Annotated in this window: 55 protein-coding genes (2 of these 55 cut by a window edge); 26 read left to right on the top strand and 29 right to left on the bottom strand. The window is 49.4% G+C overall.

Going from position 1 to position 57,213, the window contains the following annotated elements:
• Positions 1-455: the 5' portion of a protease modulator HflC gene (gene hflC / locus ACNI29_RS06435; RefSeq protein ID WP_419781375.1), read on the bottom strand. It extends 403 nt beyond the left edge of the window; 455 of the gene's 858 nt are visible here — the first part of the coding sequence; its start codon is at positions 453-455; its stop codon lies off the left edge, out of view.
• 11 nt (positions 456-466) lie between these two features.
• Positions 467-1,543 (bottom strand): FtsH protease activity modulator HflK, encoded by a 1,077-nt coding sequence (gene hflK, locus ACNI29_RS06430; protein WP_419781374.1) that lies wholly within the window; start codon positions 1,541-1,543, stop codon positions 467-469.
• A gap of 293 nt (positions 1,544-1,836) precedes the next feature.
• On the opposite strand from hflK, the gene ACNI29_RS06425 reads away from it, so the two are divergent.
• The 3 genes from ACNI29_RS06425 to rnhA all read left to right on the top strand — a co-directional run bounded on the left by ACNI29_RS06425 (position 1,837) and on the right by rnhA (position 4,380).
• Positions 1,837-3,204: a phosphomannomutase/phosphoglucomutase gene (locus ACNI29_RS06425; protein WP_419781373.1), complete on the top strand. Its 1,368-nt coding sequence runs from the start codon at positions 1,837-1,839 to the stop codon at positions 3,202-3,204.
• A 133-nt stretch (positions 3,205-3,337) separates the two neighbouring features.
• On the top strand, positions 3,338-3,907 hold the full coding sequence (locus ACNI29_RS06420; RefSeq protein ID WP_419781372.1) for a TPM domain-containing protein: 570 nt from the start codon (positions 3,338-3,340) through the stop codon (positions 3,905-3,907).
• A gap of 8 nt (positions 3,908-3,915) precedes the next feature.
• A complete protein-coding gene (gene rnhA, locus ACNI29_RS06415; protein ID WP_419781371.1) occupies positions 3,916-4,380 on the top strand; it encodes a ribonuclease HI in 465 nt (154 codons plus the stop codon).
• Between the two features lie 45 nt (positions 4,381-4,425).
• Here rnhA and ACNI29_RS06410 read toward each other — a convergent pair whose 3' ends face one another.
• The 3 genes from ACNI29_RS06410 to hisC form a co-directional block, all read right to left on the bottom strand.
• Positions 4,426-5,871, bottom strand: a complete 1,446-nt coding sequence (locus tag ACNI29_RS06410; protein ID WP_419781370.1) for an HAD-IIB family hydrolase — start codon at positions 5,869-5,871, stop codon at positions 4,426-4,428.
• A gap of 459 nt (positions 5,872-6,330) precedes the next feature.
• Complete coding sequence (cmk, locus tag ACNI29_RS06405; RefSeq protein ID WP_419781369.1) at positions 6,331-7,002, bottom strand: (d)CMP kinase; 672 nt, start codon at positions 7,000-7,002, stop codon at positions 6,331-6,333.
• Complete coding sequence (hisC, locus tag ACNI29_RS06400) at positions 7,002-8,096, bottom strand: histidinol-phosphate transaminase (RefSeq protein ID WP_419781368.1); 1,095 nt, start codon at positions 8,094-8,096, stop codon at positions 7,002-7,004. Before hisC ends, cmk begins: the two co-directional genes overlap by 1 nt.
• 220 nt (positions 8,097-8,316) lie before the next feature.
• On the opposite strand from hisC, the gene ACNI29_RS06395 reads away from it, so the two are divergent.
• A complete protein-coding gene (locus ACNI29_RS06395; protein ID WP_419781367.1) occupies positions 8,317-10,431 on the top strand; it encodes an STT3 domain-containing protein in 2,115 nt (704 codons plus the stop codon).
• Between the two features lie 281 nt (positions 10,432-10,712).
• Positions 10,713-14,369 carry a beta strand repeat-containing protein gene (locus ACNI29_RS06390; protein ID WP_419781366.1) on the top strand — a complete coding sequence of 1,219 codons (3,657 nt, stop codon included), beginning with the start codon at positions 10,713-10,715 and terminating at the stop codon, positions 14,367-14,369.
• A 267-nt stretch (positions 14,370-14,636) separates the two neighbouring features.
• Here the strand turns inward: ACNI29_RS06390 and ACNI29_RS06385 are convergent, their stop codons facing one another.
• Positions 14,637-15,077 carry a universal stress protein gene (locus tag ACNI29_RS06385; protein ID WP_419781365.1) on the bottom strand — a complete coding sequence of 147 codons (441 nt, stop codon included), beginning with the start codon at positions 15,075-15,077 and terminating at the stop codon, positions 14,637-14,639.
• Between the two features lie 285 nt (positions 15,078-15,362).
• Between ACNI29_RS06385 and ACNI29_RS06380 the strand changes: the two genes are divergently transcribed.
• Positions 15,363-15,854, top strand: coding sequence for a hypothetical protein (locus ACNI29_RS06380; protein ID WP_419781364.1), 492 nt, complete (start codon positions 15,363-15,365; stop codon positions 15,852-15,854).
• A 376-nt stretch (positions 15,855-16,230) separates the two neighbouring features.
• Here ACNI29_RS06380 and dsrP read toward each other — a convergent pair whose 3' ends face one another.
• From dsrP to ACNI29_RS06350, 6 genes are read right to left on the bottom strand one after another with little or no spacing between them, the layout of a single operon-like run.
• Entirely contained in the window at positions 16,231-17,403 is a 1,173-nt protein-coding gene (gene dsrP, locus ACNI29_RS06375) for a sulfate reduction electron transfer complex DsrMKJOP subunit DsrP (RefSeq protein ID WP_419781363.1), read from the bottom strand.
• A 14-nt stretch (positions 17,404-17,417) separates the two neighbouring features.
• Positions 17,418-18,197: a sulfate reduction electron transfer complex DsrMKJOP subunit DsrO gene (dsrO, locus tag ACNI29_RS06370; protein ID WP_419781362.1), complete on the bottom strand. Its 780-nt coding sequence runs from the start codon at positions 18,195-18,197 to the stop codon at positions 17,418-17,420.
• Positions 18,197-18,574 carry a sulfate reduction electron transfer complex DsrMKJOP subunit DsrJ gene (gene dsrJ, locus ACNI29_RS06365; protein WP_012765780.1) on the bottom strand — a complete coding sequence of 126 codons (378 nt, stop codon included), beginning with the start codon at positions 18,572-18,574 and terminating at the stop codon, positions 18,197-18,199. The genes dsrO and dsrJ overlap by 1 nt, the downstream gene beginning before the upstream one ends.
• A gap of 3 nt (positions 18,575-18,577) precedes the next feature.
• Positions 18,578-20,185, bottom strand: coding sequence for a sulfate reduction electron transfer complex DsrMKJOP subunit DsrK (gene dsrK / locus ACNI29_RS06360; RefSeq protein ID WP_419781361.1), 1,608 nt, complete (start codon positions 20,183-20,185; stop codon positions 18,578-18,580).
• Positions 20,186-20,243: 58 nt separating this feature from the next.
• Positions 20,244-21,239 (bottom strand): sulfate reduction electron transfer complex DsrMKJOP subunit DsrM, encoded by a 996-nt coding sequence (gene dsrM, locus ACNI29_RS06355; protein WP_419781360.1) that lies wholly within the window; start codon positions 21,237-21,239, stop codon positions 20,244-20,246.
• Positions 21,240-21,287: 48 nt separating this feature from the next.
• On the bottom strand, positions 21,288-21,818 hold the full coding sequence (locus tag ACNI29_RS06350; RefSeq protein WP_419781359.1) for an RsbRD N-terminal domain-containing protein: 531 nt from the start codon (positions 21,816-21,818) through the stop codon (positions 21,288-21,290).
• A gap of 381 nt (positions 21,819-22,199) precedes the next feature.
• Here ACNI29_RS06350 and sfsA point away from each other — a divergent pair, with 381 nt between their 5' ends.
• Entirely contained in the window at positions 22,200-22,919 is a 720-nt protein-coding gene (gene sfsA, locus ACNI29_RS06345) for a DNA/RNA nuclease SfsA (protein ID WP_419781358.1), read from the top strand.
• 355 nt (positions 22,920-23,274) lie between these two features.
• Here the strand turns inward: sfsA and ACNI29_RS06340 are convergent, their stop codons facing one another.
• From ACNI29_RS06340 to ACNI29_RS06320, 5 genes are all read right to left on the bottom strand, one after another.
• A complete protein-coding gene (locus ACNI29_RS06340) occupies positions 23,275-23,775 on the bottom strand; it encodes an acyl-CoA thioesterase (RefSeq protein ID WP_419781357.1) in 501 nt (166 codons plus the stop codon).
• Positions 23,776-23,856: 81 nt separating this feature from the next.
• The gene (locus ACNI29_RS06335) at positions 23,857-24,093 is read right to left on the bottom strand and encodes a hypothetical protein (RefSeq protein WP_419781356.1); all 237 of its coding nucleotides are present in this window, start codon (positions 24,091-24,093) and stop codon (positions 23,857-23,859) included.
• A 255-nt stretch (positions 24,094-24,348) separates the two neighbouring features.
• On the bottom strand, positions 24,349-25,515 hold the full coding sequence (locus ACNI29_RS06330; protein WP_419781355.1) for a hypothetical protein: 1,167 nt from the start codon (positions 25,513-25,515) through the stop codon (positions 24,349-24,351).
• 57 nt (positions 25,516-25,572) lie between these two features.
• Positions 25,573-26,661 (bottom strand): (Fe-S)-binding protein, encoded by a 1,089-nt coding sequence (locus tag ACNI29_RS06325; protein ID WP_419781354.1) that lies wholly within the window; start codon positions 26,659-26,661, stop codon positions 25,573-25,575.
• A gap of 45 nt (positions 26,662-26,706) precedes the next feature.
• Positions 26,707-27,276 carry an OB-fold protein gene (locus ACNI29_RS06320; RefSeq protein ID WP_419781353.1) on the bottom strand — a complete coding sequence of 190 codons (570 nt, stop codon included), beginning with the start codon at positions 27,274-27,276 and terminating at the stop codon, positions 26,707-26,709.
• A 277-nt stretch (positions 27,277-27,553) separates the two neighbouring features.
• Here ACNI29_RS06320 and ffh point away from each other — a divergent pair, with 277 nt between their 5' ends.
• The 13 genes from ffh (at position 27,554) to smpB (ending at position 37,510) form a co-directional block, all read left to right on the top strand.
• Entirely contained in the window at positions 27,554-29,071 is a 1,518-nt protein-coding gene (ffh, locus tag ACNI29_RS06315; RefSeq protein ID WP_419781352.1) for a signal recognition particle protein, read from the top strand.
• A 72-nt stretch (positions 29,072-29,143) separates the two neighbouring features.
• The gene (gene rpsP, locus ACNI29_RS06310; RefSeq protein ID WP_012765791.1) at positions 29,144-29,380 is read left to right on the top strand and encodes a 30S ribosomal protein S16; all 237 of its coding nucleotides are present in this window, start codon (positions 29,144-29,146) and stop codon (positions 29,378-29,380) included.
• 78 nt (positions 29,381-29,458) lie between these two features.
• Positions 29,459-29,692, top strand: a complete 234-nt coding sequence (locus ACNI29_RS06305) for a KH domain-containing protein (RefSeq protein ID WP_319777408.1) — start codon at positions 29,459-29,461, stop codon at positions 29,690-29,692.
• Between the two features lie 32 nt (positions 29,693-29,724).
• Complete coding sequence (gene rimM / locus ACNI29_RS06300) at positions 29,725-30,276, top strand: ribosome maturation factor RimM (RefSeq protein WP_419781351.1); 552 nt, start codon at positions 29,725-29,727, stop codon at positions 30,274-30,276.
• A 39-nt stretch (positions 30,277-30,315) separates the two neighbouring features.
• Positions 30,316-31,626: a tRNA (guanosine(37)-N1)-methyltransferase TrmD gene (gene trmD, locus ACNI29_RS06295; protein ID WP_419781350.1), complete on the top strand. Its 1,311-nt coding sequence runs from the start codon at positions 30,316-30,318 to the stop codon at positions 31,624-31,626.
• Positions 31,627-31,672: 46 nt separating this feature from the next.
• Positions 31,673-32,023, top strand: a complete 351-nt coding sequence (gene rplS, locus ACNI29_RS06290) for a 50S ribosomal protein L19 (RefSeq protein ID WP_419781349.1) — start codon at positions 31,673-31,675, stop codon at positions 32,021-32,023.
• Between the two features lie 149 nt (positions 32,024-32,172).
• On the top strand, positions 32,173-32,829 hold the full coding sequence (rnhB, locus tag ACNI29_RS06285) for a ribonuclease HII (protein WP_419781348.1): 657 nt from the start codon (positions 32,173-32,175) through the stop codon (positions 32,827-32,829).
• Complete coding sequence (locus tag ACNI29_RS06280) at positions 32,811-33,215, top strand: YraN family protein (protein ID WP_419781347.1); 405 nt, start codon at positions 32,811-32,813, stop codon at positions 33,213-33,215. Before rnhB ends, ACNI29_RS06280 begins: the two co-directional genes overlap by 19 nt.
• Complete coding sequence (gene rsmI, locus ACNI29_RS06275; protein WP_419781346.1) at positions 33,157-33,999, top strand: 16S rRNA (cytidine(1402)-2'-O)-methyltransferase; 843 nt, start codon at positions 33,157-33,159, stop codon at positions 33,997-33,999. Before ACNI29_RS06280 ends, rsmI begins: the two co-directional genes overlap by 59 nt.
• A 134-nt stretch (positions 34,000-34,133) precedes the next feature.
• The gene (locus ACNI29_RS06270; RefSeq protein ID WP_419781345.1) at positions 34,134-34,886 is read left to right on the top strand and encodes a PTS system mannose/fructose/sorbose family transporter subunit IID; all 753 of its coding nucleotides are present in this window, start codon (positions 34,134-34,136) and stop codon (positions 34,884-34,886) included.
• A 41-nt stretch (positions 34,887-34,927) separates the two neighbouring features.
• A complete protein-coding gene (locus ACNI29_RS06265; protein WP_419781344.1) occupies positions 34,928-35,245 on the top strand; it encodes an HPr family phosphocarrier protein in 318 nt (105 codons plus the stop codon).
• Complete coding sequence (ptsP, locus tag ACNI29_RS06260) at positions 35,246-37,030, top strand: phosphoenolpyruvate--protein phosphotransferase (protein ID WP_419781343.1); 1,785 nt, start codon at positions 35,246-35,248, stop codon at positions 37,028-37,030.
• A gap of 9 nt (positions 37,031-37,039) precedes the next feature.
• Positions 37,040-37,510 carry an SsrA-binding protein SmpB gene (gene smpB / locus ACNI29_RS06255; protein ID WP_419781342.1) on the top strand — a complete coding sequence of 157 codons (471 nt, stop codon included), beginning with the start codon at positions 37,040-37,042 and terminating at the stop codon, positions 37,508-37,510.
• 93 nt (positions 37,511-37,603) lie between these two features.
• Here the strand turns inward: smpB and ACNI29_RS06250 are convergent, their stop codons facing one another.
• Positions 37,604-37,762, bottom strand: coding sequence for a hypothetical protein (locus ACNI29_RS06250; RefSeq protein ID WP_419781341.1), 159 nt, complete (start codon positions 37,760-37,762; stop codon positions 37,604-37,606).
• Between the two features lie 168 nt (positions 37,763-37,930).
• Here ACNI29_RS06250 and ACNI29_RS06245 point away from each other — a divergent pair, with 168 nt between their 5' ends.
• The 4 genes from ACNI29_RS06245 (at position 37,931) to secA (ending at position 44,189) form a co-directional block, all read left to right on the top strand.
• On the top strand, positions 37,931-38,812 hold the full coding sequence (locus ACNI29_RS06245) for a LysR family transcriptional regulator (RefSeq protein WP_419781340.1): 882 nt from the start codon (positions 37,931-37,933) through the stop codon (positions 38,810-38,812).
• Between the two features lie 261 nt (positions 38,813-39,073).
• Positions 39,074-40,450 (top strand): FAD-binding oxidoreductase, encoded by a 1,377-nt coding sequence (locus ACNI29_RS06240; protein WP_419781339.1) that lies wholly within the window; start codon positions 39,074-39,076, stop codon positions 40,448-40,450.
• A complete protein-coding gene (locus tag ACNI29_RS06235) occupies positions 40,450-41,598 on the top strand; it encodes a (Fe-S)-binding protein (RefSeq protein WP_419781338.1) in 1,149 nt (382 codons plus the stop codon). The genes ACNI29_RS06240 and ACNI29_RS06235 overlap by 1 nt, the downstream gene beginning before the upstream one ends.
• 77 nt (positions 41,599-41,675) lie before the next feature.
• Positions 41,676-44,189, top strand: coding sequence for a preprotein translocase subunit SecA (gene secA, locus ACNI29_RS06230; RefSeq protein ID WP_419781337.1), 2,514 nt, complete (start codon positions 41,676-41,678; stop codon positions 44,187-44,189).
• A gap of 87 nt (positions 44,190-44,276) precedes the next feature.
• On the opposite strand, the gene ACNI29_RS06225 is transcribed toward secA, so the two are convergent.
• On the bottom strand, positions 44,277-46,319 hold the full coding sequence (locus tag ACNI29_RS06225) for a methyl-accepting chemotaxis protein (RefSeq protein WP_419781336.1): 2,043 nt from the start codon (positions 46,317-46,319) through the stop codon (positions 44,277-44,279).
• Positions 46,320-46,579: 260 nt separating this feature from the next.
• Between ACNI29_RS06225 and ACNI29_RS06220 the strand changes: the two genes are divergently transcribed.
• Entirely contained in the window at positions 46,580-47,179 is a 600-nt protein-coding gene (locus ACNI29_RS06220) for a MarC family protein (RefSeq protein ID WP_419781335.1), read from the top strand.
• A 24-nt stretch (positions 47,180-47,203) separates the two neighbouring features.
• Complete coding sequence (locus tag ACNI29_RS06215; protein WP_419781334.1) at positions 47,204-47,425, top strand: hypothetical protein; 222 nt, start codon at positions 47,204-47,206, stop codon at positions 47,423-47,425.
• A gap of 65 nt (positions 47,426-47,490) precedes the next feature.
• On the opposite strand, the gene ACNI29_RS06210 is transcribed toward ACNI29_RS06215, so the two are convergent.
• The 10 genes from ACNI29_RS06210 to ACNI29_RS06165 all read right to left on the bottom strand — a co-directional run.
• A complete protein-coding gene (locus ACNI29_RS06210) occupies positions 47,491-47,985 on the bottom strand; it encodes a metallophosphoesterase family protein (RefSeq protein WP_419781333.1) in 495 nt (164 codons plus the stop codon).
• A gap of 11 nt (positions 47,986-47,996) precedes the next feature.
• Positions 47,997-48,896, bottom strand: coding sequence for an MlaA family lipoprotein (locus ACNI29_RS06205; RefSeq protein WP_419781332.1), 900 nt, complete (start codon positions 48,894-48,896; stop codon positions 47,997-47,999).
• A 14-nt stretch (positions 48,897-48,910) separates the two neighbouring features.
• On the bottom strand, positions 48,911-49,579 hold the full coding sequence (locus ACNI29_RS06200; RefSeq protein ID WP_419781331.1) for a Tgt2/MlaC family protein: 669 nt from the start codon (positions 49,577-49,579) through the stop codon (positions 48,911-48,913).
• A gap of 32 nt (positions 49,580-49,611) precedes the next feature.
• Positions 49,612-50,058 carry an outer membrane lipid asymmetry maintenance protein MlaD gene (gene mlaD, locus ACNI29_RS06195; protein ID WP_419782094.1) on the bottom strand — a complete coding sequence of 149 codons (447 nt, stop codon included), beginning with the start codon at positions 50,056-50,058 and terminating at the stop codon, positions 49,612-49,614.
• Positions 50,059-50,076: 18 nt separating this feature from the next.
• Positions 50,077-50,916: an ABC transporter ATP-binding protein gene (locus ACNI29_RS06190; RefSeq protein ID WP_419781330.1), complete on the bottom strand. Its 840-nt coding sequence runs from the start codon at positions 50,914-50,916 to the stop codon at positions 50,077-50,079.
• Between the two features lie 9 nt (positions 50,917-50,925).
• A complete protein-coding gene (locus tag ACNI29_RS06185; protein ID WP_419781329.1) occupies positions 50,926-51,711 on the bottom strand; it encodes an MlaE family ABC transporter permease in 786 nt (261 codons plus the stop codon).
• A 173-nt stretch (positions 51,712-51,884) separates the two neighbouring features.
• Entirely contained in the window at positions 51,885-52,502 is a 618-nt protein-coding gene (locus tag ACNI29_RS06180; protein WP_419781328.1) for an HD domain-containing protein, read from the bottom strand.
• Positions 52,503-52,538: 36 nt separating this feature from the next.
• Positions 52,539-53,723, bottom strand: a complete 1,185-nt coding sequence (argJ, locus tag ACNI29_RS06175; RefSeq protein ID WP_419781327.1) for a bifunctional glutamate N-acetyltransferase/amino-acid acetyltransferase ArgJ — start codon at positions 53,721-53,723, stop codon at positions 52,539-52,541.
• Positions 53,724-53,905: 182 nt separating this feature from the next.
• Positions 53,906-55,807, bottom strand: a complete 1,902-nt coding sequence (locus ACNI29_RS06170) for a peptidylprolyl isomerase (RefSeq protein ID WP_419781326.1) — start codon at positions 55,805-55,807, stop codon at positions 53,906-53,908.
• Positions 55,808-55,906: 99 nt separating this feature from the next.
• On the bottom strand, positions 55,907-57,213 hold the 3' portion of the coding sequence (locus ACNI29_RS06165; protein ID WP_419781325.1) for an aconitate hydratase. Its footprint extends 610 nt past the window's final position; 1,307 of the gene's 1,917 nt are visible here — the last part of the coding sequence; the start codon falls outside the window, past its right edge — the gene reads right to left on this strand; it ends in the stop codon at positions 55,907-55,909.

Here is a 57,213-nt window from a genome sequence, read left to right as displayed (position 1 = left end):
GTCTGGCTCACTTCTTCCATGATGGAAGTACGGTCACTGGAGATGATTTCGATCAGGGTGTAGCGACCAAGGGCAACACGGAGTTCCGCGTAGATGATATCATCCAACCGAGCCTGCGCTCGGGGAATGGAACGCACGGTGCGGTAAAACAACAAGGGGTCTGCAATACGCCACTTTGAGTAGTTATCCACGACCATGTTTTTCTTGTCTTTGGTCAGAATCTCAGCCGGGCGGGCATCGTATTCCAGAAGGCGTGAATCAAAGTAGATCACGTTCTGGACAAAGGGCAGCTTGAAGTGCAGCCCCGGTCCCATTGGCCCGGATTTGGGTTTACCGAGCTGGAGCACGATGGCTTGCTCGGTCTGCTTTACAATGTATGCACTCTGCGCAATCCCCAGTACGGCAACAATAATTAGAATTGCCAGGGGAGCGGAACTTTTCTTGAGTAAACTCATGTGTTTATCCCCTATTTTTTACCGGTTTGTATGGGCAGTCCCTGTCCGTCAAGAGAGAGGAAGGGGAGTGCTTTCTTTGCAGCGTCGTCAGAGAGGATAACCTTTTTGACATCAGGACTAGCGAGAATGTTCTGCATTGTTTCCAGATACAGACGCTTCACTGTGATGTCCTTGGCCTTCAGGTATTCCTTGTAAACTGCCATGAAGCGCTTGGCCTGACCTTCAGCTTCGCGGATCTTGGTTTCCTTGTAGGCTTCAGCCTTGTTCAGGATAACCGCAGCCTGACCTCGTGCTTTGGGCAGGATATCGTTGCGGTATGCTTCCGCTTCGTTGATGTAACGGCTTTTATCTTCACGTGCGGATGCAACGTCTTTAAAAGCGTCAACAACTTCGTTCGGCGGATGTACGTTCTGCAGCTGCACTGCCAGTACGTTCACGCCGAGTTTGTAGCGATCCACAATATCCTGCAGCAGGTCTCTGGTCTCAGTCTGAATCTGGAGCTTACCTGTGGTCAGGGCCAGTTCGATCTTGGTCTTACCGATGATCTCACGCATGGCCGCTTCAGCAGCATCCTGAATGGTTTTAGGCTGGTTGCTGACTTCAAACAGGTAGTTAACCGGATCTTTGATCTGGTATTGTACGATGAACTGAACATCAACGATGTTCTCGTCACCGGTCAGCATGAGGGATTCCTCAGGCACGTTGCGCGACTGACCTTGAGTAAAGGAGCGCGAAGAGCCATAGGAACGAAAACCCACTTCCACACGTCTGATCTGTGTAACCTTAGGCTTCATGACCGATTCAATGGGAATCGGAAGGTGGTAATGAGGTCCGGGTGTAGTGGTGTCCACATACTTACCGAATCTGGTTACCACGCCGACTTCATCCGGTTCTACAATGTATACTCCGGAAAGAAACCAGAGCAGGATGATGCCGATGATTATAAATTTTCCGCCCGGCAAGCCGGTTCCGCGGAGTTTTTTGATCGTGGAGTTAATATCATCCACATTCGGCGGTTTCGGAGCTCCACCCCCACCGCCTTTATTCCTCTGCCGTTGTTCGGATAATTTGTCCCAGTCCCAGTTCATGTAAATTTGATAGGTGAGATGGACCGACATATCAAGGAAAATCGGATACGCGGGCCGGTGTGTTAATGAAATAATAACTTCCGCAGGGGTATTCAGCAATCTAGCGAGTGGGAGTTATTCGTTTACCTGTGACGCATTAATAAATATGTACAGATTATATCAATTCTCGCTAAAGATAAAACCCTAAAAGCTGTTAGGGCAAAATTATGTACTTTTGGCCCTAAGTTTTGACACATGTTAAATTACCTTTTATCTGCTTTTTAAATCAAAATTTATGCTGCCGGAGAGGTCATATGAAAGAAATCAGGAAGGAAATATTCAGGGCTTACGATATTCGTGGAATTGTAGATCAGGATTTTGATGAAGAATGGGTAGAGCGTCTGGGCCGGGCCTGTGGAACATGGTTTCGTTCAAAGGGCTGGGACCGGGCCGTGGTAGGTCACGACTGTCGCCATAGTTCTCCAGCTTATCAGCAGGCCATGGGCAGGGGTTTGAATTCCAGTGGTGTGGATGTTCTTTTCCTGAATCTGGTTCCTTCTCCCGCTTTTTATTTTGCAGCCAAAAAGCTCAACTACAAAGCCGGGGTAATGATCACTGCCAGTCACAATCCACCGGATTTCAACGGTTTCAAAGTCTGGGGTGGCGAGACCACCATCCATACCGATGATATCCAGCAGATCTACAACATAATGGAGTCCGGTGATTTCGCACAAGGAAACGGCGTAGCTTCCTACCATGACATTGTTCCGTATTACATTGAGGACCTGCTTTCCGGCATAAAGCTCAAGCGTCCGGTCAAAGTTGTTCTGGACGGCGGCAATGGAGCAGGGGGGCATATTGCTCTTGAACTGCTGCAGCAGGCCGGGGCTGAGGTTATCCCCCAGTATTGCGAACCGGACGGCGATTTTCCCAACCACCACCCTGATCCGGTAGTGGCCGAATACATGGGAGATTTGTTCAAAGCCGTAGTCGAACATGAGGCGGAAGTCGGTATCGGTCTTGACGGTGACGCCGACCGCATCGGGGCTGTGGATGAGAAGGGCAATCTCGTGCCCGGTGACCGTTTACTTGCGGTTTATGCCCGTGAAATGCTGGGCCGCAAGCCCGGTGAGACTGTGGTTGCCGATGTAAAATGCAGCCACCTTTTCTTTGAAGATGTTGCCAAGCATGGCGGCAAGCCGCTCATGGCTCGTACCGGACATTCGGTAATGAAGGCTAAAATGATTGAGACGGGGGCCGGATTGGGCGGCGAGATGAGCGGGCATATCTTTTTTGCCGACCGCTTCTATGGATTTGATGACGGTTTATATTCCGCTTTGCGGTTGTTGGAGATCCTTTCCCAGACTGATATCCCGGTATCCGAAATGTGGTCCGAATGGCCTCAGACTTACTACACCCCGGAACTGCGAGTTGAATACCCGGAAGAAATCAAATTCGAGTTGGTGGAAAGGGCTGCCGAAGAGTTGGCTAAGGAGTATGAAGTGCTGGACATTGACGGTGTCCGTGTTGTTTTCGAAGGCGGCTGGGCACTGGTGCGTGCTTCTAACACTCAGGCAGCGTTGACTCTGCGTTTCGAGGCTTCATCGCCTGAACAGCTGGCCGAAGTGAAGGAACACGTAGAATCCCTGCTTGAGCGTCTTGCTGCGGAGCTTAGCGGCTAGCATTTCGTATGGCAGATTTGCTTGGGTAGCGCACATCTACTATTTTTACATGAAAGCAAATACTTGCTACCATCCGTACTTGAGAGTACTCCTTCGAATCTGAATTTATATCATCAAGCACAAGGTATGATCCATGGCGTTGTTTATTAAACCACAAGGTAAGACCGGTACGGAAAGATTTTTAAGAATGATCGGGATGGTAGTGGTTCTCGGTCTGGTAGTTTATGCTTTCTGGATAAATAATCAGTCTACACTGCAAAAAATTCAGGCCCGTAATGCCCTTTGGGACCAGACTAAGGTTCTCGACCGTTCCGAGCGGGATTACGTTCAGGGGTTTATCAGGAGCATGCGCAACGAATTCGGTGTGAATGTCCGGGTCCAGATCATCCTTGATCCAATCATGGAGCAGGAAGTTGATCCCAAGGATATGCTGATCATCCTTTCTCCTCCTACACAGGACGTGGGCATGTCTTTTCCCGGTCTGGTGCGCCATGCCTTGGGTAATAATTTTATTTCGGAACTTGAAAACAAGCATTTCGCAAACCATTTTTCCGATGATGAATGGCCCACATCACTCATGACCTGTTTATCCATGATCTGGGAGAGGCTGGTTAATGTGGAAGCCGATCAACCTGTGCCTGAAATAAGCATAGAAGGAAAAGACAGTTTGCCCGATCCGGAATCATCTGCGCATAAGGAATAAAGAATTTAATGTCTAAGAAGAAACTTACTATTTATACTGACGGTTCCTGCCTCGGGAACCCCGGCAAAGGCGGCTACGGGGCTGTGCTTCTGTTCAACGAACACCGCAAGGAACTTTCACAGGGTTATAAAAGAACCACCAACAACCGCATGGAAATGCGTGCGGTAATCGCAGCCCTGACAGAACTCAAAGAACCCTGCGAGGTTACCCTTTACACTGACTCCCAGTACGTCAAGAATGCCTTCACCAAAAAGTGGATCGATAACTGGCAGCGGAACGGCTGGAAGACAGCAGCCAAGAAGCCGGTTAAGAACAAAGATCTCTGGTTACAGTTCATCCCGCTGCTGGAAAAGCATGATGTGACTTTCCGCTGGGTCAAAGGCCATTCCGGGGACCCGGAAAATGAACGCTGTGACGATTTGGCCCGCAATGCTGCATCATCCGGAGATTTAATTGAAGACGAAGAAGTTTAGCAAAGTAAAAAGGGTGGAAGATATATCTTCCACCCTTTTTTTATTTTAATATTCCGCCAGCCAGTTGCTTGGGATTGACCAGCAGCCGTCCTGTTGTGCTGAATCAACAAGCGAATCCAGTAAACGGGCGACCCCGTATTCTCCGCAGGAAGGGATGTGCAGATCCGCTGCGGGCAGTGCTTCGGGCGCACCGTTGGCAACCACTGCGCTTATTCCCACATGGCCGAACATGGTCAGGTCGTTTTCGCTGTCTCCGATGGCGATGGAGTTCAGGTCGGACCATCCGGCTTCTTTCATGATCTGCATTACAGCGGAATGCTTGCCGTGTCCTGCGGGACCGATCTCAAGAAAATCTTCAGCGGTGCGTACGCAGCTCATGCCGTGCTTTTCGGCCAGTTCGCGCACAAATTCGCATTGTTCAGTCTGCTCCCTGTGGGAGAAGGTCAGGATTTTGATCGCCCCCTTTTCTTCAGGGGTCGGTCCGTTCCGGGGCAGTGTTTCGCCCACACGTACGAAATCATTAATCTCTTTGTCTGTCAGCTCGGCACGGGTCCAGATGCCATCGCTTACATAGGTGGCGTAATTTACGCCCCATTCCAGCAGCGCGTCTTCAATGGCTTTGAACGGTCCCACAGTTTTGCCGAAGACTTCCAACTCACCGTTACGGATGATAACCGAACCGTTTACCCCCGCATGAGGAGTGTATTGACCTACACTGCTGATCAGTTGCGGTACGCTGATCATGTGCTTGCCTGTGACCAGCGAGAAGTGTCCACCGGCGGTGGTGTAGCGGTTGATGGCATTGAGGGTGCGGCGGTCGATGCGCTCACCGGGTTCAATCAGAGTGTTGTCGATGTCGCAGAATATCCAGGGTAGAGTCTTATTCTGACCACGGGTGATATTCGCGGCGTAATCCTGCTGGTTGGTGCGGGAGTACGGTAGTGTTTTGCGAGCGATGGAAGGGGGCACGGAATCCATGCCGAATCTTCCTTCCAGCTCTACAATGCGTTGTCCGAATGAATAGGACTCGCCAAGGGGCGAAGTCCTGAAATCGCAGTAAGCAACAGCTTTATGAATCGGGCAGTCATAGCGCGGGCCGGGGAAATTATCATAAATTTCTTTAATCTCAGGCAGGCTTTCGATTTCCACCGGGGTACTGGAATGCCAGAGCACAGCGGAAATCAAGTCTTCAGGTGCGCCGCAATGGGCGAGGTAGGCCGCACCGTCAAGTGGATGGAATCCGGTTTTTTTCAGCTTCTCGGAATAACCCACATCATGGAAAAGGGCGGCAGTGACAATCTTTGTTGAAGTATCAGCGTCATAATCCATCTGGCAGACAAGACGCTTGGCAGTGTTACAGGCCTGACGCATGTGTGCCAGCCGGGTGGAGTCCGCAGGAAAAAAGGATGCGGCCAGTTCGTCTGTAAGTTCATTTGAAACCGGACCAAGCGGTTCAGGAAATATTTTTTTCAGAATAGAAGATATGTTCATAGTGTATGCCTCCGGCGGCCCTTCGGGAAGTCTACCGACGGTCCCTGCGGGGCTATTTTGATGCGCTATCGCGCTTTTTGATAAAAAGATTTTGCCTTCGGCGACCCTGCCGGGGGGCTTAAACCCTTTTGTAAAAGGGTTTAAGAATCCCAAAACCTTTTAGTATGGCTTCGCCGTTTGGAATTAAAAATATTGCGTAATTTTAAAAAGACAATCCCGGAACCATTGGTGACGGGGATTAATTTTTATTGATAGTGCACAATGCATGGTCTCCAGAGTCGAAGACTCGCTGGGGAGTCCAGAGGGCCTTCGGCCCTTTGGTCCCGCTGAAGGCGGCCCCCGGAGGGATTCGTAATTATTGGCAGTGTAAAGTCAAGCGACAATTGGGTCGCTATAAATGCAAAAGCCGCCCGGATTTTGTCCAAGCGGCTTGAAATAAACGTAATTCTGTTTTCGTTTTTAATTAACTTTTTTTTCGGTTTCGAACACCAGCTTGTCGAAGACTCCGTTGATATCGAGTTTTGTGGTATCGACTATGATGGAATCCTCGGCGGGTTTGAGCGGTGCGACCTTGCGGTTGCGGTCCTGATCGTCTCGCGCCCGGATCTGTTCGATTAGTTCGTCCATTTCGGCAGGCTTGCCCATTTCCTGCAACTGCATGAAACGGCGGCGTGCGCGTTCTTCAAGATCGGCATCAAGGAAGAATTTGCAGGGAGCCTGCGGAAATATGACCGTACCCATGTCGCGGCCTTCGGCGATGAGCGATGTTGTATCGCCGATGGAACGCTGTGCGATCTTCTGGTATTCGCGCACTGCGGGAATTTTAGCCATGTTGGAGGCCCACATGCCTACGGTCTCGGTACGGATTTCATCGGTCAGGGGAGTCCCGTTCAGGCTTAGGCAGGAATCGGAGCCACTGCCGGAAAGGGTGAATTCGAGTCCCTGTAATGCTTCAGCGAGCCTGTCCGCTTCCCAGTCCCATGAACCTTCGCCCAGCTTCCACGCTGTGCCCCGGAACATGGCTCCGGTGTCGAGATAGGCGATCTTGAAGCGGTCAGCCAGACGCTTGGCAAGGGTGGATTTGCCGACCCCGGCAGGGCCGTCGAGGGTAATGATAAAAGGCGCGCCCATTAAAGGATCTCCTTGAGGGTTTTCAGGAAAGTTTTGTTCTCGCTGTCTGTTCCCATGTTGACCCGGATATATTCACCGAGGCCGAAGCTTTTGAGCGGACGGACAATGATTCCGCGTTTGAGCAGGTCCTCGAATACTTCCATAGCATCACGGGTAGGCTTGAACATTATGAAGTTGGCTTGGGATTCAAGCACTTCACAGCCCATTGCCCTGATTTCTTCGGTGTAAAGCTCGCGTCCGCGCAGGACCACATCCATGGTGGTATTGAAAAATGCTTCATCCTTGAGTACTGCAATTGCCGCTTCCTCGGCGAGCAGGTTCACGGTGAAGGGAGCACGCGCGCTGTTGATGTATCCGGCAAGTTGCGGACTCATGATGCCGTATCCGATACGCAGTCCGGCTAGACCGTATGCCTTGGAAAAGGTACGGGTCAGCACCATGTTGGGAAATTCATTCAGCAAACCGCGCATGTCGTATTCTTCAGCAGGGCGGGCGAATTCGATGTACGCTTCGTCAATAACCAGCAGGGTCTGTTCCGGAATTGCGGAAGCAAGTTCACGAACTTCATCAACAGTTACAGCCAGTCCGGTCGGGTTGTCCGGGGAGGTCATGAAAACGATGGCTGTTTTTTCGGATACCGCTTCGGCAAGGGCTTTCAGGGGCTGTCTGTGTCCTTCCGCACGGGGAACCTGACGGAAATTTACAGCACAGAGCCGGGACATCAGGCGGTACATGCTGAAACAGGATTCATAGGTCAGCACTTCATCTTGTCCGGGATTGGCTTTGATGCGCACCAGCAGGTCCAGAATTTCGTCCGATCCGTTACCGCTGATAATCTGTTCTTCGGATACGCCGGTGCGTTTGGCAATGGCCTTGTTGAGGCGCGGGTTGCCGTTATGCGGATAGCGGAAAACAGAAGAGGCGTGGCGGTTGATGGCCTTTTGCGCCATGGGTGAAGCTCCCAGCGGGTTTTCGTTGCTGGCGAGTTTAATGACGGTATCAAGGTCGAATTTTTCTTTGATTTCCTCGATGGTCAGGCCCGGAGCATAGGGCTTGGAATCCATCATATCGGTGCGGACTTTTATGGCGGGCATGATGATATCCTTATGTAGAATGAAATAATTCTGAGTAGAAGTAGGTTTTACTAGTCGCTAATGCCCGCTTTGTCAAAACTGCCGTGCAGGAAACCGTGCAGCAAGCTGCATAAGCCCAAAACTCACAAGTTGTATTTTTTATACAAACAGCATAATAAATCCATTCTACGCTAATGACATTTTGCCAAGCAAAGCGGCGAAGGCAAATACAGGAGAAAACATGAGCTCTCAGGATAATAATATTTCATCATGGATCGCAGACAATAAACTGGTCCTGCTGCTGGCGGTTTGTTCTTTTGCCATGGCTTTCGGGCTGCGGGCTATGGAATACAGCAGCTGGAGCAATCCTGCCTATTCCGTTGACGGCGAGTACATCATGGGCACTCATGATGCCTATTACTGGCTTTCCGGGGCAAAAGGGGTCGGCGGTGCTGCGGCCAATCCCATGTCCGGGCTGCTGCGGTTTCTGAATTCCGTTACCGGAGCGTCTTATGCAAACATCGCTTTTTGGCTGCCTGCCGTTTTTGCCGGATTGTGCGCCCTTGCCGCTTTCGGCTGGGGAGTGCTGCTCGGCGGACCTTGGGCCGGGCTTACCGGAGCGGTCTACGCTACTTCCATCCCGGCATTCTATTTCCGTACCCGGCTCAGCTACTATGATACTGACCTGATCACTTTGGTTTTCCCCCTCTTTATTTCTTTTTTGCTGGGCGCATACCTATTGCCCGGTCTGCGTAGAAACTGGCTGGCTTATGATGAATCCGAAGAACCGTATAGGCCGCGCACCATACATTATATATGTGCACTGCTTGGCGGGGCATTTACTGCTTACGGTGATAAATGGCACGGGGATGTGTCCACCTTCGGAATGATCGTTTTTTTCATCGCCATCGGTCTGGCTCTGGTCTGTGCCCGCAGGGATTCCCGAGCCGCATTGCTGCGCGGTTTGCTTATCTATTCCTGTGCCGCTTTCTGGGGGCTGCCCGGTCTGGCTGTCTCTGTGCTGCTTGTTGCCGCTATTCATAAAGATATGCTGCAAAGCCACAAGCTCTACGATAATTCACTGGTTTATCTTGCGCTGCTGGCTCTGCCGATGGTCTTCAGCGGTGCTGCTATCTCCGTATTCTCCGGTGTGTTCGCCAAGATCAGCAACTATCTTAAGCCCGTTGCTGCAGTTACTTCAGCCGGTCCCGGTCCGCAATATCCGGGCATTGCCCAGTCTATTATTGAAGCGCAGAATATCGCGCTGAACGAACTTTTCTTCAATATGAGCGGTAACGCGACTCTGGGGCTTGCCGGGTTCGCTGGATATTTTATTTCCATAGCATTTTATCCGCTGTTGCTTCTGCTGCTGCCTTTTGCCGCTTCCACATTGGCTGCCATGTATCTGGGAGCGCGTTTCACCATGTTCGGCGGTATTGTGACCGGGCTTGGCCTTTTTCTGTGTCTGGCAGTGCTGTCCAAAATTTTTCCACGCCTGAGAGAGTATAAAGGTTTGATTAAAGGTGTGCAGGCCATTGTCCTCATCGTCCTGCTTGTGGTGAACCTGCTGCCGCATCTGGCAACAATGGCTCCCACGCCGATCATGGGTGCTCCGCACGCCAAGGCATTGATTGAGACAGGAAAGAAAATGGAGAAGGACAGCACCATCTGGACTTGGTGGGATTGGGGCTATGCTTCCATGTATTACGCCGGGGTGAACAGCTTTGCCAACGGCGGTAACCACGCCGGGCCTGTTCTTTATCCTCTGGCTCTGGCCCTATCGACTCCTTCTCCTGTACAGGCTTCGCAGTTTATCAAATATAGCGCAGCGCACGGCAACAATCCGGCCAATGTCTGGAAAGACATGCCGGGTGCAGAGGTGGCTAAGCTGCTCCGCTCCATGGCTCGTCCCGGAATTATATTCCCGGAGATCCCGGACCAATATATTACTGTCTGCTGGGATAATATTCGCCTTGCGCACTGGATTGTGTATTACGGTGATTTTGATCTGGCTGACGGTCGAGGCATTCATCCCGAGATGGCACGGATCAATGAATCATTCGATATGGACCTCAAGATCGGACGCTTCGCTATTAAAGGTCACGGACCTATTCCTTTGAGCTCCTACGATATCCTGCGCAGGGTAGGGGCGCGGCATAAAGTTTTCCCCGGAATTAAAGACCGTCATATGCTTTTCAATGCCAAAAACGAGCAGGCATTCATGGTCGATGACCGTATTTACCGCTCCATGATGTTGCAGTTATTGATAGCTGATCCTAGTAATAAGATAATAAAGGACAATTTCGAGTTGGTTTATGATGGCTACCCGATGGTGAGAATTTATAAAGTTTTGTAAAGAGCCGTAATTCTGGGTGTTAATTTTATAGCTAATAAAAATAACGCATTGGAGTGTTTTGAACAGCCGCAAAGGCTTGTATGATCGGTTTTGTCTCTCGTAATCAAGTTACTTTTGAAACAACAGAAGCTTATAAATGTTAAGTTTTTTTCTCAAAAGAGGTTGACACGGACGGGGCGTGAAAGTAAAAGTCTGTGATAGTAATTAGGGTAATCCTTGAGACGTACGGGTTATTCTGCGTCTTAAGGAATTTATTAAAATAAAAATTAGGAGATTTATTCATGAAGATGAGTAAAAAAATGAAACAGGCCATTACAGTAGCTGCTATCGCAGGTACCATGGCTCTGGCCGGCACCGCATTTGCCGGTGACGCTGGTTGGACTACCCAGACTCTGGGTGCTTCCAAAGTTACCATGAACGAAATGGCAGTTACCGCTGGCGGTAAAGCTGCTGTTGTTGGCGAAAGCGGTAAAATCTACTACGCAACCGTTGACGGAACCACCACTCAGGCTCAGACCTGGGCTGAAGCTTCCGTACCCGTAACTACCGGTATCAACGGTGTTGCAGTTGCTGGCGGCTCTTTCGTAGCTGTTGGTGATGCTGGCGTTGTTCTCCGCGACGGTACCACTGGTAACACCTGGGAAAAAGTTGCTTTCACCGAAACCGGCATCAACCTGCTGGACATCGTTGCAACCTCCGCTTCCAACGCAATCGCTCTGGGTTCTGATGGCAAGCTCTACGCTACCACCAACCTGAACGCTGCAGCTGCTTCCGCAGTTACTTGGACTGCTTACAGCCTGACCACCGACATGACCGCTACCGGTACTGCTCTGGACGTTGCTTCCTCTGCTAAAGGTATCGTTTCTGAAACCGGCGGTTACGTTGTTTTCGGCGGTGCTTCCAAGCTCGCTTTCGTAAACACTGCACTGACTGCAGCTTACAATATCACTGGTCTTGCTGACCTCGCTGTTGATTCCACCGCAACTACTCCCGTAAAATTCGGTAGTGTTGAGATCGCTGGTATCACTGCTGCTGGTGCTAACAGATACATCTTCGGTGCTGGCGGCAAGCTCGCTTACACCACTGCTCTGACTGCTGCAACTGTTTCTCCTGTTGTTGCTAACAGAGGTGTTGTTGCTGTTTCCGGTCTTACCGCAGACATCAAATCCCTCTCTTGGACTGCTGCAATTCACGGCTTCTTCACCACTTCTACTGGTGCAGTTTACACCGTTGGTGGCGCAGACGTAAACGGCGTTCCCGTTTGGTCTCTCGCTTCCGCAGCTTCCAGCTCCTCCCTTAACACCGTAATCACCGAAGCTGCTGCTAACCCGAAATACCGTGGTTTCGCTGCTGGCGACAAAGGTGTTATGGTTTGGGGTAAAGCTATCGAATGGAAAGAAGCTACTCAGACTGTAACCGCAGGTACTGCTGCTGACGTTATCGTTAACAGTGTAGGCACCACCGACACAATCTGGTACATCACCAACCAGGCTACCGCTGCTTCTGTTCAGAGAACTACTGACCTGACTGCTGGTGGTACTGCTACTAACTCCGGTCCTGCTGCAATGGCTGCTGGTAACGGCGCTGCTGTTGACGCTGGCGACGGCATGATCTTCATTTGTGATGCTAACGCTGCTAACCTTGGTGACGCTGCAATCATCAAAGCTGACGGTACCAACAAGGCTATCACCCAGCTTGCTGGTGGTGGTTCCGGTGCTGACAACGGTAAAGCTCTTTACGCTGGTAAAGACACCGCTAACGGCGACAAAACTTACCTGAAGACTATCTCCGCAAACACCGCTATTGCTCTTAAATACGATGTTTCCGGTGACACCCTTGCAGCTTCTGTTACTAACGTTGCTAACACCGGTAAAGTTTACACTTTCCAGTACAATGTTAACACCGCAGCTGAAGACATCGGCTTCTCCGCTTCTAAAGCATGGGCAGTCGACCTGACTAACAACAAAATCTTCAACAAAGACAGAACTGCTTTTGTTGACACTGCTTACGTAACCGGTACTGCTGGCGGCGTAACTTTCGTTTGCGACACAAGCGTTCTTGATGTTGACGGCGCAGCAGCTGGCAAAATCGACAATCTTGTTGATGCATACATCCCCGGTGTTGCTTCCAGCAACGTTTACGCTATCCTCGGTGACGGTGGTGCAGCAGGTGCTAAACTCTACACCCTGACTGACTCCTCTTCTGCTATCACTGAAGACAACCTGCCTACCGCAACTGCTACTATCCCCTTTACTTGGGTAGCTGGTACTGACTTCTTCTTCGGCGAAGGCAGCAACCTGTTCATCGTAGACGTATCTGCTGACAACGTATACAAACTCGTTGACACTCAGTTCATCCTCCAGGGTGCACCTAAGACTGATACTGCAGACAAAACTTACTCCGCTGGTGCTAACTACTCCACCGGTGGTGCAGTTCTTGCCTACACTGAAGACCAGCTGACTTACACCACTGGTGCTGACTGGAAAGAAAAAGCATTCGACCTCGAAAGCTCCACTAACTTCAACAGCATCTACAACGCTACCGCAGGCTTCTACGCTGCTGGTGACAACTCCATGCTTTACAAGTCCACCGACGGTAAAACCTGGACTGAAGTTACCTCCATCGTTGAAACCCTCGCAGGTAACAACATCAACAGAATCGACGGTATCGGTTCCGCTCTGTACGTTTACGACAGCGCGAACAAGATGTACAAGTTTGATGGTTCTACTTGGGCTCAGTTCCCCAACACCACCACCGCTCTTGCTGGTATCGTTGACACCGTGATCACTGCTGAAGATAAAGGTTACGCTCTGCTCGCAGGTTCCATCGTGGACTTCGCAGACCTGACCACTTCCAAAGCAACCATCTCCGGTACTGCTACCGCAATGGCTCAGATCGCTACCGATTCCTACCTCGTAGTAGGTACTTCCGGTAAGGCTTGGACCTTCGACGGTACTACCCTGACCGCAGTAACCAGCGACACCACTAACACCAAGACCCTGAGAGCAATCTTCAAGCTTGGTGAAAAAGTATACGTATCCGGTGATTCCGGTTACCTCGCTACTTACGCTGCTGGTAAACTGACTCAGGTTACCACCGGTCTGACCGCAGACCTCGACATGATGTGGGGTTACGACAACTTCCTCTTCATGGCTTCTGCTGAAGGTAAAACTTACAAGTACGACGGTAAGAACTTCTTCAACGAGCAGGCTGCTTCCGCAACCCTGAATGACCTCACCGGTTCTATCAAGAACGGCGGTCTCGTTGCAGTTGGTAACTCCGGTAAAATCCTGCTGCGTGAACTCGGCAACTCCGGTCTCGTAATGCTGCCCGGTCAGAAGGATAACTTCACCTACACCAGCCGTTCCGTAGCTGCTACCACACCTAACACCCTGAACTCCACTTACGGCGTAGACAACTCTACCCTTAAGCTTCTGGGTGACCAGATGTCCTTCACCGCAACCATCGATGCTGGTAAGACTGCAACCGTAGGTTTCTCCTTCCAGGCTGCTGCTAACGCATCCAAGACCAGCGACATCGGCCTGATCAAACTGATCGGCGGCGCAGGTACTGCTCTGAAGCACTTCTACTTCAACCAGTCTGCTGAAATCACCACTGATGCTGGTAAGTACTACATCACCTCTACCACTCCTGAGACTGATGGTACCTACAAAGCACTCGCCGGTGACCTCACCGTAGGTAAAGACTACTACGTATGGTTCAACATCAAAGATGACGGCAATGGCGACCTTAACAAGACCGCTGGCCAGATCACTGACCCGATCGTTGCAACCACCTCCGGTGCTGCAAGCCCCGCCACCAGCTCCTCCAGCTCCTCCGGTTGTGTATTCAACCCCGCTGCTGGTTTCGGTCTGGAATGGCTGATGCTGATGGCTGCACCCATGGTCGCAGTAATCCGCAACCGCTTCAAAAAATAAGAATAGTGAATAGAGGAATTCGTTTCTCTTGAAACTTCGGCCCCCCCTTCGCTTGCGAAGGGGGGGCTTTTCTTTGATCATGTGACTTTTTAAGATGTGTTGAGCGTGAACTGTTAATGGTAATAAGCCGGCGCAGATATCTTCAGCTGGGCCAGAGAAATGAGCAAGCCCCCTGTCTATGGCTGACAGAGGGCTTTTTGGGGTGTTTGAGATAAAAGTTCCCAGGACTGGGGTGAAAAGTCCGGGAGAACAGCTATGAGGTTATTCCTAGGAGGGTCTGACAGTAAGTACAGGACTCTTAGCGGACTTGACGACCTTTTCTGCAACCGAACCAAAGAGAATGCGGTCGATGCCGGCCCGACCATGGGTTCCCATGACGATCATGTCGGCGTTTTCGCTTTCAGCGATGGCCAGAATTTCTTCAGCTGCATATCCAGTAACAACCTTGCCGTTGGCAGTTACATCGGTGAAGTTTTCAGCAATGAAAGTTTCCATGGTAGAGTCAGCACCAGTGACAATCTCACCAACGAAGTTTTCTATAGAGCTGGGCGGCACATGAAAACCAACGTACTGGTCCAGCGAAGGTGCTACATAAAGGCAGATAATTTCTGCTCCAAGAGTCTTTGCTAACGTTGTTGCATAATCAGCTACGACCGGGCTGTGATCAGAAAAATCCACTGCACAGAGTATCTTCTTGATTTCACGCATATCCAAACCTCCGATTTCATAGTTTGTGCAAGGAAAAAAAGTGCTTATAAAAAATATTAATTAAATATTACCTGAATAAGCGCATCATGGACAAGCTTTTTCTTATACTTTATCCTAGAAGCGGAAAAATAGTCGCACCAGCTATGTGCACTTCGAAGATGTGGCAGTATTTGCCCAGTGTTTAAAATTAATTAAGTATGTTAAATCAGCCTTTTATGCAAAAGTCTAGACTTTGGCAAGCTCCTTGCATTAGTACGAGTGAAACCAAAGGCTGAGGAGTAAAATATGAAGATAAGTCCTGAACAGATTGAAGCTTTAAAGCTGCAACAACAGCAGCAGAATAAGGCAAAGCAGGTTGACGGGGCAGCGTTCGGCGAATTCCTTAATCAGGAAGTACAGCAGGGTGCAGCGCAGCAGAGTGCAGCAACCAACGCACCGCCAGTGCCGGGTCTTCAGGCCATGAATCCCCTGTTACAGGTTCAGCAGGCAGCTCAGGTTCAGCAGACCGCGCAGGTCAATGAAAATGAGTTTGTAGGCAAGGTGGAAGACCTTTTCGGTAAGCTTGAAAATTATGCACAGCAGCTTGGTTCCGCAGATAAAGGCGGGCTGAAGCAGGCCTATTCGACACTTGAAGGCATTCAAGGTGGAGTTGAATCCCTCAAGAAGGATTGGCCCGGAGTGCAAAGCGAAAATCCCGAACTCGGTTCTATTGTTTCTGAACTTGAAACTGTGGCCGTGACCGAACAAATCAAATTTAACCGGGGAGATTACGTATAGTCGCTCATATGTAGCTCTCCCCGCGTAAGATCCTTTCTTACGCGAGAAAGCCGCGCATCTTGTTATAGATGCGCGGCTTTTCATGTTTATGATGCCTTTGGCGGTCCTTCAGGGACCAGAGGAAAGGCAACCCCATATGCTGATAAAACCCACAGTATCCGTCTCTATCTTTCCAAGAATCCAAAAAGAGATGTGCATAATTATAAGGAAAGTAGGCAGCAAAACAAATAAAAGTTTTTGAAGAATCAAGACAAACTTTTTACAAAAAGTAAACTTGGTCTTGCTGAAGGCGACACGCGGTAGCCCGCCTGAGCAAAAAAAGAAGCCCCCTGCTTCAAAAGAAGCAGGGGGCTTTCAGTCTCAAAATCGGAGTTGACTAGTCTTCAGTAGTCAGCTGTCCGAGGTCGCGCTTAACATCTGTGGCAATCTTGTAAAGGAAAGTCAGAGTCAGAGCGCCGAGTGCGTAAACCATGAAGGAAATCATAAGCTCTTTACCGGTAGGCCAGTAAACAGTGACTTCATTGAAGGGGTTCGGAGTGAAACCACCAATCAGCAGGCCAAGACCCTTATCGATCCATGTCGCGATAACAAGGATAGCGAGGGACCAGGGCAGCAGCTTCTGGTTGTAACGCAGTTTGGGCGGAATAAGCAGCGCAAGGCTAAGAATAGCGAAGGTTGCTGCAGTCCACATCCAGGGTACAAGCTCAGTGTGGCCGTGTTCACCTGCGAACAGGTAGACCAGTGAGTGCATGTGACCGGGCATATTGGAGTAGAATGCGGTGAATACTTCAAGCAGGAAGAAGAAGACGTTCACGCACATTGCGTAAGTGATAATTGTTGTGAGTGTCCCGATAGCACTTTTGCCCGGATCGTATTTGGTAATCTTGCGCACGATGAAAACAACGAGCAGCAGGATAGCAGGACCGGAACAGAATGCAGATGCCAGAAAGCGGGCAGCCAGAATGGCGGTGAGCCAGTAGTGGCGGCCGGGCAGACCGGCATACAGGAACGCGGTAACGGTGTGAATGGAGAATGCCCAAACAATAGAGGTGTATACCAGAGGCTTAACCCATTTAGGATGGGATACGCGCTGGCGGTCACACTCAAGGCAGGTCCAACCGATAACAACGTTCAGGATCAGGTATCCGTTCAGAACGATCATATCCCAGAAAAGGATCGAGTTCGGAGTCGGATGGAAGATGATGTTCAGCATACGCTGGGGCTGTCCGATATCAACGATAATAAAACCGAGACACATGACAACAGCAGCGATAGCCATGAATTCACCCATGATTACCATACCTTTGAACTTCTTGTAATGATGGAAGTAGTAAGGCAGTACGATCATAACACCGGATGCGGCAAGACCGACAAGGTAGGTGAACTGTGCAATATAAAAACCCCAGGAAACATCACGGTTAAGACCGGTGATGGTCATCCCTTCCTGAAGCTGGGTCAGGTATGTGCAGAAACCGGCACCAATAATGAGCAGCAGGAAACCAATCCAGGCCCAGTATTTAGGTCCGCCTCTAAAAGCTTTTTCGAGCATATCAGGCTTCCCCCCTAGATGATGTAGTAAACGCCGGGCTCGGTGCCTGCGGTCGGTTTTCTACGGATGGTGAAGTTCTCACGCAGGGCCTTTCTCACATTGGAGTTGGGGTCCTGCAGATCGCCGAAGATGATCGCGCCAGCGGATTTTTCCACACATGCAGGCATGTCTCCTACAGCGAGACGCTCAACACAGAAGTTGCATTTCTCAACTACGCCACGCATGCGAGTGGGGAACTTCATGTTGATCTTGTCCATATCCAGATGGAGTCTGGGATCACTGAAGTTAAAACTACGTGCGCCGTAAGGGCAGCCAGTCATACAATAACGGCAGCCGATGCAGCGGTGATAGTCCATGGCAACGATGCCGTCAGGGCGCTTGAAGGTCGCCTTGGTGGGGCAAACGCGTACACATGAAGGAGACTCGCAATGGTTGCAGAGTAAGGGGAATCTGTGTGTTTCTTGAGCTTCAGAAGGAAAGTTATTCACCTGTTCAGGGAATACTTCACCGTAAGTGCCGGACCATAACCACTTGATTTCCTCATCAGAGTTGATTGTGGGAACGTTGTGGAAGTGGTGGCATGCTTCAGCCAGAGTTTCAATTGCTTCTTCAGTATTAAGTTTGCGGGTGTCGATTACCATCGCCCAGCGCTTAGCGTGCAGGGAGTTGGAGTTGACAGCTGCGTGTGCTCCGCCAGCAGGGCCACCGGATGCCAGGGCAGCGGTGGGTGCGATGCAGAGTCCGGCAGCGGAAAGTCCAGCGAACTTAAGGAAGTTTCTTCTACTCTGTTTCATTATTTAGCCTCCTTGGGAGGTACGTGGCAATCCCAGCAGTAGGGAGTAACACTAGCATCAACGTGACACTTGTCGCAGAACTGTTCCTTGCTGGTGTGGCACTGCATACAGGTGTTCTGAAGGCTGATGGTGTATTTATCGCCTTTGGCACTGATGTAGGTCCTTTTGCCTTCGCGAAGAGCCATATCTCTCCACTCGTCAAGAAGCTTCATGTGGTTCTCACGCATGTTCTGGGTGGGAGCAACACAGATTTTAGCGTTCTTGGGCAGTTCTACCTTAGGTTCTTCATAGCTACCGCCGATGTTGAACCAGAAGGGCATGGACACCAGACCAAGGAAGATAACCAGTCCGGTTATAATTTTTCCACCGTAGTGCATTATTTAACCCTCCTTCCCGGGCAGAGGATTGAAGCGAAGGTCGGTTTCCCTTTCTTTTTCGCCGTCAAGAATGAGGGCGTTACCAACCAGCTCGTGAACACCGCAGACGTCAACGCCGGGAGCCCAGTAGTTAGCCAGAGGGATAAGGGTCGCACGGTCAATCGCGCAGATGCAGGAAAGCATGTTAACATCGTACTGTTCCTGAACTGATTTTAGTGCGTTACCGCGGGGAAGACCGCCACGCATACGGATTTCCATGATTTCGTCAGTGTTGAGGCCGGAACCGCCAGCGCAGCAGAAAGTCTGCTCGCGGATGGTCTGTTCGGGCATCTCAAAGAAGTTTTTAACAACGTTCTTGATGACGTAACGAGGCTCGTCCATGAGGCCCATGGCACGGGCAGGGTTACAGGAATCATGGAATGTGGTGCGGATATGATCGTTTCTGCTGGGATCAAGCTTCAGCTTATTGTGCTTCATCAGGTCAGCAGTAAACTCAGTGATGTGAACCATTTTGGTCTGACGTGCGTTTTCAAACACGGTACCGGTGATGGGGCTGACGGGAACTTCAAGATTGTTCGCCGGGCCGTTCATGGTGTCCATGTACTGGTTGATAACACGCCACATGTGTCCACACTCACCGCCCAGAATCCATTTAGCACCGAGGCGGTCTGCTTCGGCGTACATCTTGGCGTTCAGTTTCTTCATCATATCTGCAGATGTGAAGAGACCAAAGTTACCGCCTTCAGATGCGTATGTGGAGAGGGTGTAGTCAAGGCCTATGTGATCAAACAGCATCAGGTAACCCATGAAGGTGTAAATGCCGGGATCAGCAAAAACGTCACCGGAAGGAGTGATGAAGATAACTTCATGACCCTTTTCGTTGATGGGTACGTTCAGGCGCTTGCCGGTGATTTCTTCGATGTCGTCAACCATGAAGTCGACGATATCTTTGAAAGCGTGGGGCTGGATACCGAGGTGGTTACCGGTACGGTTACAGTTGGAAACCGGTTCGAGAATCCAGTTGATGTTCACACCACACAAGTGCAGCAGTTCACGTGCCATCATGGTGATTTCCGCTGTATCGATGCCGTAGGGGCAGTACAGGGAACAACGGCGGCACTCTGTGCACTGGTAGAAGTAAATGAACCATTCTTTGAGTACATCTTCGGTCATAACCCTGGACCCGGTGAGGGTGGACAGGATTTTACCGGCCATGGTGAAGTCCTTGCGGTAGATGGAACGCATAAGTTCCGCACGCAGGACAGGCATGTTCTTGGGATCACCGGAACCGATGAAAAAGTGGCATTTGTCTGCACAAGCACCACAGCGAACACAGATGTCCATGAATACTTTCAGTGAACGGTATTTATCGAGTCTTTCCTTGAAACCTTCGTGGACGATGTCCTGCCAGTTTTCGGGAAGCTTCCAGTCAACATCCGCTGGATTCCACTCGCGGGGGTTGGGGAAGCCCAAGTACTCGAGTTTTTCCGCTTTCGCGGGATAACACCAGTTACCCGGAGAAGTATCTACCGGGGTATCCATCCAGCCTGTGGACGGCGGTGTGTAATTAATGCTTTTAAAAAGCTCATCAGCTTTTGGGAGGTCAGCCATGTCAACTCCTCATCAAAAGATATTTAAGGTCTGTCCGGCATAGGTCTTATAAGACTCTCTATGCCTTTTTTTCCACCGGGAGACCCGCTTCAATCATTGCTTCACGGAACTCATCCTCATAAGCCTCATAGCTGTGGGGCTTGATGTTGGGATCGTTCCAGGGGTTTTCGTGATGGTTGATACGGGTATCGTTAGGCATGTTCCTTGTGGGAGACAGGAATACGCCGCCCGCGTGCATCAGCTTGCTGTAGGGGAAGTAGACCAGCAGCACACATACGAGGAAGAGGTGGATGTAGAACACCACACTGATTCCTGCGGGAATGACGGGGCTGAAGGTTACAAGACCCATGGTCAGCTTCTTGATGGCCATAATGTCTACGTGCGCGAAGTAGCGCATGTAGATGCCGGAAAGGGCGATGCCGATGATGAGAAGCAGCGGGAAGTAATCGGTAACCAGAGAGATGTAACGCAGTTTGGGATCCTTGAGTCTGCGGCCAAGCAGGAAGCCGAGGCCAGCGAGAATCAGGAGGTCTGACATGTACAGTCTGGGTACACCGAGCTGCATGATACCGTCGATCATTTCCACGAAAGCGATGCATTCGGGGACCGGTTCGAAGAAGAGTCTCATGTGCCTGATCACGATGAGCAGGAATGAGTAGTGGAAGAGCAGGGAAAACAGCCACAAGTATTTAGATGAGGCGTAAGTTACTCTTCCATCCCTGAGTTCTACTTTAGTGTTCCTGAAGAGGGAACGAAAGCAACAGATCTCAAGGATCATACGGATAAAAGTTTGACCCGGGGTCACGGGGTTATCAAAGCGGTCATGCTGGATAAAATCCAGAGACTTCTGCTGTCCGCCCGTGGTCGGGATACGGAAAGGAACCGGGCTTTTTGCCCAGTTGATCATCCGGCGGGCAAAGCCTACCAGAAATACGGCAACTGCTACATACGGTAACAATGTGCCGAACAGTCCTGCCATGTGCGCGGAACCCACTCCGAAGAGTGCGATGAGCACGAGGGCAAAAACTAAAACGAGTGAGTACAAAGCGTTCATCTACCTTCACCTCGCTTATAACGTTTGGCTTCCTGGGGAAGCCGGCCACTACACCTGTCCGGCCCCTCTGGCCGAAGCGTCCTCGATTTTGTTGACCCGCCGAAGGAGCATATGATGCGATCTTTTGACCTCATCAATCCTCATTTGCGCAATCAAATCCCTATTCTTGGTATAGATGTCGAACGCGATAAGTCCCAGATTGTCGATCCGGGCCTCAAACGCGAGCAACTCATCAAGTTTGCCTTCGCTTTTCAGTTCCTCCATGAACTCGTCTCTCAGGAGTTTCTTAAAAATGAAGACAAAGCTTAAAGCTTTGGATGGTGCAAAGTCCTGAACTGTTCTGATTTTAATCAGTTCGTCGAGCGACTTTGCAAGATCGTCGGCACTTTTCCATTCAAGGATCAGGTCAAAAAGCTCGCCAGCAACCTTCTTGATGGTAACTCCGACAGGGTTGGTGAACTGGTCTTTATTAGATTTCCAAACTTCCTGTGTTTCTTTGGGATAGGAAGAAAGAATCAGGTCGTACCATTTCTCTGTCAGGTCTTCTTTTCTTTCCGACAATTTTTGTACAAGACTCATTTTGATTACCTGTAGTTGATAAACAATAATAAATTTCAGGCCGCTGCAAATATTTTATGCAGGGTCCGGAAATTAGGGGAGGCTTTTGGATAAAAGCCAAAAATGTGAATTCTGTCACACTGTGACTAACAGGACGATATTCCAGATACCTAGTGATTCGTCAAGGAGTTTTAGCCTTTAGTTGGGCTATCAGATAGTCTGAAAATCATTGTCAATCAAAGGTTTTTGCAAGCATATAAGACTAAAGAGCACATAGTTGTGGAGAGGGATGACCTTATCGGGTAATAGTCAAGCTGCTTTGATTATTGCCTTTGTTTGCAAAGTGCGTTTGCGGCGTCCCATTCCGCTGTAGCTATAGTCACATACTGGGAGGAATGTAAAATGTCAGAACCGTTAATTATTTATCCTCCGGGATGCCGCCGGGCGATATTTGTACGGAGATATAAGCGATTTACAGTGGAAGCAGTGTTGGATGGTGAAGTGGTCGGCGTGCATACTAATAATACTGGCTCAATGCTCGGCCTGCTGCGCGAAGGGCAGGAAATATATATTTCCCCGGCTCAGAATCCCAAACGCAAGCTGAAGTGGACTCTGGAAGCGGTCATGCCTCTGGGTGAGATGGTTGGAGTTAATACATCAATTCCCAACAAGATATTGCAGTTTGCATTTGAGGCAGGACAGCTGCCCGAAGCCGAGGGTTACACAAGTCTTAAGCGTGAAGCCAAAGTCGGCAACAGCCGTTTGGACGGTCTATTTACAGATGATTCAGGTAAGCTTCCTGATCTTTGGGTGGAGTGCAAAAATGTTACCCTTGTAGAAGATGATGTGGCCTATTTTCCCGATGCTCAGACCGAGCGCGGAAGAAAGCATCTTATGGAACTCATGGATCTGGCTTCAAAGGGCGATCGGGTAGCGCTTTTCTTTTTCGTTCAGCGTAACGACGGATATTGTTTTGGTCCGGCTAATTTTATCGATCCGGAGTATGCAGTACTGTTTTATAAAGCTCTCGAAGCCGGTGTTGAGTGTTGGGCATACGAAGCTTCATTAACTCATAAAGGTATTGGTATAGGCCGAAAATTACCCCTTGCTGCTTGTCGATAGGTTTTAATTGAAAGTCAAAGGGCAAACTGTGTAGATGATTGATCTCTACATTGAAGTATATTTGAGTTTTATTAAAATGTGGAAAGCCCCGGTATGCGAATGTTCGCATACCGGGGCTTTCCGGCCTTGATGGTGTTGAAAAGCGCGGCGCCCGGCCTGGATCGGGTTTATCCCGACCGGGCGCCCTAGGAGCAGGATGCCGAAATGTTTAGCCGGGAGGGTGGAGCTCCCGGCCAGAAACCAGACTCGGAGTAGCTTGCAATCTGCTGGCAGGTGCAATCCAGTACACATTCGGCTGACTTCGGACGTAATGCGTACTATTCGAGCTGTGTATGATGAGATTTAATCTCTGCTCCTATTTTGCAGGTGTTCGCGCAGCGGACGCGGTTTCCCTTATCCTTTCTTCTTTACGAACGGCCCTGCGTTCAAGTGCTTCCCTATTTCTTCTGTGGTCCACACCGGTCTCAAGGATCAGTGCCGGGACCGGGGAAGGCTTTCCATTTTCACCCATGGCCACGAAGGTGAGGTAGGCTGAATTTGTATGCCTGATCTCGCCTGTCAAAAGATTCTCTGCTTCAACCCGGACTCCGATTTCCATGGAAGTCCTGCCGACCATGTTTACATTGGCGTGCAGGTTGATGAGTTCGCCTACATATGCAGGCCGCAGGAAATTCATGCGGTCGATTGATGCAGTCACCACAGGCTTGCGTGCATGGCGCATGGCACATGTGGCGGCGACCAGATCCAGTTGCTTGAGCAGTACGCCCCCGTGCAGGTTACCGGCAGGGTTGGTGTCCTGCGGTAAGACGCGGTAAGTCATTAATGTTCTGCTTTCGCTTATTTTTTTTGGTTTCATGATGGCAACCCTGATCTTGAGTTATGTTTCGATGTCGTTTTGTACTACGATATGTTTACATTTGTATTACAAAACTAAGATCTACTTAATTTTACCATACTCGACTCTGGCTTCCCATATCATTTTGGCAATTCTCTTTCCCAAGTCCAACTGCCTTGTCTTGATCAGAGCTTCCGCTGCTTCGCGGTTGCCGTCCTGCTTCAACAATGTGGCAGATTCCAGATCTCGCAGGTAGTTCTCGAACTCCCGGATCAGTTTGGAAAGATTGAGAGTTTCAAGTTCTATTGGAACTCTTACGGATTTTACTTTTCTGCTCATTGTGTCTGCTTAACCTGCTTTGTTTGAGCTGATCTTACCGGCTACGACACAAATGTCAATACATTTGTATTACAAGATGATATTAAATTAATCCTATATAAGTAATTGAAAACTAGACATCCTAGCTTTTAATTTGTGCTCAAAAGAAATTAAAATGTAATACAAAAGTAATACATAATGAAATCAGAAAAGCTACAAATTGTAGCTTAATCTTTATTAGCCGGTCAGGAGAGAGGATTAAAGAATTTGTTGATACTACTCAAACCTGAAGGATTGGACTTCAGGAGCAGTGGCGGCGATAAATGCCGGGAAAAGGATCAGCGCGGTGGCTGGTGAAAAGAAGAGCGGGCAAAGAAAGCCGGTGACGGTCACGGCAGTAATCAAACCACCCATCATATCTGAAGGGTAGCGCCTGTAGAGAGCAGCGAACACAACAGCCACAAAGCATGGTCCGGCCAGCCCCCATGCCGCAAGCATATGCAGCCAGAAGGGTTGCACATGAAATAGGAAGATCCCAGATCCGGTCCAAACGTGCTGCTGTCCATGCCAGATTGTCCACAAAGAAGGGGGGACATCCAGAGGCAGGGGGGAAGTCAGGGGAAATCCGGTTAATAAAATATGATTCAGACTATTGCCGAGTGTATCAAGAAGGGTGAACCAGAGCCAGTAAGACGGCAGGTCCTGACGGTTCATGAAAGTCATTTCCTGTACCTGCAGGGATAGGTAGGCAAAGAAAAGCATACAGATGACCAGCATGAATTTGTTCAGTCCGCCTTTAGGGCCGAATAAAAGGCGGGTAAGTACTGCGCCGATCATGGCGTCCCGTCCTAGGGAGCAGAATATGCCTGCTAAAATAATCATCCGGGCAAGCCTGTTTTTTTCATGATTATGCAGAGTGGCGCAATATCCTGCCAAAAGGATCGGCCCGGTGATGCTCTGTATCCCGAAAAGACCGGGTGTCTCTGGTTGGTGCAGGACAAAGAAGCGCCATGTGAATTCGATACATATCAGCAGGCTGAGCCACCCTGACCAAAAGGAAATCTGATTGGGCGTAGGGGGAGGGAATATAGTCAGCCATAGAACCGTGACCAGCAGAAATATCAGGAGTCTACTTTCCATCAATAGCGGTAGAAGGTTCAGCAGGGGGCGGGTCAGATGTGCTAAGCTGTTGAATGATATCCAGCAGATGAACAGAGCAGGGATTCCTGCTGTAAGCCAAAGTGGCCATGCTGTTTTTTTCTCGCTGCGCATTGATTCCAGGAGTAGGCCGAGGATGGCCATCCCGGTGGCAAGTATTTCAGCAAGATTTGCGGGTGCAGTGCCTCCGCTCAGCGAGAAAGCTGCATAAGTCAGAGGTAGTCCGAGACTGAACAGGGCCAGCGGAAACTCTGAGGCTGTTATGGCTGTATTTTCTGAACTCATTGGCAATTGTGTTACATGTATCTGTTCAGGATTAGAAGCCCCGGAGTAAAAAAAATGTTAGAGGGCGGTAAACCTAAAAATCAATCGATTTAAATAATTGAAAGGGAAGGCTACGGGTTTAGGGATTGATTTTCGTTTAACCAACAGCAGGTCCAATATGTGGGCTGTAGGATAGTCGCTTCCCAGAAAGTTTACGCATCCGGCGCAATACGTGGCCATGGGAACGCCGGTCCGCTGAGCTTCATTAATTCTTTTGCGGGACCAGTTTCGTGCATAAGCATTGTTATGCATATTGGTTCCTCCGCCTTCACCGCAGCAGAGGGTATTGCTTTTGTTATGTTTCATCTCTAGGACCCGAACCCCCATTGCTTTAAGAAGTTCACGCACAGCCTTGTGGATGCTGTCTTCAGATCGGGTAACGCAGGGGTCGTGAACTGTTACTTCTTTGACGCTTGGGGTGACCGGTAAGAAACTGGATTTCTTTAGCTCTTCATAAATTGAAACAATTTCAAGCCGGGTGTTGAATTGTTTAAACGTAACGTGGCAGTTGGGGCAGGCGGTCAGTATCTTTTTTATCCCTTTGCGTTCAAGGGTGTGTACCAGCGCAGAGAGGCTTTCTTCGTATTTGCTTTTCAACCCCAGCATTTTTGAAGGTTTTGAGCAGCAGTTCAGCACCAGTCCCGTTTTGGGGTTATTTCGTTTCAAGATTTTAAAAGCGATCCTGGTTGCGTCCGGAAACATGGCCGGAAGAGTGCATCCGGGGAAGAATACGGTGGTGCAGCCTTCCGGGAGAGATTCACCCTTGAATGGGAAGCGCTGGCCCAGTCTCTCGTAATTTAACAACGGAGCGTACTGGTCCAGTTTGAATATGCCATTGGCTTGGGCATGGTAACGCAGTTCCGTGAAAATATTATCAGGTTCTGCATTAACCGGGCATACGGCTGAGCACAGTCCGCATGCTGAGCAATCGTAGGTCCTGTGGGAAAGGGCATCTACGGTTTCATCAGCTGAAAGTGCAGTTAAAGCGATAGAGAGCGGGGAGCCGCTTTCTGCGAGGAAACGGCAGTATGTCATGCATTTTCCGCAGTCTATGCATTCATCGGCTGTGTGTTGCAGTGCTTTCCGCAGCGGTTTTGATACTGGCATAAGAATATTTGCCGTCCCGGACAGAAAGTATTAGACAGAGATGCTTTACAGCAGCTGGCAGCCCCAGATTTTTACCCGTTTGTTGACGTATTCAGTGCATTTCCCCTTAATGCGAACTTTTACGCCCGGTTTGAGGTTGCTGACGACCGGGATCAGGTCTTCGGTAAAGTGACAGATTACTTCGGCGGTGAAGTTGGAAATACCTTTCAGTCCAACATGCAGGTCGCCGAATCCTTTTGTAGAAACATCTACTATTTCGCCGGAAATTTCAATTACTTCGTTGAGGTACTTGCCACTGGCCACGGTATTGTTTTCTACGAAGTCGATATAGAGTTTGTAAGATCCGACGTGCAGTTTGGATTGAGCGAGTTTTACTTCATTGGCAATGCGTGCATGCCATGCTCCGAGTGTCTCTTTCTTGTGGGGGGCAACATTTTGGTGGGCGGTGGGGCCTACTTTCAGGTTTTTCTGCAGGTCCACGCGGTTGTTTAGAGTTCCAGTGGAGTCGTAAACGTCGGCAACAACTTTTCCTTCATTGGAAATGTAGATTTTAGACCGCAGCCTTCCCATAGGGTCTACCAGATGAAATTCTTCCGCCTTGACGATGTTGGGCATTGTGTCCCTCCTTGAAATGCGTGAACAGGGTTATGTAATATTCTGCAATTAAACGGTTCATTGCTTGAAAAGGCAAGAGATATTGCAAGTAATTTTTTAAAGGTGGACGATAAGTGTTTGTGATTTTCCAAAAACTTGATATGACTCTTCACTTGACTTGGGTAGATAAAAGCTTTAACAGACAACCCCTTTCTTTACGCAATCAGCATAAATCAAGAAAAGGTAGAGCTTTTAAGATTTTTGTGCGTAAAAATGCTTAGCCGGCGGAGTAAGAGAATTGTTTGACAGCCTATCAGATAGACTTTCCGAAGCCTTTAAGAATTTCAAGGGGCAGGGACGCTTGGATGAAAAGAACATCCAGGCCGGAATGCGTGAAGTGCGCCTTGCCCTTCTCGAAGCGGACGTTAACTACAAAGTCGTTAAAGACTTTGTGGAGAAGGTAAAGGAGCGCGCTCTCGGACAGGAGGTCCAGAAGTCCCTTTCTCCCGGACAACAGGTAATCAAAGTCGTTAACGACGAGCTTACCGAGCTGCTCGGCGGCGAGCAGGAAGGATTGCAGCTCACCAAGGGCAAGCTTTCCAAAATTATGATGGTCGGCCTTCAGGGGTCCGGTAAGACCACTTCTTCCGCCAAGATTGCCTTGTATTTGCGGCGCAAGAAGTTCAAGCCTTACCTTGTTCCTGCCGACGTCTACCGTCCTGCTGCGATTGATCAGCTCAATGTGCTGGCCAAACAGCTGGATATACCGGTTTACCCTTCCACAACGGAAATGAGTCCCGTGGATATCTGCCGCGACGCGATGGTCAAGGCGGAAGAAGCCGGTTGTGATGTTCTGCTTTTTGATACAGCCGGACGGTTGCATATTGATGAACCCCTGATGGATGAACTTGCCTCCATCAAGGAATATTGCACCCCGGATGAAATCCTTTTCGTGGCTGACGCGATGACAGGGCAGGACGCTGTCAACGTAGCTTCCACTTTTGATGACAAACTGGATGTTACCGGTGTAGTCCTTACCAAAATGGATGGTGATGCCCGAGGCGGTGCGGCGCTCTCCATCAAATCAGTTACTGGTAAGTCCGTTAAGTTTGTCGGTGTGGGTGAAAAGCTTTCCGAGCTTGAACTCTTCTACCCGGACAGGGCCGCTTCAAGAATTCTCGGCATGGGGGATGTACTTTCCCTGATCGAGAAAGCCCAGTCGGTGATGGATGAGGGCGAAGCTGAAAAGCTGACCGAGAAATTCCGCAAGGCCAAATTCGACCTTGAAGATTTTCGCACCCAGATGCGCAGAATGAAGAAGATCGGTTCCATGGGGTCGATCATGAAAATGATCCCCGGACTCGGAGGGCTGACCAAGCAGCTCGGCGATATGGAGATCCCGGATAAGGAACTGAACAGGATAGAAGCCATCATCTCGTCCATGACCATGGAGGAACGCAGGCAGCCCAAGCTTATTAATCCCAGCCGTAGGCAGAGGATTGCGAAAGGTTCCGGTGTTAAGCTCGAGGAGGTTAATCAGATGCTCAAGAATTTTGAGCAGATGAGCAAGATGATGAAGAAAATGATGGGTGGTAAAGGCGGAAAGGGTAAAATGCCCAATATGCCGAATCTGCCCGGAATGCCCGGACTTGGCGGCGGTGCAGGAATGCCGGGAATGCCCGGTATGGAAGGGTTGGAAGGTATGGAAGGAATGGGCGGCATGTCTCAGGCTTCCAAGACCAAGAGCAAAAAAACCCTCCTTGCCCGCAAAAAGAAAAAGCTTAAAAAGCAAACCCGCAAGAAAAAGAAGAAATAGTTTTTTGTGGGCATTTGCTTGCAATTTATTAACGAACCACTTAATTTAAGATTATATGGGGGAAAGTAGACAATGGCTATTAAACTCAGACTGACCCGTATGGGCTCCAAAAAACGCCCTTTTTACAGAATCGTAGCAATCAACAGCGAAACCAGACGTGACGGTCGTCCTCTGGACTTCTGCGGTTATTACAACCCTATGGTTGAACCTGTTGAAGTTAAAATTGACAAGGAAAAAGTAGAGAAGTGGCTTGAGAGAGGCGCTGAACCCAGCGATACAGTTAAATCTCTCCTCAAAGCAAATTCCTAGGGTTCGTAACTCACCAGGTTCGAATTCTTCTTCACTACTCACGGTACACACTCGAAATCAGAAGCGGAGGTTGTTGGCATGTTGAAGGATTTAGTAGAGTACATCGCGAAATCGCTTGTTGACAATCCAGAAGAAGTAGTTGTCACCGAGATCGAAGGGGAGCAGACTTCCGTAATCGAACTTAAGGTCGCGAAAGAAGACCTTGGTAAGGTTATCGGCAAACAGGGACGCACCGCGCGTGCCATGAGAACCCTGCTTGGTGCTGCGTCAACCAAGGTGAGAAAACGCTCTGTTCTGGAAATTCTGGAATAGAGGCAAACGAACCGGACCAACGGTAGGCTACTATGGAAATGCTTGTAGTTGCCGAGGTGGTCAAACCACATGGTCTCAGGGGGGAAGTCTGCATCGAATCTCATGCAGATTCCCCTTTTCTCTTCGACGAGGTGCCCTGTCTGTACTTGGCTAAGGAAGGGCAAAAACCCCGTCGTTTTGTTGTGCGCTCTTCGCGGAAACACAAAGGGCGCGTGCTGTTGACCTTCAAGGGAATTGAAGGCCGTGACGAGGCGGAAGCCTTGCGCGGTATGGAAATTCTTGTGCTTGAGAAAGATCTTCCCGCAACCGGGGATGATGAAGTCTACATGTATGAACTTGAAGGCATGGCCGTCGAACTCGAAGACGGGACTGTGGTTGGAACCATTTCGAACTTTATCCTCGCCCCAGGGCAGGAAACTTGGGTAATCTCTTCTTCAGAGGGAAAGGAAATTCTTTTCCCCGCTGTTGAAGAATTTGTATTGTCTGTTGATCTTGATGCGGAAAAGATTGTTGTAGACCCTCCTGCAGGGTTGCTCGATATCTATCTCGCGGACAAGAAAGATAACGGGAAGAAAAAGAAATAGGTCAGAGTGCCGCTTTTTTAGATTCCAAGGCTGGACATAGTGAAATTTAATCTGGTTACACTCTTTCCTGAATTTTTTGATTCACCGCTGTCGCACGGACTCATGGGTAAAGGCGTTGAAAAGGGTATTGTCTCTTTCAATAAGGTCGATCCCCGCGAGTTTACAACAGACCGCCATAAATCAGTTGATGACCGCCCCTACGGCGGTGGGCCGGGCATGGTCATGTTTATTGACCCCATCGCCAAGGCTCTGGACTCCGTAGGTATTCTTCCGGCAAAGGAGGGAGGGTGTCCCAAAGGTAAGCGATTGATCATGCTTTCGCCCAAAGGACGTCCCCTGACCCAGAAGCTGGCTGTAGAGCTTTCCAAGGAAGAGGAGCTGACCCTCGTTTGCGGAAGGTATGAAGGCATTGACGCCCGTTTTGAAGATATTTACCCCGTAGAGGCCGTCTCCGTAGGGGATTTCGTGCTTAACGGGGGCGAAGCTGGGGCCATGTGCCTTATTGAAGCTGTAGCCCGTCTGCTGCCTGATTTTATGGGCCATGCAGAATCCGGTACGGAAGAAAGCTTTTCTTCTGGCCTGCTCGAGTATCCACACTATACCCGTCCTGCAGAATTTTGCGGACTGAAAGTGCCGGAAGTGCTCTCCTCAGGCAACCATGCTTTGATCGAAGAATGGAGAAGAAAAGAGTCTCTGGATGCAACCTTGGATGCGCGTCCCGAGCTTCTGGCCGAAGCAGAAGGGTTAAAAAAAGATGATGTGCGTTATTTGCGCACAATACCCCGAAAACGTTTGGGAAAAAATCTTTATATGGCTCTGGTGCACTATCCGGTGCTAAATAAATTTGGAGAAAAAGCCGCTGTTTCTTTGACAAACCTCGATATTCACGATATGTCCCGCGTTTCCCGCTCTTACTCAATTAGCGGATTTTTTGCGGTGACTCCAATCGAGGACCAGAAGAAACTGGCCGAGAGGATCATTTCACATTGGACCTCGGGTCCGGGCAGTAAGTTCAACCCGGATAGAGCCGCAGCTTTTTCCAAAGTAGGAGTTAAGGATTCCCTTCAAGATGTGGTGGAGCATATCGAGTCGGGAACGGGTAAGAAGCCGATACTGGTGACCACCAGCGCAAGGGGCGCGGGCAGCCTGACCATGAACAGGGTTCGTGAGATGCTGCAGGATGATCCCGTACTGCTGGTCTTCGGTACCGGGCACGGGTTGGCTCCCGAAATTCTGGACATGGCTGAGGGCAGCTTACGGCCCATAAGGTTCATGGACGGATACAACCATCTATCAGTAAGAAGTGCGGTGGCGATCACGGTCGACAGGCTGCTTAAAGACGCCTGGTAGATCCGCCTTCGGGTGCCGCAAAGAAATTTATATAAGGAGTAGCGAAATGAGCAACGTAATTGCAAACATCGAACGCGAACAGATGCGTATTGATATGCCCGCTTTCAAAGCAGGCGACACTGTAAAGGTACACCTGCGTATTATCGAAGGTGAAAAGGAACGTATCCAGGTTTTCCAGGGTGCAGTTCTCCGTTACCGTAATGGTACCACCAACTCCACCTTCACCGTCCGCAAAATTTCTGACGGTATCGGCGTTGAGCGTGTTTTCCCCGTACACTCCCCCTACATCGAGCGTGTAGAGGTAGTTGCTGAAGGTAAAGTACGCCGCAGCCGCATCTACTACCTGCGTGGTCTTAAAGGTAAGGCTGCACGTATCAAGTCCAAACAGGCTTGGTAGGCCACGAAGCATTTATGCTTCGCGGATACTCCCATCGGGCCTTCGGTCCGGCATGGGAACGCAATATAGTGTTGAAAAAACCGTCATTCCCGGACTGCAAAAGTTTGGGTATGGCGGTTTTTTGTTTTTGAAGACGCTGAAGGCCAAATATGTCAGAAAATTTATTGCCCGGAATGGGTACTGAGAATCTTGTCACTGCCGGTATTGATGAAGCCGGACGCGGATGCCTTGCCGGTCCGGTTGTTGCCGGGGCGGTTATTCTGCCTGAAGAGTATGATCTTCCGGGTCTGACCGACTCCAAGAAGCTTGATGAAGCTGCGCGGGATCGGCTGGCGGTTGAGATTAAAGAACAGGCAGTCTGCTGGGCATTGGGCGTAAGCAGGGCGCATGTGGTGGATGAAATTAACATTTTACAGGCCACATTCAGGGCTATGGGCCGTTCTGTTCTTCATTTGAAGGTCAAGCCTCAGATGTTGCTTGTGGATGGAAATAAAACGATCCCTGCGTCGTATTTGAACGGTGTGTCTGGGGTTCGGCAGGATGCTGTGGTTAAAGGCGACTTGAAGATTCCGGCTATTTCAGCGGCATCAATTCTTGCCAAGACATTTCGTGACAAGCTGATGGTGCAGCTGGCGAAGCGTTACCCGGATTACGGGTTCGAAATTCATAAGGGCTACGGAACCAAGGTGCATCTTGATGCTTTGAAAGAAGTCGGTCCCTGCGCAGTGCATCGCTTGACTTTCAAGGGAGTGCTCCCGGAGAAAAAGAAGACCAAGCAGGAGCGCATGTGTCTGCCCGGCATTTAGATTTTGGACAGGCGGGCGAAGATTACGCATCTCGCTTTCTGGAAAATCGAGGTTACCACCTACGGCAGCGTAACTGGCGCTGGAAGCAGTGGGAGCTGGATATCATCTGCGATAAAGGTGATGAAATAGTTTTTGTGGAAGTAAAAACCAGAACCGGACGCAGTGCGCAGTCCGGCATAGAGGCGGTGACCCCGGCCAAGCGCAAAAAGCTGGTCAAGGCCGCGACCCGCTACCTTTCGGCATTCGATCTCTGGGAGCGACCCTGCCGATTTGATCTGGTTATTGTAAATGATGACGGAACCGGCTTCAGAGCGGAACATATAGAAAATGCATTCGACCTCAGCGACATTATGGGTGGTGGCAACACCGCTTGGCAACCTTGGTGATATTACCGAGCGGGCGCGAAAGGTGCTGGCTTCGGCAGACCTGATTTTTGCGGAAGACACCCGCCGGACCGGCAAACTTCTGCAGGCTCTTGATATCAGTGGCAAAAGCATGATCAGCCTGCATGAGCATAATGAGGAAAAGCGGATCAATAAAGTGCTGGCCCACTTTGAAGAGGGCAATGATGCTGCCCTTGTTTCCGATGCCGGGACTCCGCTCATGAGTGATCCCGGTTACCGGGTGGTCCGTGCCTGCCGTGAAAACGGCGTTCGGGTCGTTCCTGTACCCGGTCCCAGTGCACCTGTTACAGCTCTTTCCGGCTGTGGCCTGCCTCCGTATCCATTTACATTTTTGGGCTTCCTGCCCCGCAAGGAAGGTCATATGCGCAAGCTCTTTGAGGCGCATGGCGCGACCGGGGCGACAATAGTTTTTTTCGAGCGTAAATCGCGGTTGCGGGAGACGCTGCATCTGGCTTATGAATCGCTTGGGAACCGTGAATTTTCCATCTGTCGTGAGCTGACCAAGGACTATGAAGAGTTTATTAACGGCAACCTTGAAGACTGGGAAGCCGTTTCAGAAGAACTGCGGGGTGAAATTACCGTGGTTGTCGGTCCTCCGGTAAATAACGGTCCGGCTTCAGAAGAAGATATTTTCAGAATGATCGATGCTGAAATGGAATCCGGTGATAAACCAAAGGTCATTGCCAGACGAATTGCCGAAAAGGTGGAAGGCTGGACAGCTAAAGCGGTCTATGAAAAGGTAACTGAAAGAAAAAAGAGTACTTAGACGTTTTAGTTATGCTTCGCATGGAGCTAACCAAGACGGTTATTGGATATCACAGTGGCGAAGCCCTGATAAAAAGTTTTGAATAGACCAAAGAAACTTTTAATAAAAGCGTAAGAGCATCAGATAATTAAAATATGGAAAAATCGGAACAAAAGAAAAAATTAGGGCTGGCCTTTGTCAGCTGTTTTCTGCGTTCATATTTTGTGGGTGCGGGTTTTAATACCCGCGGCTTGCAGAATATCGGCTTTTCCTATGCCATGCAGCCCGGTCTGGAAGCCATTTATGATGACCATTCCGAGCTGGTTAAAGCCCGCAAGAGGTATGTGAAACATTACAACTCACATCCTTTCTGGGCGCCGCTGCTGGTAGCCATTTTTCTTTCTGTGGAGTTGCAGATCAAAGAAGGGCGTTTCCCGGTCCAGTTGCTGGACAAGTTGAAAAATACCACCAGCTACACCCTTTCGGCAATCGGTGATTCTGTTTTTGCAGGAAGCGGTCTGATTTTCTGGGCGCTGGGGACGGTGAACCTGCTTCTGGCTGGTCATCATACGCAGGCTATGCTACTCGGTTTAGTGTTGTTCTGCGGTTTGCAGATATTTAAAGGGTTCACCTTCTGGTCCGGGATCAACAAGGGCTTGGGCTTTTTGGATGAACTTAAAAAGTGGGACCTGATCAACTGGGGGGAGCGGCTTAAGTATGCCAACGGCTTCCTTGTTCTTTTGATTTGGTTTCAGCTCTGGCCCCGTCCGCTGAACGGTTTTGAGTGGTACGGTGGGACGGCGGCACTTGGGTTGTTCGGCTGGCTTGTGGCCACCGGAAAGATTGCCCGCGAGATTGTGGCGGTTCTGGTCGTGATTATCGGATTGCTGACAATGCATTTACTATGATTTTTTCCTTTGAAGAAATAAGATATAAGGATTAATGAAAAATGACTGAAGAGAGTGTGCTCCGCGAAGATTCCCCGGCAGGCGGGGACGCAGTTGCCCGGACAGTGGTTGTCAGCAACCAGTTGGGGCTGCATGCCCGCCCGGCAGCAAAGTTAGCGCAGGAAGCCCAGAATTTTAGCGCAGACATAAAAGTTGTCTGCGAATCTCAGGAAGTCGACGCCAAAAGCATTCTTGATGTGCTTACACTGGCTGCAGTTCAGGGCAGTGTCCTAGAACTGCGGGCGGACGGCCCGGATGCCGCGGCGGCTCTTGATTGTCTGGAAGAACATTTTAAAAACAGATTCGGCGAGGAAAAATAAGTGGCCAGAGCGGTCGTCAACGGAATTTCCGTCTCAACTGGTATAGCCATCGGCAAGGCATTCTTTCTTAACCGCAGTATTTCTTCACGTCTGCCGCGGCAGACCGTACCATCACATATGGTGGAGGATGAGAAAACGCGAATGAAGAAAGGGTTCAGTGATGCCGTGGAAGAGCTGTCTGCGGTAAGGGCGAAGGTCCCCAGTGAGCTCAAGGAGCACCAGCTGATCATTGATTCCCATCTGATGATGCTCAAGGACCCCAAGCTGCAATCCTCGGCCCTGAAATATATCGACGATCTTACTATCAACGCTGAGTGGGCACTGGACAAGGCCGTAAATGACCTTGAAAAAACTTTTGGTGCCCTTGAGGACATCTATATCCGTGAACGCATGCAGGATGTGCGTCAGGTGGCTCTGCGGGTGCAGGCTAAACTTATCGGCGGTGAAGCCAACCTGCGGCCTGTGGAAGGTCGCGTTGTTCTCATGGCACATGACCTGACCCCGGCCGACACCATTGAGCTTGAAGTAAATAAGCTCATGGCTTTCGTGACCACCCTCGGCGGTAAGACTTCGCATACCGGTATTTTGGCCCGGACACTGAATATCCCGGCCCTTGTCGGTGCTGCAGAACTGGAAAATTCCGTTGTAGACGGCGATCTGGTCATCATTGACGGGCTGGCCGGTAAGGTGCTCGTTGATCCCAGCGACGAAGAGCTTGAGCACTACTACACCCTCGAAACCCAGTTCGATGATTACCAGCGGACCATTATTCGCGGTTGTCAGCTTCCGGCTGAAACTGAAGACGGATACCGCGTTGAAGTTCACGCAAATATCGAACTTTTTGAAGAGGTTGCCGCTGTTATCGACAACGGAGGGGAAGGTATTGGTTTGTTCAGGACCGAGTACGCCTACCTGAGTCGTACCGATCTGCCCACTGAAGACGAACTGGCCGAAAAATATTCGGAGCTGGCAGCAATTATGTCACCGCGCAAGGTTACATTGCGTACCCTTGATCTCGGTTCGGACAAATTCATGTCCCATTTCGGGGCATTGGATGAGGCTAATCCGGCTCTCGGTTTGCGGGCTATGCGTTTTTGCCTCAAGCATCAGGACCTGTTCAAGACTCAGCTTCGGGCCATGCTCCGGGCCAGTGTTCACGGCAATGTGTCTATGATGTTTCCCATGATCTGCGGGCTGAAAGAAGTTCTGCAGGCAAAGAGTGCCCTCGCCCGCGCACAGCAGGAATTGCGTGAAGAGGGTATCCCGTTTGATGAAAATATGCCTATTGGGGTTATGATCGAGTTGCCCGCTGCGGTTATGATTGCTGAAATTCTGGCTCAGGAAGTGGATTTCTTCAGTATAGGAACCAACGACCTGATCCAGTACAGCTTGGGTATCGACCGTACCAACCCGCACGTTTCATATCTTTATCAGCCTTTGCATCCGGCAGTTGTGCGTTCCATAAAATACGTAGTTGATGCCGGACACCGGGCAGGTATCGGGGTTAGTCTCTGCGGTGAGGTCGCATCCGATCCATATTGCGTTCCCATCCTCATGGGTATGCAGATCGACAGCCTCAGTCTAACTCCGCAGGCCATTCCCGGTATTAAGAGGATTTTGAGGCAGCTGAATATGCAGGAATGCAAACAGTTGCTTAAAGACGTGCTCGGTTGCCGTACTGTTAGCAGAATCAACCGTCTTGTTACGGAAAATATTTATAAAAAATATCCTGAAGAATTGACCTTTTTCGCGTCTCTTCTGGATAACGAAGATATCACAGGTTAATTCAAAGTCATGGCTAAGAAGAAAAAGAAGAAGAGTCCATCTTCGATTGCGCTCAATAAACAGGCTCGCCGCAATTACGAATTCGTGGAAACAATGGAAGCCGGTCTGGTGCTCAAGGGCACTGAGGTCAAATCCTTGCGTCAGGGTTTGGTCAGTTTTATGGATGGCTATATCAATTTCAAAGAAGGCGAGGCATGGCTGGTAGGTGTTCACATCGCACCATACGACCACGCAGGATATACCCAGCATGAGCCGGACCGCCAACGCAAACTGCTGCTGCACGCACGCGAAATAGAAAAGCTGCAGAATCGGGTGGACCAGAAAGGCTTGACCGTTATTCCGGTAAGATTGTACTTCTCAAGAGGTAAGATCAAGCTTGAGATTGCTTTGGCCAAGGGACGTAATGTCCATAACCGTAAAGAAGAACTCAAGCGTAGGGATATTGCAAGAGATACGGCCCGCCAGCTGGCTAATTATTAGCCTGCGGCGAGCCGTAAAATTCTCATCCACCCCTTGCCGGTGGGTGGAGAAAGCATGATAAGGGTATAGTAACCTTAATGAATCAAGGCTTGTTTACTGGAGACCGGAAACGAGAATGGTGAAAACCATTGCTGCACCGACCCAGAAAATTGTTTTAACCATTCCGGTTACGGGGTCGATTCTTTTTTCGCGGCCAAATTCGCTGTCTTCAGGGGTGAAAACTTCTGTTACGAATGCACTGATGCTGCTCATGGTGGTTCTCCTGTATTCGTGATCAAGATTTAGAAATCACGTAGCCGATGAATCCTTATTGCCCGTTTTCGTGTTTTCAATCCAATGGGAATAATCGAAGACCCTCTTTAAGTTTTTCGATAGGGTCATTAGATTCTTAAAATAGTTTATCCAATGGGCTGAAAATTAATGGAATTATATCAGATCAAGACATTCGTGGCGGTGGCGGAGGAAGGTAACATGACTCGCGCGGCCAAGCGTTTGCACGCCAGCCAGTCCACTATCAGCCTGCATATCAAGTCTCTTGAAGAAGAATTCGACCTGCGCCTTTTTCTGCGCACACCCAAGGGCATGGAGACCACCCCAGAAGGTAAACAGCTGCTTGAAAAAGCCCGCGATCTGCTTGACTGTGTGGAAAAATTTGAGTCCGAAGCCCAGAGCTTGAAAGGCGAGCTTTCCGGGGTCGCCCGGGTTGGCTTGCAGACCTCTCCCATCTATCTGCGTACACCGAAGCTCATTTCATTGATCAAGGAAAAGTTTCCGGGGCTGTCCCTGCGTCTGGTGCAGATGCCTACCTGGACTATCCGCAGTGATATCGCAGCCCGTAAGCTCGACGGCGGTTTTTTCTATTCCAACTGCCCGCCCGAAGAAGTGGACGGTATCCTGCTCGAAAGCACAGTCCTGCACGTGGTTGGACCCGCATCATGGAAAGAACAGATGCAGGATGCCAGCTGGGAGGATCTCGCCAAGCTGGAGTGGATATGGACTCCTGAGGAGTGCTCTTTCAACGTCAAGCTCGAAGAAACTTTTTCCTCCCGTGATCTTGAAGTATCTAAATCCATGATTGCAGACAGCGAAGATACCCACAACGCACTGGTCAAATCCGGTAACGGTATTACCGTTATGCGTGCAGACGAAGCCGCAGAGGGTGTTGAAAAAGGCGAATTCTACATCTGGCCCGGTGGACATATCGAGGTCGGGCTCTATTTCGGTTTCCCGCGCAAAAAAGAAAGCGATCCCGTTGTTCGCGCGCTCTTAGACTGTGTTGAGCAAGTCTGGGAAAAGGTTTAGGGTTGCCTCCGGCGGCTGGGAAAGGGGAGAAAACCTTTTGCTAACGCCCAAAAGGTTTTCTCCCCTTCCCCAGACCCCATCCCCTCTTCCCAAAAGACGTTTTGGTTATGCTTCGCATCTAGCGTACTAAAGCGGTTTTGAATGAAAATACGGCGAAGCCCTAATGAAAGTTTTTGGGATTCTTAAACCCTTTTTGCAAAAAGGGTTTAAGCCCCCGGAGGGACCGTCGGTAGACTCCCCGAAGGGCCGCCGGAGGCAAACATGAATCAACTCTCACGTTTACATAAAAAATTCCTGCAAAATTTATTTCCAGGCCGGGAATCCAGCTTTGAAGATGGTACTTTGCTGGCTTGCGGTGTTGATGCCAGTCAGCGACATGCCAAGCCTTGGGCTTTGGTGCGTCCACAGAATACCGCCCAGCTTGCGGAGCTGTTGAAGTGGGCGCAGGCGGAGCGGATTCCTATCTATCCCCGTGCGCGGGCGACCAACAAGGTCGGTAATTGTGTACCTGTCCGGGGCGGCGTTGTAGTTTCCATGCTGGATATGAATTCCATTCTTGATATCGATGGACGTGATTTTGTAGCCGTGACCCAGCCGGGAGTGATTACCGCTGATTTGCAGAAAGCTGTGGAAGCTGAAGGATTGTTCTATCCTCCTGACCCGGCCAGCATGAAAATTTCAACCATTGGCGGCAATATCGCAACCTGTGCCGGGGGCATGCGTGCCGTTAAATACGGCGTTACCCGCGATTATGTGCTGGGCCTTGAAGTTGTCCTGCCCGGCGGTGAAATCATCCGCACCGGAGGCCGGACCCAGAAAAATGTAGTCGGGCTGGATCTTACCAGACTCATGGTCGGCTCTGCCGGAACTCTGGGGCTGGTCACTGAGGCGACTGTTAAGCTGTTGCCCCTGCCTGAAACATCGGCATCGGTGCTGGTCGGCTTTGAAGATTTATCCGGCTGTCTGGAAGGGGCCGAGGCTGTGTTCGGGTGTGGAATTCTGCCCACGGCTATGGAACTTATGGATCATAATACCATCAAGGCTCTGGAGATGCATTCGCATGTGCCCTGGACGCAGGGGACCGGGGGGTTGCTGCTGCTCAAGATTGACGGTTCGGCAGAGTCGGTGGCTACCGATCTGGGGCGTATTGAAGAGGCCTTGCGGAAAGTTGCGGTTACCTTTGTTGAGCAGGGTAGCGGCGCGGATCAGGAACGGCTTTGGGAGCTGCGCAGGGTCATCAGCCCGGCGGCCTTCAGCCTCGCACCGAACAAGCAGGGTGAGGACGTGGCTGTTCCGCGTGGCAAAGTTGCGGAGGCCATCAAGGGTTACCATGCCATTGGAGAGCAGCTTGGGGTCGTTGTGCTTTGTTTCGGGCATCTGGGTGATGGCAATATTCATGTCAGCACCATGTACGACATATCTGCACCCGGTCAGCAGGAGAACGCACTCAAAGCCAAGCAACAGATATTTCAATTGACTCTGGATCTGGGCGGCACTCTCTCCGGAGAACACGGCATCGGTCTGACCAAGGGCAAATATATCGGCATGCAGCTGGATAAAACACAGCAGCGGTTGATGGCAGGGATTAAGAAGACTTTCGATCCGTTGAATATTATGAATCCCGGGAAGGTGGTCTGATGGCAGCTCCTAAAAATTGTGTGCAGTGCGGGAAATGTCTTGAAGTCTGTCCCTTGTTCAAAGCTACCGGACGGGAAGAACTGACCCCGCGAGCAAAATTTTTCCTCGAATCTATCTGTTCCGGTGATGGAATGGCAGAAGGGCTGACGGAACACGACTTTAAATCGTTGGCTTCGCTTTGTCTTTCCTGTGGACGTTGCGCAAAGAACTGCCCCCAGAAGATGTCCGGGCCTGATTTTGTTTCTGACTTGCGGGCAAAATCAAAAGGCTTCACGCAGACCTGTTGGGATTTGTGGTTGAAGAATCCCGGTCTGCTCTGGCCTACTGCGGCAGCACTCTCCAAATTCTCCCCTGAATTCCTGCCGGAACCTTTCGGTTCAGCCAGAAAGCGCATGCAATCTCTCTTTGCCAAAAGCCCTGAACCGTGGGCGGAGCTTAAAATGCAGGTAAAGTTTGAAGAGCGAGAGGTGCTGCTGTTTAAGGGCTGCGTGGGACGTTTTGCGCGCAAAGAATGGTCTGCAAAGGCCGATCGCCTGCTGGACGGAATGGGCATGATCCGGGCCGAAGGAGCGCAATTCAGCTGTTGCGGTTCTTCTTATGGAAGTGCCGGATTGCCGGAACGGCAGTCAGTTTCACGAGCCAAAAACGTCAAGGTCTGGCAGGATGCCGGGCATCCGTTGCTGATTACTTTTTGCGCTACCTGCCTCAAGGGGCTGAAAGAATATTCTCTTGATGATTTCGCTGGTGATGAGAATCTTTATGAGTTGTGGCTAAATTCCCTGAGTCCGCTATCGTCTTTGCTGCTTGATGCAGAAGTAAAACTCGGCGACAACGCACCGGACCAGATTGCTTACCACCGTCCCTGTCATGCCCCGGAAGATGATGCTGACCGTAAGTTTGTTGAAAACATTGCCGGGACAAGGCTCCTCCCAGTGCAGGAAGATCTTTGTTGCGGGTTCGGTGGAATCATGCAGCTTGGAGCACCGGAGCTGTCAAAAGAGGTGGGCGGACATTGTCTCAATCACCTGACACGGGATATGAAAACAGGCGGTCAGATACTCAGCGGTTGTTCTGCCTGTGTGATTCAGCTTGCCAGTCTTGTAAAAGATGAATATTTTGCCGCTCATTGGCTTGATATTTTGAAATAAGTACTTATTAAATAACATCCGTTTATTTTTATTGCTGATAATTCGCGGTAAATTCCGCGCAGGAGAAAGGAACTTAGATGTTTAATTTGATTTTTTCCAAATTGTTCGGTTCACGAAATGAAAGATTTATTAAAAAGCTGAAACCGCAGATCGACCGGATTGCAGCTTTTGAACCGGAAATGGAAAAGCTCACCGATGAGCAGTTTCCGCAGAAGATAGCCGAATATAAAGAGCAGGTCGCCGCCGGTACTCCTCTTGATGATATTCTGGAAGAGGTTTTCGCTCTTGTACGTGAGGCCGGTAAACGTGCCCTTGAAATGCGTCACTATGACGTACAGATGGTCGGCGGCATAGTCCTGCACAGCGGCCGTATCGCAGAAATGAAGACTGGTGAAGGTAAAACCCTTGTGGCAACCCTTCCGGCGGTACTGAATGCCCTTTCCGGTAAAGGCGTGCATCTGATTACCGTCAACGACTATCTGGCCAAGCGTGATGCCGAGTGGATGGGCAAGCTTTATAATTTCCTCGGCCTTAGTGTCGGTGTTGTCGTTCACGGTCTGAGTGATGAAGAGCGTCAGGAAGCTTACGGATGTGACATTACCTACGGAACCAACAATGAATTCGGTTTTGATTACCTGCGTGACAACATGAAGTTCTACAAAGAGCAGCTGGTACAGCGAGAGCTTAACTTCTGTATTGTCGACGAAGTTGACTCCATCCTCATTGATGAAGCACGTACTCCGCTCATTATTTCCGGTGCTTCCGACGATGCCACTTCTATGTATGGCCGGGTCAACTCCATGATTCCCCTGTTGAAACGGGATGAAGATTTCGAAGTTGATGAAAAGGGTAAGAGCATTTCCATGACCGATGAAGGTGTTATGAAATGCGAGCAGATTCTGGACATCGACAACCTCTATGACTCCCAGCATATTTCTTTCCAGCATCACATAATGCAGGGTATTAAAGCCCATCATCTCTTTGGCCGTGATGTTGATTACATCGTCAAAGACGGTCAGGTGGTCATCGTTGACGAATTCACTGGGCGTCTTATGCCCGGTAGACGTTTTTCCGATGGTCTGCATCAGGCCCTTGAAGCCAAAGAAGGGGTTAAGGTCGAGTCCGAAAACCAGACTCTGGCTTCCATCACCTTTCAGAACTACTTCCGCATGTACAACAAACTGGCCGGTATGACCGGTACAGCAGATACCGAATCTGTTGAATTCGCACAGATTTACAATCTGGAAGTAATCGTTATCCCCACAAATACCGCAATGGTCCGTAAAGACTACCCTGACTCTATCTACAAGACTCAGCGGGAGAAATACAACGCAATTGCCGATGATATTGCAGGTAAGTACAAAAAAGGCCAGCCTGTTCTGGTCGGTACTGTTTCCATTGAGAAGTCGGAGCTGGTTTCCAGTCTACTCAAGAAACGCCGTATTCCCCATAACGTGCTCAATGCAAAGCACCACCAGCAGGAAGCTGAAATCGTTGCTGAGGCCGGACATTCCGGACATGTGACTATTGCTACCAACATGGCTGGCCGTGGTACTGATATTAAGCTGGGTGAGGGAGTTCTGGAGAAGGGCGGTCTGCACATTATCGGTACCGAGCGTCACGAATCCAGACGTATTGATAACCAGCTGCGTGGTCGTTCCGGCCGTCAGGGTGACCCCGGTTCCACCCGTTTTTACCTTGCTCTTGATGATGATCTCATGCGTCTGTTTGGTTCTGACCGCATTGCCGGGCTTATGGATAAACTGGGCATGGAAGAAGGTGAACCTATTGAAAACGGCATGGTCACCAAAGCTATTGAGAATTCCCAGAAGAAGGTTGAAGGGCATAACTTTGAAATTCGTAAACAGCTTCTGGAATACGACAACGTCATGAACCAGCAGCGTGAGGTTATCTACACCCTGCGTCGTGATGTCATGAATTCAGAAGATATGAGCGAAATGACTTCCGAGTTTGTGGAAGAACTTTTCGAAGATATTTTCTATCCTGTTGACGAAGCGAAGGGCAAACCCCTTGATGCGGAAACCGAGGAAATGGTTCGCGGACAGCTTGATGAACTCTGTGGATTCAGCCGCAATGAGGAATTCAAGGATAAGCTGCCCACCCGTGAAGAAGCTGAAGCGTGGGTCGCAGAACTTCTCGGTAAGCTTGAAGAAAGCTCCAGCGAACATTACCATGAAATTCAGCGTTACTTCCTGCTGGAAGCTCTTGACCGTAACTGGAAAGAGCACCTGTTGAACATGGACCACCTGCGTGAAGGTATCGGACTGCGCGGCTACGGTCAGAAGGACCCCAAGCACGAGTACAAGCGTGAAGGTTTTTCTCTTTTCCGCGAAATGCTCGACCGCATCAAGGAAAATACCGTTCGTGCCCTCTGCCACCTGCGCATTGAAACCGAGGTCCGCGAGGATGAGTTCCAGCACAAGGAAAAGCAGTCCGATCTTGAGTATTCAGATTCTGAAAGCGAAGGCGCCAAGAAAAAGCCTAAACGCCGCAGTGAGCCCAAAGTAGGACGTAACGATCCCTGCCCCTGCGGCAGCGGTAAGAAGTACAAGAAATGCTGCGGTAAGTAGTTTCCCTATCTATCAGCAATAAATCAGCCCTCCGGAAGAATGCTTCCGGAGGGCTTTTTAGTTTAAGCTACAGGTATTAATCGTGTATTAAAACCTTTCAAAACCACTGTCTGAGAAGTTACTGCCCATATCCAATGATAACCCTGATGAGTTACTGTCCGAGGATTTGTGTTCAGTCTGCTTAGAAGCCGATTCGGTCGGGATAGACGAAGATGGCGGCAGTGCACGGGGTGAGTACGCGTTATTGTTATTAACCCGGAAGAAGGCCATGGTTTGTTGCAACTCTTCTGCTTGACTGGAGAGTTCTTCGGAGGTGGAAGCCATTTCCTCGGATGCAGATGCGTTCTGCTGGGTGACTTGATCAAGTTGCTGCACTGCTTTGTTAATCTGTTCCGCTCCGGTAAGCTGTTCACTGCTTCCGGCAGTTATTTCCTGAACCAGTTCTGCAGTACGCTTGATATCCGGGACGAGCTGGACCAGCATTTGTCCCGCTTTTTCTGCCACTTCTACAGTTCCGCTAGAAAGGTCTCCAATCTCACGGGCTGCTTCACCGCTGCGCTCGGCTAGTTTTCTTACTTCCGCAGCCACAACGGCAAAGCCTTTGCCATGTTCACCTGCCCGGGCAGCTTCAATGGCTGCGTTTAAGGCGAGAAGGTTGGTCTGGCGGGCAATTTCCTCAACAATGGATATCTTTTCCGCGATATTTTTCATTGCGTCTACGGCTTGCGTTACAGCATGTCCGCTCTCTTCAGCCTGCTGTGCGGATTGTACGGCAATGCTTTCAGTTTGCTGGGCATTTTCAGCATTCTGCCTGATGTTGGCAGTCATCTCTTCAATGGAAGAGGAAACTTCTTCAACATTGGCGGCCTGTTCGGTGGATGATTGTGAAAGAGATTCCGCTGTGGCAGACAGTTCCTCACTACCGGAGGCTACGTTTTCCGTGGCTCCGCCTACTTCTGCAACAACACCGGAAAGACGGTGGACCATGTCGTTTAATGCTGCGGACAGGATTCCTACTTCATCTTTCTGATTGATATTCAATGTGCTGGTAAAATCTCCCTGAGCCATTCGCTGGGCAAAGCGTACACCCATCTGTATCGGTCCGGTGATAGCTTTGGTCAGGATAAATGCGGTCATCATGCCGAGAATAAGGGCGACGAGCGCACCAATGAAAAGAAGGGTGTTTGATGACGTAATCTGATCCAGCATTTTGGTTTTCTGATCAGCCCTTGCTGCCCGGCATTGTGCGTCAGCACCCCTTGCTGCCTGCACCATTGCTTCTTCCGCTTCCACCTGCTGGGCCATGAGCTTGGTGTATGTCAGAAAATTCGAGTAATAACTGGATACATTGTTTAGTACCCTCTCAACCTGTGCAATATTAGTTGGATTTTGAAATCTGAGTTTTAAATCTTTGCTAAGGCTGTTGATTTGTTCAATGTCGGATTTAACCATTTCCAGATATTTCGGATGGGAGGAAATGATGTACTCTTTTTCATTTTTCCGGGCAGTAATAAACCATTTGATGGCCCGGTTGGCATCATCTGCCTTGGTCAGCTTGTCTATAATTCCCCTCTGACTGTTGTTGTACAGGGAGTCTATAGTTGCAAATTCAGATCTACTGATTCCATTTGATATTTTTGTGTCGGTCTCGGATAGAATCAATTCAAGTTGTTTCTTTTGATCAGAGCGTACTTTTTCAAGTTCGGTAAGTGCGTTCCTTGCGTCTGAACGCATCAATTGCATTGTTTGTATTCTGCTCTCGACCAGAGTTACATATTCATTAAAAGCGTTATTGTATTTCTCTATCGCTTCAGCCAAAACAGTCATTTGATCATGATTGATTTGTTTGGAAAACTTTGCATTTGTAGTCTTTATTTGCGCTTTGAGTGAGTCTATTAATTCAGTATGTTTGTTTAAGTATTCATCTTCATTTCTGAGCATGTAGTTCTTTTCGCTCATGCGCGTCTCAAGAATGATGCGAACCATACGGTTTACGTCGTCGGCTTTATCTACACGGTCATCTATTTCATGCATGCCGTTGTAGCCAACATAAGCCATTGCTGAACTCAAAAAGATCATGAGGGCAAAGCTTAACCCTAATTTGATTGCCAGTTTAGTGTTTTTGAACATTTGAATCTCCCGCAGAAGTTTTCTTGTTATGATCAGTATAAATGCGTTGATATATTTGTAACATACTACTCCTGCAGACAGGAAGGAAAAGATAAAAGAAGGTAAAATGGGGATTTACAAAAAAAAGAAAACATTTTGAAATTTATGCAGCAGATTTGTGTTGATCGAACAATCAATGAGGTGTAGAGAGCGGCATCAAATTTGATGAAAAGGCTGTGAGCCTGAATAAAATTTATGTGTAATTAAAGAGAGTAAAAGCTATGTTTTCAATATTTTTCCAAACCTATTTAAAACTGTTCTTTGTGCTGACCCCTTTCTTTGCCATCTCAGCTTTCCTGTCCCTAACTCAGGATATGACTCCAAATGAGCGCAAGAAAACAGCTTTGAAAGTTACCGTCGCCGTGATTATCAGTTCTGTAATTCTTTACCTTTACGGTAGGTATATTTTTGAATTGTTCGGGATTACCCTCGATGCCTTTAGGATCGGTGCGGGTGCGGTTCTCTTTCTGTCTGCCTTGAATATGGTTAACGGCGGTGGCAAGAAATTTGACGCCGGGAATGATGATGACGATATTGCAGTTGTGCCGCTAGCTATCCCCATCGTTGTCGGCCCGGGAACTATCGGTGCTCTGTTAGTCATGGGCTCAGCTGTTCAGGGCTTCCGCGATATGGCCCTTGCATGCGGAGCGTTGGTTGCCGCTGTATTAACTGTAGGGATTCTGTTATTCATATCCTCAAGCCTTAAACGTCTTCTGGGAAGAAGGGGGCTTAACATAATGAGTCGTTTGACAGGACTCGTTGTTGCGTCAATCGCTGCCCAGATATTTTTTACCGGGGTGCGGAATTTCATGCTGAACTAGTTGTCATTCATAGGAGGATTTGCCATGGCTGGAGCCAAAACACTTACTGATAGGTTTTTGATCGCGCTTTTTAAAAGAGGCAAGGCTGATTATCTGCCGCTTGCCTACCTGAAGACTGAGGGCGGGAAAGTGCTGGCGCCGGGTGAGACCGACAAAATTCAGACAATGCTTGCCGAAATGGCTGGGAAAGGGATTGTTGCGGAACAGAGCGGCGAATATAAGCTGCTGACAGATCCTTATTCTTAATTGGAAGAGTATTTTTAATTGAAAAGGCCCGTAATATCATTGATGGTGCGGGCCTTTTCTTGTGTTCATTTATCCACAGGAACGAAAGAGCATTCCATATTGTGTTCGTCATCCACCTCGACGATAGCTACACACGGCGGTCGTTCGTCGCGCGGTGACGTAAGGCTGCCGGGGTTGAGCATCTGCCGCCCGTTTACAATGGACCAGTCTTGAATGTGGGTATGTCCGTAGCAGACAAGATCAAAATCAGGCCCGAAGGAGTCCGCTACATTGCGGGAAACCTGTGAACGCGATCCCCAGCCGTGGGCTATGCCGATGCGCAGACCATGGAAATTTACGGATTCTAGCGGCTGCAAATAGTCTGATAGTGCCCATTCATCGCAATTGCCCAGTGCTGCATGGAAGTTGGGGTGCTGGCAGAAGAACTGCCACATGGAAAAAGATACCATGTCACCGCAGTGCAGCAGCAGGTCGGCATCTGCGAGATACTTATTAAAAACCTCCGCGAGCCTGTTATCCGGCTCACGGAGGTGAGTGTCAGAGATTACTGCAATTTTCACGGTATTAAGTCTTACGGAGTTGCATCCGGATTGGTTGTGAGTTGCGGTTTGGGCTTATTGGGATCAATTTTGGAGTCCCTGATCTGTTTTGCCCGGTAGCTAAGGTAAGCGTCCCTGAGAGCGAGATAAGGATCAATGGAGCCTTCCTTGAGGGACTCGTATTCACCAATGTGGAATGAAAGTTTGTTGATCTGGTTGTAAGCTCCGGCGGAAGCGGAGTAGTACCAGGGAATGCCGAACCACCAGAAGGGGTTGAGCACAAAAGTATCAATCCCAAGGCCGACAGCATCGCGCACTGTAGAGGGGCCAAGGAAGGGCAACACAAAGTAGGGACCGTTGGGGACACCCCAGACGCCGAAGGTCTGTCCCATGTCCTCGTTACCGAGGTAGAGAGGCATGGTTGATTGAGCATCTCCAGCAACGTTACCCAGGCCTCCCATGCCGAAAAACGTGTTGGCTACAAACTTGGATGTCTCAGCTCCGGCAGTATAGAACTTCCCCTGCAGCAGACAGCTGGTCAGTCGAACCGGGTAAAGGATGTGCTGGAAGAAATTGTTGGTCCATGTTCTGGGTCGCAGGGGAACCACCCACATATAGCCCTTGGTCACGGGTTTCATGATATTGAAATACAAATAGTCGTTGAACTCGAACATCGCCCGGTTGTAGCCCTGCCACGGGTCAGAGGCGAATGACTCTTCTTGATGCTCGGTATCCCCCCACATCCCCTCGCTGAATTCATCATCGGCTAATTCTTCGGGATTGTTTTTCACTGCGCCGATTACGCCGGAACCGACCTGAGCCACAATAACAGGATCTGCTGTTTGTTCTGATCTTACCTTGGAAGGAAAGGTCAACAGAATAACTGTGAGGACCAGAAAGGCGAGTATGGTCGTGGAGTAGTGCCTGGACATTTTTTTATTATCCGTTAATTTTTGCCGGTTTCAAGGGCGGCTTTAGGGTTTTCTTTCAGTTCTTTGCATTTCTTTTCAAGGCGCTCAAAAAGATTTTTTTTGCCTGAAGCAAAGGTCTTGTCGTTTGTGGTATCGAGAATACCTACAAACTGTGTACGGTAGTTCTTCACCAGGCTTACGCCTTCGATTATAACATCATAAACATCCCATTCACCGTTTTTAAGCTTCATACGGTAGTATACCGGGATGTCCTGTTTGCCGGTCAACAGACGGGTATCTACCTGAGCATATTTTCCCTTAATTATGGTTTCCTTGTCAAATGCGACTTTTTCACCTGAATAGTCTTCAATTCTGGCAAGATAGGTATGCTCGAGCAGATTAGTGAACAGATCTATGAATTTTTCTTTTTCATCTGGGGAGAACTTCAGCCAGGGACGGCCTATTGAACGTTTGGAAAGTTCTTCGAAATTAAAAAAATCTTTTATGGTTTCACGGACCTTAAGAGTCTTTTCTTCATTCATTGCCGGATTGCCTTTATACAGGGGATCGTTGAGTATCTCAATTACACCTTGAATTCCGGCTTGCAGGCGCACCATGGGAGAGTTCTCAGCAGCAGCTGAACTGACTCCGGCAAAGCTTGCCATGAGTAGCATTACGATGATTATGGATAATGATTTTTTCATATCTGGAACCGATTAATTATTAAAGTTATTATTTAGACTTTGCCAAAAACATACTTGCTGATCAAGTCTTCAATATCAATTGCCGACTCGGTTTCAATGATAGCCCCGCCGGGCTCAATGGGATCGCCCACGCCGCCGGGTGTTATTTTAATATACTTATCGCCGATAAGCCCGCTTGTCTTGACAGAAGCGATTGCATCATCGGTCAGTTCAATGCGTTTCTCGATGCTCAGGGTCAGTACTGCTTTCTGTTTTTCCAGATCAAGGTTGATCTGGTTAACGTAACCGATAGGTACCCCCATCATTTCAACAGGGGAGTTGATCCGCAGGCCGGTAACGTCGTTAAAACTGGCAGTGACATTATAGTGGTCATCGGCAAACATATGCACATCGCCTAGCTTGACGCTCATGTAGATGATACAGAGCAGACCGAGAAAGACAAAAAAACCGACCGCTGTTTCTTTAGGATATTTTTTCATGCCGAAGTCCATATGCATTTAATTGCTGTTCAAATCACCAATGTATTTGGTGCAATTCATTTTCATAACCGAGGGATCAAGGGGAGCCGTGGTTACGCGGTGGGTTTCCCTTTTTGCGCCTTCACGATCAAGAAACTGTCTCAAGTAAGGATCTTCAGTGGTGAGCAGTTCTTCTTTTTGTCCCTTGAAAAGGGTTTTGCCCTCTCCGAGGACCACCACGTAATCAGCAATGGTTTCCATGCTGGCCAGATCGTGGCTGACCACTACGATGGTCATGTCGAACCGTTCCTTGAGTTCAAGTAAAAGTCCGTCCAGTTCTGCGGAGTTTATGGGATCAAGACCGGAAGTGGGTTCATCACAAAAAAGAATATCCGGGTCCATGACCATGGCCCGGGCCAGCCCGGCTCTCTTGCGCATTCCGCCTGAAAGTTCATTGGGATAGTAGTCCATGAAATTTTCAAGGCCGACAAGGCTGAGTTTGGATTTGACTACCTCGTAAATTTCAGGCTGCTTGAGTCTGGTATGCTCACGCAAGGGCAGAGCTACATTATCGAAAAGATTTAAAGCACCGAGCAATGCCCCATCCTGAAAAAGGACGCCGATACGTTGTTTGAGGCAACGGAATGCTTTGCGCTTGAGAGTATAAATATTGTGTCTGCCCAGATAAACCGCACCTTCCATAGGAGTGTTAAGTTTCAGGATATTCTTGAGCAGGGTTGATTTTCCGCAGCCGGAGCGACCGAGAATAACCGAGATACCTCCACCGGGAAGGATTGCATTGATCCCGGAAACAACCGGGTTTCCATCGTAGCCGATGGTCAGGTTATCGATTTTGATATCCGGAGCTGTTGAATTCATCTGGTCCCTCTAGATGAGCAGGGAAGTCATGATGTAGTCAGCTACGAGAACGAGCACACAGGACATGACTACTGCGGTTGTTGTTGCCTGGCTAACGCCTTCGGGACCTTTGCCGTCTTTGCGGTGGTGGGTAAAATAACCTTGAAAACAGCATACAGTACAGACCAGAACAGCAAAAACAAGTGACTTACTGAATCCTACGGAGATATCTTCCCAACCAAGGGCATTTTGTACGCGGTGGAAATACACTCCGCCGTTTCCGCCCATCAGGGAAACGCCGCTTAAATACCCGCCTAAAATCCCGATCAGATCAAAAAATGCGGTCAAAATCGGGAATGATATTATCGAGGCCAGTAATTTGGGGCTGACCAGATAGCTCATGGGATTGATGTCCATAAGCTCAAGAGCGTCTATCTGTTCGGATATGCGCATGACCCCGATCTCCGCTGTCATGGAAGAACCGGCTCGACCGGTGAGCATGATAGCTGTGAGAACCGGACCAAGCTCCCGGACCAGCGACAAGGCAACAGCCGCCCCGAGAAATCCTTCGGACCCGAATTTGGACAGGGCGTATTGGGTCTGTAGGCCTACAACCATTCCGGTGAAAAGTCCGATCAGTGAAATGACAGTGAGTGACTTTACTCCGATGAAGTAGAGCTCTTTAATTGTTTTCTTGAATATTCCCAGCGAGCTGAAAACCTGAAGCAGTCCATCTAAAAGAAAGATGAACATGGCTCCGATTTCTGAAAGGAGGTTTTTAAAGCCTTTACCCAGTATATTTATGGGTAAAAGCATTTTATTTTCAGTTTCAGCTTGTGGCATTTTATCAGTCTAATTTAACTTAAAAAGTTGTTTTTGTTGTCCAGCCTAATCCGTCCACTTAGCACAGTGAGTTGGAAAATAAAAGGGAGAACAAGCCATGGAGGTTGCATTTTAGATGATTATGTTAATCTTTAACCATGGCGGCATCATTCATCATCGTCGAGTCCGTTTTTATTTTCCCACCAGCTTGTCGGGGGGCCGAGATACCACCAATCTTTGTGGTCGGTTTCAGCAATTGTATCAGCAAGTTGCTGCCCTTCTTCGGTTCGCAACCGCTTCAAAGCAGACTCAAGCCATTTAGCAGCATAAGGGTTGCCCATGTCCTTTTCCTCTTTGAGGTTAAGAATGAAATCCAGCTGGTCAGCATCCTGAGCCAGTTTGGATTCGATGGTTTCGCACTCCTCAAGCTCTTCCCAATGGGGAAAAATTTTATCTTCGAGACCTGTTCCGGCAAGGGTGTGCCTCAATGAACGGTCCCTGTAACTACGGTTATAGATTCGGTTAACATAGTTAAAATCGCCGGTGCGGGCTTCGTGCAGGTCATGGAAAAGACACATGAACACTGTTCTGGCCATGTCCGCTCCTGCCATGTCCGCCAGCACATATCCAAGCACTGCTACCCGGTGTGAATGTTCAGCCACAGATTCTGAGCCTGAACCTAAAAACTGGTAGCCTGTACGTGGAGTTTTGCGCAACATGCCTACTTCGAATAGGAAGTCGGCAAGTCTGGTCATTTTGTCACGGTTTTCAAGATTTTTCATCATATGAATATCTGATTCCAGCTGGGTAATGTATAATTATTATGACCTGTAGTCTGCGTTAATGTTGATGTACTCGCGGGTCAGGTCGGAAGCTTGCAGGATAGATGAACCCTGACCGTCAGCAAGGCTGATATTAACATGGATATCCTGCTTGCGCATGATCGGTTCCAGCAGGGCGTCCATATCGCCTTCAACGGGTTTTCCTTTCTCGAACACGACTATTCTGCCGAAGCTCAAAGTCAGTGTTTCGGGATCAAATTCAGCACCGCTGCGGCCTGCAGCAGCTACAATGCGGCCCCAGTTGGGGTCTTCGCCGAAGAGAGCTGTTTTGACCAGTGGGGAGTTACCAACGGCACGAGCGATAAACTCTGCGTCTTTGTCGGAAGCTGCACCGGTAACATTAATATGCATTACTTTGGTGCCGCCTTCGGCATCCTGAACTATCATATAAGAAAGTTGCTGGCAGATATCGAGAAGAAGTGCTTCGAGGGCGGCTTTTCTTTCATCGCTGTCGGCTTTGATTTCCGCAGCTCCGTTAGCAAAAGCCATGACGGTATCGTTGGTGCTGGTGTCCCCGTCAACTGTTATACAGTTGAAGCTTCTGTCGATGCAGCGTCGCAGGGCTTCCTGCCACCAATCAGGATCAACTTCAGCATCACAGGTTACAAAGCCGAGCATTGTAGCCATATCAGGAGAAATCATCCCCGCACCTTTGCACATGCCGAGCATGCGTACCGGTTTGCCGTCAAACTCAATTTCGCCCCAGGCCAGTTTGGGAAATTTGTCCGTAGTCATGATGGCTTTAGCCGCCTTGACCGGGTTGCTGTCTGTGATTGCTTTTTTCAGCTTGGAAGCGGCTTCACGCCATTTTTCCATGTTGAAGCGAGGGCCTATTACCCCGGTTGATGCCGGAAGGAGGTCTCGGTCATTTATGCCCAGATATTTAGCTGCGAGGATCAGACTTTCCTTGCAATCGGCAATACCTTCGGCTCCGGTGCAGGCATTGGCCAGCCCAGCATTGATGATTGCTCCGCGAACTTGCTGCGATTCAGATAGGATTTCTTTGCCCACGGTAACAGGTGCGGCTTGAAATTTGTTCTTTGTGAAAACGGCAGCCGCAACAGCTGGAACGTCACTAATGATCACAGCCAAATCGTTCCGTCCGCTATATTTGAATCCGGCCTCAAGCGCTGCGAATGTGTATCCTTTCGGGGTCTGAAGCATAATTAATGTCCTTTTAAAAAGCCTGTTCTTGGTGACAGGGATTAATGTTCACCTGTTACTCTGTAGGTAAAGACTCTGCAAGATAAAATAGGTGATTAAAACAAAAGTTGTTGCCTTTGGTATAAAAAAAAGGCCTGTTCCGACAAGAACAGGCCCGCTGATATTAGCTGGTTTATTCCAGATTAGTTCAGGAGGTCCTTGCGAACGTATTCAATATTAGCCTTTGCTCGCAGTTCTGCGAGGAAAGCCCCGAATACTTCGTTGGCTCGCTGCTGGAACAGAGCGTTGATGAACATGTCTTTTTGAGCAGCCCAAGTTTCTTCTTTGGGAGGAATGCGCTCATCAAGGCGCGCTAAGACGTAACCGCCGGGAAGTTCGAAAACTTCAGGAAGCCACTGGTCTTTTTTAGCTGCGAAAGCTGCATCAGCAAGCTTGCGGTTCATGCCCAAGTTGGGAATGAAACCATCGCGACCGAAGGGTGCGGAAGTTTTGAGATTCTTTTTAATGTAGTTGAAAGTCTCAGCTTCCGTTTCTTTGTTGACCAGTTTGTCTTTGAAGTCATTGGCCATGGTCTTAGCCAGCTGTAATGCATGCTGCTGGGAAAGGACATCTTCAATGTTCTTCTTTTCGTCCTTAAGAGGTTTCAGGGACGGGGGAATATCTTTTTCTTTTTCAACGAGGATGTATCCACCGTCAATAGCGATAGGCATATCAGTGGAGTTGCCTTCAGGCAGACCTATGATGGTCTGAGCTGCACTTTCAGTCATGCCGAAAGCGTTGGCCAGGGTCTGCACAGTAGCCTGTTCGCTTTTTTTGAATGCGATTCCGAGTTCTTCAGAAACCTTGTCGAGTTTCAGGCCGGATGCGATCAGGTCAATGGCGTGGTCCAGCTTGTCGCTGATAGAGTCCGCTGCTTTTTCCTGCGCGACGATGGTGGTGATATCATCTTTTACCTGGTCCAGATCTTTCTGGCCGGCTTCACGGATGTCGTCAGCCTTGATCAGGTGCCAACCGAAGCGAGTGCGAACAGGTTCGCTGACTTCGCCTTTCTTGAGAGCGAAAGCAGCATCTTCGAAAGGCTTAACCATTGCGCCTTTACCGAACCAGCCCAGTTCGCCACCTTTAGTTTTGCTAGGCCCTTCAGAGTATCTTTTTGCAAGTTTAGCGAAATCCTGACCGGACTTGGCTTTAGCAAGAATCTTTTTGATTTTCTTTTCAGCTGCAGCAACATCTTTTTCCGGCGCGTTTTCGTCAACAACGATCAGAATATGGCTGGCTTTGACTTGATCTTCCTGCAGAAAAGCGTCTTTGTGGGCTTCGTAGTAAGCAGTAATTTCTTCAGGAGAAACAGTCTCGTTGATGGAGAGTTCTTCTGGGGTGAAAGCAATGTACTTAACTACAGAGCGTGCCGGGATCGCAAACTTATCAGGATTGGCAGTGTAGTAGTCTTCTATCTGTTTCTCGGTGATTTTGATGTTCTTAAGGAAATCAGCACCGGGAACGAAGTAGTAGTCAATCTGTACTTTTTCGGATGCAGCATCGAAAAGAGAGCGGGCATCTGCTTCAGTAGGTTTGACGGGCAATGTCACATAATCCTGAAGCTTGGTAATCATTGCGCTGTTGCGCATGCTGTTCTCAAAACTTGCTGCGGACATGGATCTGCTTCTCAGGAAAGCCTGATAGAGATTCATGTCGAAGTTGCCTTCCTGATCAGCGAAAGCGGGGATGCGGCTGATGTCAAAGGAAAGTTCGGAGTTAGAAACAGAGAGTCCCAGTTTTTGGGCTTCAGCTTCAAGAAGTCTCTGACTGATCATCTGTTCCAGAACAAATTTTTTGAATTCGGGTGACTGGAGCTGATCGGAATCAAGATTGGGATTCTGGGCCCGCAAGGCTTCTGCATTTTCACGGTAAGACTGCATAAATTCCTGAGTAGGAATAGGCTGCTCGTTAACGTATGCTATGACCGGGTCGGTGTTGCCGTTGAATCCGCCGGCGCCGAAGGCAAAAATAAAAACTGCGATAATGATACCGAAAGCGATTTTGATGCCCCAGCTCTGGGCATTTTGGCGCAGAATGTCCATCATGGCTTCTTCAGTCTCCGTTTGCAGCAGTTGCTGCGTTCAAGTGTTGATTCTATTTAATCGGCGGGATGACTTCGTAAGAAGACACCCCGCCAAACTCATTTACAGTTGTTTTCCGACGTAGTTCAGCAGACCGCCGGCTTTAATTATCTCAAGTTCTTTTTCCGAGAGGTCGTTTTTAACCCTGATTTCGACACCATCCGTGGAGAAAACAGTTTCGCCCCCGGGGGTAATGCCGGTAGTATCGATGGTTAATTTACTTCCCTCAGACAGTTTGTCGTAATCACTCTTTTCAGAGAGTACAAGGGGTAGAATGCCAAAATTGATAAGATTTGCTCTATGAATACGAGCAAGAGACTTGGTAATGACGGCAACTACACCCAGATGACGGGGGCCGAGAGCTGCGTGTTCGCGGCTGGAACCCTGTCCGTAGTTCTCACCGCCGAGAATGATTCCACTTTCTGCTGCTTTCATACGGCCAACAAAACCCTCATCAACACGGCTGAAAATGTATTCACTGATAGCCGGGATGTTGGAACGCAGGGCAGTAATCTGTGCACCTGCAGGGAGGATGTGGTCAGTGGTGATATCGTCTTCGACCTTAAGGCGGATTTCAGAGGAAATCTCATCCGGAAGGGCGGAGAATGTTTCGAGAGGAACAATGTTCGGTCCGCGTACAATTTCAACTTCATCCCTGTTTTCGGGGGGGAAGATGAACAGGTGGCGGATGGAGGGAACTTCCGCAGGGAATTCGATCTTAGCGGGAGGAGTACCCCAGGTTGCAGGATCAGTGAATTCTCCGGCGAGGGCCAGTTTAGCAGCAGTCTGTGGGCTGGCGAGGTAAACCTGCGCGTCCTGAGTTCCGCTGCGACCTTCAAAGTTGCGGTTGAAGGTACGTACGCTTACGCCGGCAGAAGTGGGGGAACCACCCATGCCGATGCAGGGGCCACAGGTACATTCCAGAAGTCTGGCTCCGGAATCGAGGAAGTTGGCGATCAGTCCGTCGGAAGCAAGCATTTTGAGAACCTGCTTGGAACCGGGGGAGATCATCAGGTCCACACCTTGGGGCAGCTGCTGGTCCTGCAGGATCAAAGCAGTTGTTTTCAGGTCGGAGTAGGAAGAGTTGGTGCAGGAACCGATGGCAGACTGGTTGACCTTCAGTCCCGCGAGGGACTTAACGGTAACAACGCGGTCCGGCATGTGCGGCTGGGCTACCAGTGGTTCAAGATCGGAAAGGTTGATTTCAACAACTTCTGCGTAGGTTGCATCTGCATCGGCAATGAGTTCAGTCCAATCTTCTTCGCGGCCCATGGCCTTGAGAAAAGCCTTGGTATTATCATCACTGGGGAAGATGGAAGTGGTCGCGCCGAGTTCGGCACCCATGTTGGTGATGACGGCACGTTCGGGAA

This window comes from Maridesulfovibrio spiralis (SeqCode) (assembly GCF_048571135.1).
In the GTDB taxonomy this organism is placed as follows: Bacteria; Desulfobacterota; Desulfovibrionia; order Desulfovibrionales; family Desulfovibrionaceae; genus Maridesulfovibrio; species Maridesulfovibrio spiralis.
Note: the sequence above shows the minus strand (reverse complement) of the source record. Positions and strands in the feature narration are given on the sequence as shown.

What these genes read in the sequence shown, in the direction of transcription:
- hisC (WP_419781368.1), bottom strand. Translation starts at nt 8,096, where the DNA reads ATGCCCGCCATAAAAGTCCGCACCGATATGATGGATTCCAAGCCCTAT.
- rpsP (WP_012765791.1), top strand. Translation starts at nt 29,144, where the DNA reads ATGGCTATTAAACTCAGACTGACCCGTATGGGCTCCAAAAAACGCCCT.
- ACNI29_RS06205 (WP_419781332.1), bottom strand. Translation starts at nt 48,896, where the DNA reads ATGTCCAGGCACTACTCCACGACCATACTCGCCTTTCTGGTCCTCACA.
- ACNI29_RS06215 (WP_419781334.1), top strand. Translation starts at nt 47,204, where the DNA reads ATGGCTGGAGCCAAAACACTTACTGATAGGTTTTTGATCGCGCTTTTT.
- secA (WP_419781337.1), top strand. Translation starts at nt 41,676, where the DNA reads ATGTTTAATTTGATTTTTTCCAAATTGTTCGGTTCACGAAATGAAAGA.
- ACNI29_RS06225 (WP_419781336.1), bottom strand. Translation starts at nt 46,319, where the DNA reads ATGTTCAAAAACACTAAACTGGCAATCAAATTAGGGTTAAGCTTTGCC.
- ACNI29_RS06185 (WP_419781329.1), bottom strand. Translation starts at nt 51,711, where the DNA reads ATGCTTTTACCCATAAATATACTGGGTAAAGGCTTTAAAAACCTCCTT.
- ACNI29_RS06390 (WP_419781366.1), top strand. Translation starts at nt 10,713, where the DNA reads ATGAAGATGAGTAAAAAAATGAAACAGGCCATTACAGTAGCTGCTATC.
- rnhB (WP_419781348.1), top strand. Translation starts at nt 32,173, where the DNA reads ATGTCAGAAAATTTATTGCCCGGAATGGGTACTGAGAATCTTGTCACT.
- ACNI29_RS06380 (WP_419781364.1), top strand. Translation starts at nt 15,363, where the DNA reads ATGAAGATAAGTCCTGAACAGATTGAAGCTTTAAAGCTGCAACAACAG.
- mlaD (WP_419782094.1), bottom strand. Translation starts at nt 50,058, where the DNA reads ATGAAAAAATATCCTAAAGAAACAGCGGTCGGTTTTTTTGTCTTTCTC.
- ACNI29_RS06265 (WP_419781344.1), top strand. Translation starts at nt 34,928, where the DNA reads ATGACTGAAGAGAGTGTGCTCCGCGAAGATTCCCCGGCAGGCGGGGAC.
- rplS (WP_419781349.1), top strand. Translation starts at nt 31,673, where the DNA reads ATGAGCAACGTAATTGCAAACATCGAACGCGAACAGATGCGTATTGAT.
- ACNI29_RS06325 (WP_419781354.1), bottom strand. Translation starts at nt 26,661, where the DNA reads ATGCCAGTATCAAAACCGCTGCGGAAAGCACTGCAACACACAGCCGAT.
- ACNI29_RS06180 (WP_419781328.1), bottom strand. Translation starts at nt 52,502, where the DNA reads ATGATGAAAAATCTTGAAAACCGTGACAAAATGACCAGACTTGCCGAC.
- argJ (WP_419781327.1), bottom strand. Translation starts at nt 53,723, where the DNA reads ATGCTTCAGACCCCGAAAGGATACACATTCGCAGCGCTTGAGGCCGGA.
- ACNI29_RS06245 (WP_419781340.1), top strand. Translation starts at nt 37,931, where the DNA reads ATGGAATTATATCAGATCAAGACATTCGTGGCGGTGGCGGAGGAAGGT.
- dsrP (WP_419781363.1), bottom strand. Translation starts at nt 17,403, where the DNA reads ATGCTCGAAAAAGCTTTTAGAGGCGGACCTAAATACTGGGCCTGGATT.
- rimM (WP_419781351.1), top strand. Translation starts at nt 29,725, where the DNA reads ATGGAAATGCTTGTAGTTGCCGAGGTGGTCAAACCACATGGTCTCAGG.
- ACNI29_RS06350 (WP_419781359.1), bottom strand. Translation starts at nt 21,818, where the DNA reads ATGAGTCTTGTACAAAAATTGTCGGAAAGAAAAGAAGACCTGACAGAG.
- ACNI29_RS06270 (WP_419781345.1), top strand. Translation starts at nt 34,134, where the DNA reads ATGGAAAAATCGGAACAAAAGAAAAAATTAGGGCTGGCCTTTGTCAGC.
- dsrM (WP_419781360.1), bottom strand. Translation starts at nt 21,239, where the DNA reads ATGAACGCTTTGTACTCACTCGTTTTAGTTTTTGCCCTCGTGCTCATC.
- ACNI29_RS06190 (WP_419781330.1), bottom strand. Translation starts at nt 50,916, where the DNA reads ATGAATTCAACAGCTCCGGATATCAAAATCGATAACCTGACCATCGGC.
- ACNI29_RS06425 (WP_419781373.1), top strand. Translation starts at nt 1,837, where the DNA reads ATGAAAGAAATCAGGAAGGAAATATTCAGGGCTTACGATATTCGTGGA.
- ACNI29_RS06305 (WP_319777408.1), top strand. Translation starts at nt 29,459, where the DNA reads ATGTTGAAGGATTTAGTAGAGTACATCGCGAAATCGCTTGTTGACAAT.
- smpB (WP_419781342.1), top strand. Translation starts at nt 37,040, where the DNA reads ATGGCTAAGAAGAAAAAGAAGAAGAGTCCATCTTCGATTGCGCTCAAT.
- ACNI29_RS06200 (WP_419781331.1), bottom strand. Translation starts at nt 49,579, where the DNA reads ATGAAAAAATCATTATCCATAATCATCGTAATGCTACTCATGGCAAGC.
- ACNI29_RS06410 (WP_419781370.1), bottom strand. Translation starts at nt 5,871, where the DNA reads ATGAACATATCTTCTATTCTGAAAAAAATATTTCCTGAACCGCTTGGT.
- ACNI29_RS06250 (WP_419781341.1), bottom strand. Translation starts at nt 37,762, where the DNA reads ATGAGCAGCATCAGTGCATTCGTAACAGAAGTTTTCACCCCTGAAGAC.
- rsmI (WP_419781346.1), top strand. Translation starts at nt 33,157, where the DNA reads ATGCATTCGACCTCAGCGACATTATGGGTGGTGGCAACACCGCTTGGC.
- cmk (WP_419781369.1), bottom strand. Translation starts at nt 7,002, where the DNA reads ATGGGCGCGCCTTTTATCATTACCCTCGACGGCCCTGCCGGGGTCGGC.
- ACNI29_RS06395 (WP_419781367.1), top strand. Translation starts at nt 8,317, where the DNA reads ATGAGCTCTCAGGATAATAATATTTCATCATGGATCGCAGACAATAAA.
- ACNI29_RS06170 (WP_419781326.1), bottom strand. Translation starts at nt 55,807, where the DNA reads ATGATGGACATTCTGCGCCAAAATGCCCAGAGCTGGGGCATCAAAATC.
- dsrO (WP_419781362.1), bottom strand. Translation starts at nt 18,197, where the DNA reads ATGAAACAGAGTAGAAGAAACTTCCTTAAGTTCGCTGGACTTTCCGCT.
- dsrK (WP_419781361.1), bottom strand. Translation starts at nt 20,185, where the DNA reads ATGGCTGACCTCCCAAAAGCTGATGAGCTTTTTAAAAGCATTAATTAC.
- rnhA (WP_419781371.1), top strand. Translation starts at nt 3,916, where the DNA reads ATGTCTAAGAAGAAACTTACTATTTATACTGACGGTTCCTGCCTCGGG.
- ACNI29_RS06385 (WP_419781365.1), bottom strand. Translation starts at nt 15,077, where the DNA reads ATGCGTGAAATCAAGAAGATACTCTGTGCAGTGGATTTTTCTGATCAC.
- ACNI29_RS06420 (WP_419781372.1), top strand. Translation starts at nt 3,338, where the DNA reads ATGGCGTTGTTTATTAAACCACAAGGTAAGACCGGTACGGAAAGATTT.
- ACNI29_RS06335 (WP_419781356.1), bottom strand. Translation starts at nt 24,093, where the DNA reads ATGAGCAGAAAAGTAAAATCCGTAAGAGTTCCAATAGAACTTGAAACT.
- dsrJ (WP_012765780.1), bottom strand. Translation starts at nt 18,574, where the DNA reads ATGCACTACGGTGGAAAAATTATAACCGGACTGGTTATCTTCCTTGGT.
- ACNI29_RS06220 (WP_419781335.1), top strand. Translation starts at nt 46,580, where the DNA reads ATGTTTTCAATATTTTTCCAAACCTATTTAAAACTGTTCTTTGTGCTG.
- ACNI29_RS06320 (WP_419781353.1), bottom strand. Translation starts at nt 27,276, where the DNA reads ATGCCCAACATCGTCAAGGCGGAAGAATTTCATCTGGTAGACCCTATG.
- ACNI29_RS06340 (WP_419781357.1), bottom strand. Translation starts at nt 23,775, where the DNA reads ATGAAACCAAAAAAAATAAGCGAAAGCAGAACATTAATGACTTACCGC.
- ACNI29_RS06240 (WP_419781339.1), top strand. Translation starts at nt 39,074, where the DNA reads ATGAATCAACTCTCACGTTTACATAAAAAATTCCTGCAAAATTTATTT.
- sfsA (WP_419781358.1), top strand. Translation starts at nt 22,200, where the DNA reads ATGTCAGAACCGTTAATTATTTATCCTCCGGGATGCCGCCGGGCGATA.
- ACNI29_RS06235 (WP_419781338.1), top strand. Translation starts at nt 40,450, where the DNA reads ATGGCAGCTCCTAAAAATTGTGTGCAGTGCGGGAAATGTCTTGAAGTC.
- hflK (WP_419781374.1), bottom strand. Translation starts at nt 1,543, where the DNA reads ATGAACTGGGACTGGGACAAATTATCCGAACAACGGCAGAGGAATAAA.
- ACNI29_RS06330 (WP_419781355.1), bottom strand. Translation starts at nt 25,515, where the DNA reads ATGAGTTCAGAAAATACAGCCATAACAGCCTCAGAGTTTCCGCTGGCC.